Here is a 55632-nt window from a genome sequence, read left to right on the forward strand (position 1 = left end):
GGCCGAGCCGACCCATGCCCAGGTGCATCGCTGGCGCTATGCCAAGACCCACGTTCCCCTGGGCCAGAGCTTCCTGCTCGACGCCGAGCACGGCCTGGGCGTGTGCGGCGACTGGTGCCTTGGGCACCGCGTCGAGGACGCCTTCGTCTCCGGGCTGGAGCTGGCGCTGGCCGCCCTCTGACCGGGGAGCGAGCCGCCATGGCCCCGGCCGGCTACCGCGGGCGCTTCGCGCCCTCGCCCACCGGACCGCTACATGCGGGGTCGCTGGTCGCAGCGCTCGCGAGCTGGCTCGATGCGCGCGCCCACGGCGGGCGCTGGCTGGTTCGCATGGAGGACGTGGACACGCCGCGCTGCGTGCCGGGTGCGGACGACACCATCCTCGCACAGCTCGCCGCCTGCGGCCTGCACGCGGACGAGCCGCCCATCTGGCAGTCCAGCCGCGGCGCGCACTACCAGGCGGCCCTGGACCGCCTCGTCGCCGGCGGCATGGCCTACCCCTGCGCCTGCTCGCGCAAGGACATCGAGCAGGCCCTGCTCGCTGGCGGCCACCCGCGTGAACGCCATGGCGAGCTGGTGTATCCGGGCACTTGTCGCCAGGGCTTGAACGGGCGGCCCGCGCGGGCCTGGCGCATGCGCACCGAGGGCGCGGGCCTGCTGCACTGGACCGACCGGCGCCTGGGGCCGCAGCAGCAGGATCTGGAGCGCGAGGTGGGCGACTTCGTGCTGCGCCGCGCCGACGGCCTGTGGGCCTACCAGCTGGCCGTGGTGGTGGACGACGCCGCGCAGGGCATCACGCACGTGGTGCGCGGCGAAGACCTGGCCGACAACACGGCGCGTCAGGTGTGGCTGCAGCAGGCCCTCGGCCTGTCCACGCCCCTGTACCTGCACGCGCCGCTGGTGCGCGGCGCCAATGGCGAGAAGCTCTCCAAGCAGAACGGTGCAGCGCCGCTGGACACCACCGAGCCGCTCGCCTGCCTGCGTGCCGCCGGACAGGTGCTGGGTCTGTCCGTGAGCGCCACCACGGTCGATGGCTGGCTGGCGCAGGCGACGGGCGCGTGGGCCGCACGCGAGACAATCGGCTGATGCCAGATCACTCCTCCACGCCCCAGGGCGTGCCCTTTCCGCGCGCCGTGCGCAGCTTCGTGCGCCGCGCCGGCCGCACCACCACCGGCCAGGCCCGCGCCTTCGAGACCCTCGGTCCCCGCTTTCTTGTTCCCTACACGGGCCAGCCGCTGGACTTCGCGGCTGCGTTCGGCCGCGCCGCTCCCACGGTGCTGGAGATCGGCTTCGGCATGGGCGAGGCCACGGCGCATATCGCAGCGCTCTTGCCTTCCACCAACTTCCTCTGCTGCGAAGTGCACGAGCCGGGCGTGGGCGCGCTCCTCAAGCGCATCGGCGAGCAGGGGCTGGAGAACATCCGCATCGTCGCGCACGACGCGGTGGAGGTGGTGGACCAGATGGTGCCCGAGGCCTCGCTGGCGGGCATCCACGTGTTCTTCCCGGACCCCTGGCACAAGCTGCGCCACCACAAGCGCCGGCTGATCCAGCCGGCCCTGGTCTCACGCCTGGCGCGCCGCCTCGGGCCGGGTGGCTACCTTCACTGCGCCACCGACTGGGAACCCTACGCCCAGCAGATGCTGGAGGTGCTGGGCGCCGAGCCGCTGCTGCGCAACACCGCCGAGGGTTTTGCGCCCAAGCCGCACTACCGGCCGCTCACGAAGTTCGAGAACCGGGGGCTGAAGCTGGGACACGGGGTCTGGGACGTGGTGTTCGAGCGGCGCTGAGGGACCTGCTCCTTCCCCCCTGGGGGAAGGCTGGGATGGGGGCTCGCGCAAAGCAGCATAGTCGGCGCGCGGGCCCCCACCCTGCCCTCCCCCAGAGGGGGAGGGAGTTTCGACTACGCCCGCTCTTCGACCCAGCCGCGCACCGACTGCAGTGCCTGCGGCAGCTTGCCGGCGTCGGTGCCACCGGCCATGGCCATGTCCGGCTTGCCGCCGCCCTTGCCGCCCACCTGCTGCGCAACGAAGTTGACCAGCTCGCCGGCCTTCACGCGGCCCATGGCGTCGGCCGTGACGCCGGCCGCGAGCTGCACCTTGCCGCCGTCCACGGCGGCCAGCACGATGGCGGCGGACTTGAGCTTGTCCTTGAGTTTGTCCAGGGTCTCGCGCAGGGTGCGCGCATCGGCCCCGGCCAGCGTGGCGGCCAGGACCTTGATGCCCTTGACCTCCACCGCCTGCCCGGCGAGCTCGTCGCCCTGGCTGGAGGCGAGCTTGCCCTTGAGCGCGGCAACTTCCTTCTCCAGCGCACGCACCTGCTCCAGCACCTGGCCGATGCGCGACTGCAGCTCCGCACCCGGTGCCTTGAGGGCGCCGGCCGCGCTCTGCACCGTAGCCTCCAGCGATTGCAGGTAGGCGAGCGCATTCGCGCCCGTGACCGCCTCGACACGGCGCACGCCCGCGGCCACGCCGCCTTCGCTCACGATCTTGAACAGGCCGATGTCACCGGTGCGCTGCACGTGCGTGCCGCCGCACAGCTCGCGGCTGGTGCCGATGTCCAGCACGCGCACGCTCTCGCCGTACTTCTCGCCGAACAGCATGACGGCGCCCGTGGCCTTGGCCGCCTCGATCTCCATCACGCGGGCCTGCGTGGCCTCGTTGGCGAGGATCTCGGCGTTGACGCGACGCTCGATCTCGTGGATCTGGTCGGCCGACAGCGGCTGGTTGTGCGTGAAATCGAAGCGCGTCTTGTCGGCATCGACCAGCGAGCCCTTCTGCTGCACGTGCGTGCCCAGCACCTCGCGCAAGGCCTTGTGCATCAGGTGCGTCACGCTGTGGTTGCGCATGGTGGCCTGGCGGCGCGGCACGTCCACCTTGGCCAGAACGGCATCACCCACCCGGAGCGTGCCCTGCGTCTGCATGCCGTGGTGGCCGTACACGTCGGCCTTGATCTTCTGCGTGTCCTCCACGCCGAAGGCCACACCCTCGGCCGCGATCACGCCGCAGTCGCCCACCTGGCCGCCGCTTTCGGCATAGAAGGGCGTGGTGTCCAGGACCACGACGCCGGGCTGCCCCTCTTCCAGCGCCTGCACCGGCGTGCCCTCGCGGTAGAGGGCCACGACGCGCGCAGGCTCCTCCAGGCGCTCGTAGCCGGTGAAGGGATGGCCGGCGCCGCCGTACTCCAGCGCGCGGTCCATGCGGAACTTGCCGGCGGCGCGGCCGGCAGCCTTCTGGCGGTCCATGGCGGCGTCGAAGCCGGCCACGTCCACCGACACGCCGCGCTCGCGGCACACGTCCTGCGTGAGGTCCAGCGGGAAGCCGTAGGTGTCGTGCAGCTTGAAGGCCACGTCGCCCGGCAGGACCTTCGCGCCGTCCTTCAGGGTGGCGTCCAGGATCTCCATGCCGTTTTCCAGCGTCTCGAAGAAGCGCTCTTCCTCGGCCTTGAGCACCTCGCCGATGCGCTGGGCTTCGGCCTGCAGGCGCGGATAGGCGGCGCCCATGAGGGCGACCAGCTCGGGCACGAGCTTGTGGAAGAAGGGCCGCTTGCAGCCGAGCTTGTAGCCGTGGCGGATGCCCCGGCGCACGATGCGCCGCTGCACGTAGCCGCGGCCCTCGTTGCTCGGGATGACGCCGTCGCTGACCAGGAACGCCGTGGCGCGCAGGTGGTCGGCGATCACGCGCAGCGAGGGGTTGGCCAGGTCCGTGGTGCCGGTCTCTCGCGCGGCGGCGCGAATGAGCGCGTCGAACAGGTCGATCTCGTAGTTGCTGTGGACGTGCTGCAGGATGGCCGCGAGCCGCTCCAGGCCCATGCCGGTGTCCACGCAGGGTGCGGGCAGCGGCTTGACGCTGCCGTCCGGCTGCATGTCGAACTGCATGAACACGTTGTTCCAGATCTCGATGTAGCGATCGCCGTCCTCGTCGGGGCTGCCGGGGGGGCCGCCGGGCACTTCGGGGCCGTGGTCGTAGAAGATTTCCGAGCAGGGGCCGCAGGGGCCGGTGTCGGCCATCATCCAGAAGTTGTCGGAGGCGTAGCGCGCGCCCTTGTTGTCGCCGATGCGCACCACGCGCTCGGGCGGCAGGCCGATTTCCTTGGTCCAGATGTCGTAGGCTTCGTCGTCCTCGATGTAGACCGTGGCCCAGAGGCGCTCGGGCGGCAGCTTGTACACCTCGGTGAGCAGTTCCCAGGCCCACGTGAGCGACTCGCGCTTGAAGTAGTCGCCGAAGCTCCAGTTGCCCAGCATCTCGAAGAAGGTGTGGTGCCGCGCCGTGTAGCCCACGTTCTCCAGGTCGTTGTGCTTGCCACCGGCCCGCAGGCAGGCCTGCACCGAAGCCGCGCGCACATAGGGCCGCTTGTCGGTGCCGAGGAACACGTCCTTGAATTGCACCATGCCCGAGTTGGTGAACATCAGCGTCGGGTCGTTGCCCGGCACCAGGGGGCTGGACTCGACGACGGTGTGCCCGCGCGCCGCGAAGAAGTCCAGGAAGGTCTTGCGGATGTCGGCGACGGTGAAGGCGGGGCGGGTGGGTTGGGAACTCATGGTGCTGGCGAGTGGGTGCCCCGGGCGCCCCGAACGGGGCGCGGGCGAAGCCCTCGATTATAGGTTTCGAGGGTGATCGCCCCGGGGCGCGCGTGCCCGCCCCGCACACGCGCCAGGTCCGTTGGAATCAGGACGTGCAGCTGATCTTGGCCCAGTAGGTCGGCGTCCACTCCGGCGCGCTGTTCACGTTCCAGACCGTGGCCGAAATGGCCTTGGCTTCGTAGAGGCTTCCCAGGCGCGAGACGCGATCGCCCGGCATGTAGCGGCTGGTGGTGTTCCAGGCCGCGGGGCTGCAGCTCGCGGAGGTCGTGGTCGTGGTCGTGGTCGTGGTCGTGGTCGTGGGCGCGGGGGCCGGGGCCGGAGCGGGCGCAGGGGCTGGTGCCGGGGCAGGCGCCGGTGCGGGAGCCGGTGCCGGCGCCGTGGTGCTCACGCTGGCGCAGCTGATGAGGGCCCAGTAGGTGGGGGTCCACTCGGGCGGGCTGTTCAGGTTCCACACCGTCGAGGAGATCGCCTTGGCCTCGTAGGCCTGGCCCAGGCGCGTCACGCGGGCACCAGCGAGGTAGCGGGTGCTGGTGCTCCAGGTGGCGTAGCTGCAGCTCGCGGTCGGCGCGGGTGCCGTCGTGGTTGTCGGTGCCGGTGCCGGTGCCGGTGCCGGTGCCGGTGCAGGGGCCGGTGCAGGGGCCGGTGCAGGGGCCGGTGCGGGTGCAGGGGCCGGTGCGGGTGCAGGGGCCGGTGCCGGTGCGGGTGCGGGTGCGGGTGCGGCCGTCATTGCGCCCGTCGAGATCTTGTAGTCGAACACCGTGATGTCCCCGGTTCCCACGACCGGCTCCACGCCCAGCTCGATGCTGCTCACGTACTCGTTGCCCAGGCCCCAGGGCTGGCCGCAGACGTCCTTGCGCGTGCTGATGTAGTTGATGATGGCCGCCAGGTCGATCTCGCCGGCGGCCACGGGCAGTTGGGCCGGAACGAAGGCGATCATCTTCCAGCCGGTCTTGCCATAGGCGCCGTTCAGACCGCCGAAGTTGTAGCGCAGGCAGTTGTCGGAACCCTTGGTGGCATAGACGTGGTACGTCTTGCCGCCGATGGTGGCCGTGTGGTCGTACCAGCCGGGGTTGCGTCCGCCCGGCACGTTGTGTCCGCCGTAGTTGCCCCAGTTGCTCAGCGGAATCATGATCTCGTGCGTGATCGACGAGTTGGTGAATCCGCGGTCCTGCTGCGGCGCCGACTGCAGCCAGATGTCGAAGGCCAGCTGGCCTTGCCCGGTGGGCGTGGCGTTGTGCTTGAAGGCGAACTTGGCCTTCATCGAGGGCACCGGCAGCTTGACAGGCAGCACGGTGCCGGGCGTGTGGCCGGTCGGCGCGGTCTGCGAGTGGCTGCCGTCGGGCAGCTGGATGGGGTTGCCGCCCATGAGGTTGTTGGTGCTGTAGTAGCCGGGCTTGCGGCCGTACAGAACGGCCGGGTAGCCCTTGACCTCGTTCGTACCCTGCGGCCAGCGCCACTTGGTGCGGAAGGCCACCTCGCCGTTGGGACCCACGCTGGTGCTGCGGCCCACCTGCTGCTCGTACTGGCTGGCGCTCACGCCCTCGGTGACGCCGTTGGCGCCCCAGCGGTTGTCCTCGATGAAGTAGGCGTCATTCGGGTTGCCGGCCTGCAGCCACAGGTGCGGGTAGCTGCCGATCGGAATCGTCGGCGCGGTCGCCTGCGCGATGGCGAGCGGCACGGCGCTGAGCGCGAAAGCGGCTGCAAGGCCGTGCCGGAGTGCGGCGCGGCGGCGCGCGAGGCGTCGATGGCTGCGCGCTTCGGCGACCGTGTCGGCGGGGCGCAGGGAGGAGTGGCGGCTATGCATGGAATCAGTCCGGTTGAGTTCAGGCAAGGCTTCGCCCAAGGGACAGGTCGATCCTTTCTCGACGTCCGCGGCTCGGGCTGGGCGGTGTGGGTTCTGCTCGATCTCCCTGCACGGGAGCGGGCTCTACAGGCTCTGGCTCAGCAGTAACTGGCGCGAATGCTAGTAGGACCGGTCTGACGGCGGTGTAGGAAAGCAGGAAGGAAACGTAAGCTCCTGCAACGGCTGGCAGAGGCGCGCATCAGCCGGAGACACAAGTTACGCAATCTCACGACGAGCTTCCGAGGTCCAAGGTTCTCGGGTCGAGCGCGTGTGAATTCGATAGAACTCGATCCGGACATGAAAAAGCCGCCGCATCCAAACGGATGCGGCGGCTCAGGGCAGGAACGACTGCGCGCTCAGACCGTCTGGTGTTCCATCAGCTCGTGCTTGCGCTGTGCGAGGCGCTTGCCGAGTTCGTCCAGATCCATGCCGGCCTGGCGCGACTCGGGGAACATGGTCTCGCGCTCATCGCTCACATGGTGCTCGATGAGTTTCTTGAGCTCCTTCATCTTCGCGTCCTGCACACCGCCGGACTCCATCTGGCGGATCAGCTGCTTGGCTTCCTGGTGCTCGTGCTTCGCATCCTCGAGCGCTTCCTTGTCCTTGGCCTTCTGGCGGAAGGCCGGGTAGTAGATCTCCTCCTCGATCTGCGTGTGCACCATGAGCTCGGCGAAGATCGTCCGCGCGATGTGGTCCTTGCGGCCGCGGTCGCTCTCCTTCTCGTAGTCCTGGAACAGCTGCTCGACCTTCTTGTGGTCGTCATCCAGCAGGGTGATGGCGTCTTGCTGAGGCATGTTGGTGGCTCTTTGTTTGGGAAGCCGGCACCCTATCGCGGCGGATGGGCAGCGCGGGCGCTCCGGTTTCCGGGCTTGCTGTAGTCGCGCGCCGCGTGCCCGTGCGCGGCCAAGCCCCCTCCGGGGCTCGGGGCGTGCAGAACCATTACAATTGCGTTCTGCCAGCTTCTTCTCGAAGCGTCTTTCTCTCCCGCGGTGCTCCAGGTCCTCGCAAGGACCCTGCGGACCCGCAGCACGCCCCGGCCGGCAGCGCCGGCCCGGTTTTCCTTCCAAGCTCGTGCTTGCCCGCCTCGCGCCGGCGAGCACCACCTGCCGCTGCGCGCAGCGGCGCCCACTCTGACCTCGAAAGGCTTTACTGCATTGGCCAAAGAAGAACTCATCGAAATGCGCGGACGCGTCGAAGAAGTCCTGCCCGACTCTCGTTTCCGCGTGATCCTGGAAAACGGACACGAACTCGTCGCCTACAGCGGCGGCAAGATGCGCAAGCACCGCATCCGCGTGATCGCCGGCGACGACGTGACGCTGGAGCTGTCGCCCTACGACCTCAACAAGGGCCGGATCATGTTCCGTCACCTGCCCGACCGTAACCGGCCGCCGGGCGCCGGTGCGCATCGCCCCCCGGTGCGCCGCTGAACCCCGCGGCGGCCCGGCTGGCTTTTCAAGCAAACAACAACGACAAAGGAACGAATGAACATCCATCCGAAGCACGCACCCGTCTCCGTGGGCAAGTACCTGATCTCTCCCTTGACCAAGGCCGTCGAGGGCGGCTGGATCGCCTGCTCCGTCTCCATCCGCTCCGGCTGTGGCAGCGCCACCACCGACCGCGTGGTGCGCCTCACCCGCCTGTTTCGCGACCCCGCCCTGGCCGCCCGCTACGCGCTGGGCGAAGGGCTGCAGTGGATCGGCGCACCGCGCGCCATGGCGCAGGCCGGCTGATACACCCAGACCGAGGCTGGGGGCATGCTGCGCCACACGCGCGCTGCACGCCGGCCCCGGGGCAACGAGGTCTCCCCGCACGGGTCGGCGAGGCCATAGCTGTAAAGAACCAGGAACCGCACCCGGCCCTCCGCGAAGCACTGCTCCAGCGTCCGCTTGAGTTCAGCGCTCTGCGGGTTGTTCAGCAGCGGGATGGAGCTGACCACCCCCACGGGCTCCTGGAGATTGCGCAGCGCGTCGGTGGCGCACTGGATGCGGATCTCCAGCTCCGGAAACCGCTTGTGCAACACGGCCGCGAACGCCTCGTCGCGCTCGACCAGCACGGGCCGCATGCCGCGGATGCTCTCGGTCAGCGCACCGGTGCCGGCGCCCAGCTCCACGAGGGGACATGGCTCGGGGTCCGTCGGGCCGGCGCAGGCGGCCGTCGCCGCGGCGACGGCGCGCGACAGGCTTGAACTGGCCGGCAGCACGGCGCCCACCGAACGCGGGTTGCCGACGAAGCCTCGAAAGAATCGGTTCGGGTGGGATCGGCCGTTCAGCACAGGCAGGTTTGTTTCATGGTGTGTCCCTCCGCAGCGGTTGCATACCTGCGGATCGGCCACGGACTATAGCCGCCTACGCGGTGGCAGGCCGTGCTGCAGGACCCGGAGGGAAACGTGTTCCCTCAGCCACCAGGGACTGCCGCAGGATGTGGCCGTGCCCGCGCTGCCCGTGACGGCGAGCACGAGCTGATCCGGGCGCGTCAGGCCGAGCCGCGGGTTGCCACCGTACGCCAGCGCGCCAGGGCCTCGGATGCGCCCTCCAACGAGGCGAGCAGCTGCACACCCTCCACAGGCGCAATGCGCCCCACCCCGGCACCGCCCGCCCATAACTGGACGCTTGCGGGCAGCAGCTGCCTGAGCTGCTGCAGCAGCGCCGGAATGCGCCGGGCGCCGAAGCCCGAGGAAAAGGACAGCGCCACCACATCGGCCTTGTAAGCCTGCGCGGCCCGCACGATGTCCTGAACCGGCATCTGCGTGCCCAGGCTGATGCAATGCGCCCCCTGCAACGCCAGCGTGGCCTCCACCATCAGCAGCCCCAGCCCGTGCGGCTCGTCCGGCACGGTGGTCAGCAGCACGATGGGGCGCTCGCCGGGTGGCACGGCGGCGATAGCCTGGCGCAGCAGGCGCTGCGTCGCCTCGGTAAAGAGGTGCTCCTCGAACACCTCCAGCTCGCCCCGGGCCCAGGCCTCGCCGACGCTGGCGGCCAGCGGGACCATGGTGTCCTGGACAAAACGGGAAAGCCCGTCGCGCGCCAGTGTCTGCTGCAACTGCTGGCGCAATGCCTGCGCATCGTGGCGGTGCAGGTGGGCCATCAACACGCGGGTGGCGTCGTCGGCCGGCCCCGCCGCGTCCGGCGCCTGCGGCGTCATGCGGCACGACGCCAGGGCCGTCAGTTCCTCCACGCTCTGCCCGAGCAGCCGCCCCGGCCGCCCGCCCTGGTCCATCAGCCGCTTGACCAGGCGCAGCCGCCGCACCTGCTCGGCCGGGTACATCCGCTCCCCGTGCGCGTCGCGCGTGGGCCTTGGGAAGCCATAGCGCCGCTCCCAGACGCGCAGCACGTCCTTGGACACTCCCACCTCGCGCTCGACCGCGGCAATCGTGAAGTCCGGTTCAATTTCCATTGTTTTGTCCAGGACAAAGCATTGACATGCGCGAATTGCGCGCCTAACCTCCGGACAGATTCTAGTTTGTCCTGGACAAACTCAAAGAGTCGATTGCCGAGTCTGCTTCCCTCAACCCACCGCTTCCAGCAAGGAGTTCACCGTGAAGAAAGTTCTGCTCGCCGCCGCCCTGACCGTCGCCGCTGCCGCCGCCCAGGCCAAGGACATCGTTGACACCGCCGTCGCCGCCGGCGACTTCAAGACCCTGGCCACCGCCCTTCAGAAGGCCGGCCTGGTGGACACGCTCAAGGGCAAGGGGCCTTTCACGGTCTTCGCGCCCACGGACGCCGCCTTCGCCAAGGTGCCGAAGGCGCAGCTCGACGCGCTGCTGGCCGACCCCGCCAAGTTGCGCGCCGTGCTGACCTACCACGTGGTTCCCGGCAAGGTCATGGCCAAGGACGTGAAGGCCGGCCAGGTCAAGACCGTGCAGGGCGACACCCTCGACGTCACCACCGCCGGTGGCGGCGTGAAGGTGGACGGCGCCAACGTGGTGAAGACCGACATCGTGGCCGACAACGGCGTGATCCACGTGATCGACAGCGTGGTGCTGCCGAACTGATCGAACGGGCCGGGCACGCTTGGACCCAGCGTGCCCGGCTCTCAGTAGTCGATCTCGCCCTGCGCATCCATCGAGACGGCCTGCTGGAACGATGGCACGTCACCCTGGAGCGCTCCGTAGAGCCTCCCTGTTCCACTCGCATTCTGGAAGCGGCCCGTCCCCCCGGTCACCACGTACTGGCCCTCGAAGGTGTAGCTGCCCGTGACGACGAGTGAAAACACGCCCGAGTAGTCCGCCATCACGACGTCTCCGTTGGCGGCGCGCATTGCCATTTGTCCGTCGTACACCGTGAAAGCCGCGGGCGGCGTGCCCGGCTCCGAACTGATGCAATGCGACCCGTACAGCTGCACCGCGCCGAGATGCGTCGCATGCCCGGTTCCGTTGAGGGTCCCCCCCGTCCCGGGCTGCCCCTGCGCACCGGGGCAGCGCGACATGCGTCCGATGCGCTCCTCCAGGTCGAGTGAACCCTTGAACGGCCGGCCGAGGGCCGGCTGTGCCACGCTGGCCAGAGCGATCCCGATGAGGATGAGTCCGGCCCTGATGGACGGGGAATTTGAGAGCAGCTTCATGGCAGCCTCCTGTCGGTCGCCTTGCCACTGTAAGGACCCGGTGCCGCGCACCTCGTTACGGCAGGACAGACCTGTCACGGCTCGTTGCCTCGTGCTCGGGCGTTTCGCGTTTCCTCCGGGTCGGGTCGCAGCCACTCAGGGTTCGTCCGGAGACGAACGAAATAAGGCGGGCCTATGGTGGGGGTCCACTTTCAGGAGAACCCCATGCGCATGCTGCTTATCGTCCTGAGCCTGGCCTTCAGTGGCGCCGCCCTCGCCAACAGCTGCCCGAGCGAGATGAAGGCCATCGACGCCAAGCTGGCCACCAAGCCCGCCTTGTCCAAGGAGAACGCCGACAAGGTCGCTGCCCTGCGCGCGCAGGGCGAAGCCCACCACAAGGCCGGCAAGCACGCCGAGTCCATGGCAGCACTGGGCCAAGCCAAGAAGCTGCTGGGAATGTGACACCCGGGCGCTTCCGGCCGCGTCGGCCACGCCTCGGCGTCGCCTTCGCACCGGGCTGCCGCGCCCGTTTTCGCGCGTAGAATCCGCCGCTGTTCAGCGGGCGTCGTTCAATGGCAGGACCTGAGCTTCCCAAGCTCAAGACGTGGGTTCGATTCCCATCGCCCGCTCCAATCGTGCTTGGTCGCCACGACCCCCGCGCGGACCGTTGCTGGAGCCGCAGCGATCGCCGCCCCCGCCGCGCGCCAGCGCCGCAGCCAGCCAACAACCCATGCACGCGCGCCAGCAGGCGACGACTCATCGCAGGCGGATCTGCTGGTCGTACTCGCTCTTTCGCACCTCGATGTGCGGCTCCATGCCCTTGAGCATTCCGGAGAACGTCGTGTAGCCGTGCTCGACGACGTCGAAGGTGGGATCGAGACGTTTGACCATCGGCAGGATTTCAGCCTTGTTGATCCAGGGGTCGCCGTGCTTTTCCGCCAGCAGCCGCATCGCGCGGCGTACCAGGTCGAAGTGGCCGCCCGCAGCCGCAAGCGCCAATCCGCTGCTCTGTTCGTCGGGCCGGGCTTCTGGCGCTGCCACCACGCCGGCGGAAGGCTCGGCGGAAGTCCCTGAAGCCGCCGGTGCGCTTTCGGCATCGGCTTGCACCCTGACCTCCACGAGGTTCTCGTAATAGCGGAACTCGTGGCAGCTCTTGGCCCAGTGCCGGTTCGTCGCCTTGCGCGTGCCCACGCCGATCAGGGTCCGGCCGGCCGCCTTGATCTTCTGCGACACCGGCATGAAGTCGCTGTCGCCGCCCACGATGATGACGGTTCCGATGTGGGCGAACCTTCCGATGTCCTCCGTGGCATCGAGGCACAGCTTGATGTCGGCGCCGTTCTTGGCCGCGCCACCGGGTGGGAACAGCTGGACGAGTTCCACCGCGTTTTGCAGCAGGGCATCTCTGTATCGGCCGAAGAACTGCCAATTGCAGTAGGCGCGATTGATCGCGATCGGACCGAAGGAGGCAGCAAGGTCCACCACGGCCTCGACGTTCACCAGCGGTTCCTGCGGCCTGAACCGCGCGTCGGGGTTGCGATAGGAACCCGGCTCCCGCTCTTCGCACAGCCCGGCATGGATGTTCTCGAAATCCCAGTACAGGGCGACGGTACGGGCGTCGGTTGCTTCGCTCTTGGGCATGGTCACCACTCCTGGCGACGATGGTATCCAGCCTGACGCACTGCGGTCGGCTTGACACGCGTCAACCTGTGGTTGCCGCGGCCGCGCGAACTTTCGGCATGCGCAAAGCCACCGCAGTCCTTCTTGCCGGCGCACTGGTGGGCACCGCAGCCCTGGTGGGCGCCGCCTTCATCCGGGACATGCGCGAGGCCGAGCGCCGCATTGCGGGTCGCAGTGAGGTGATCGCGAGTTCATTCGGCCAGCTCGAGTACGCCGTGGCGGGACAGGGGCCAGACCTGCTGATGGTTCACGGCACCGGCGGTGGCTTCGATCAGGGACTGGCCTTCACCGAAGAGCTCAGTCGGCGAGGCCATCGCGTGATCGCACCGTCCCGGTTCGGCTACCTGCGCAGCGACTTTCCGGACGCTCCCTCCTCCGAACGCCAAGCGGATGCGTTTGCCGAGTTGCTGGACCGGCTCGACGTGGGCCGCGTGGCGGTGGCAGGCGGTTCGGCCGGTGCGCTCTCGGCGCTGCAGTTCGCCTTGCGTCACCCGCAGCGCTGCTCGGCCCTGATTCTCATCGTGCCGGCAGCCAACGTCCGTGGCACCGACCCCGTTCAGATGACTGCGTTGCAGGCGTTCCTCGTGCGACTGCTGGCGGGTTCGGACCTGCTTTTCTGGATCGGGCTCGAGCTGAGGCGCGACGCGATGATCCGGACCTTGCTCGCGACGCAGCCCTCCCTGGTGCGCGCCGCACCCATCGAGGAGCAGCAGCGGGTCCAGCGCATCCTGCGGGGAATCCTGCCGGTGTCACGGCGCACGCGCGGCATGCTCAACGACGCCTCCCTCGCGGGCCGTCCCGCACGCATTGCCTTCTCCAGGATCACGGTGCCGACGCTCGTGATTTCCGCGCAGGACGATCTTTTCGGAACGGCCTCGACGGCGCGGGACATCGCCGCGGCGGTGCCGGGCGCCAGGTTGGTGGTGTATCCGTCCGGCGGGCATGTCTGGGTGGGGCGAGACGCAAGCCTCTGGTCCGAAGTCGCCCGCTTCCTGCAGGAGGCGTCGCTGGCCGACCAGGCCGAGGTCGCCGCCCCCTCTCTTCGGTGACATGCAAGCGGCTCGGCAGACGCGCGCAACGAACTCGCTCGCTTTTGAAGCGCGCTGATTGCTTTCTGTCGGCGCTGCGGCCATGGGCCGGCATTCACGCCGATCCTCATACCCGGCATGGCCTTTGTCGGCCTGCCCGGCCCTCAGTGCGACGCGTCCGCCGGACCGTGCACCAACTCCTCCGCCCCGCCGGCCAGCCTCCCGGTGAACGGCACCTTGCCGGTGAGCATGTGCCACCACATCACCCAGTCGCTGGCCAGGCTGTAGAACGGGTGGCCGAAGCTTGCCGGCTTGTTGCCTTCGAAGACGAAGTGGCCGGTCCAGGCGAAGGCGTAGCCGACGACCGGCATGAGCAGCAGCGCCCACCACTGCGGCGCGGCAATGGCGTACACCAGGATGGCCAGCACCAGCGTGCTGCCGACGAAGTGCAGCAGGCGCGAGACCGGGTGCGCATGCTGGGTGAGGTAGAACGCATAGAAGCGCGAGAAGGAATCGAACTGCATCGCGGGCTCCGTGCACTGCCGAGGGCAGGTGCGAAATTATGCGAGCCCCGCGGAAGTGACGAGCCCGGGATCCACCCTGCCCCCGTCGCCGCCCTTGTCGGCCACCTCCTACGCGGCGGGCCTCAGCCGTAACGCAGAATGGCGCCTTTGCCCGGAACCCGAGGAGAAGAACATGACCGGAGAGAACAAGGCCCTGGCCGAGCTGCTGGAGCGATCACACGACGATGTGCTCCGTGGCTGGGTACAGGCAGCCGGCGCACTGGGCGGGGCCGGAAGCGCCCAGGCCATCCAGGCCGAGGCGCGGGACCTGCTCCAGCACGTGCTGTCGGGCCTGCGCGCCGGCGCCTCGCCCGAGTCACTGGACGGCGCAGCCTGGGCAGACCTGCGCGCTGCACTGGAAGGCCTGTCGCGCTCCCGCGTGGCGCAAGGCCAGACAGCCGGGGACACCAGCGCCTTCGTGCTCGCGTTCAAGCGTCCCCTCTTTTCAACGCTGCAGCAGCACCACGGCGCCGATCCCAAGCAGGCGATGGCGGTGCTGTGGGCCGGCTCGGTGCTGGTGGACCAGATGGCGCAATTGACCGTGACCACCTACCAGCGCACCCGCGAGGAAGTCATCCGACGCCAGCAGCACGAGCTGCTGGAACTGTCCACGCCGGTCATCAAGCTGTGGGACGGCGTGCTGGCCGTCCCCATGATCGGCACGCTGGACTCGCAGCGAACGCAGCTGGTCATGGAGGCGCTGCTGCAGCGCATCGTGGAAACGGGCGCGCAGCTGGCCATCATCGACATCACGGGCGTGCCCACGGTCGACACGCTGGTGGCGCAGCACCTGCTGAAGACCGTCAGCGCCATTCGCCTCATGGGGGCCGACTGCATCATCAGCGGCATCCGCCCGCAGATCGCGCAGACCATCGTGCACCTCGGCATCGACCTGCAGGGCATCGCCTCCAAGTCCAGCCTGGCCGACGCCCTCGCGATGGCGCTGCAGCAGACGGGCTTCCGGATCACGCGCGTCGCAGCCGCGACGGCCGACTGATGAACCGCATTCCGATCCTTCGCATGGGGGACATCCTCCTGGTGACGATCCAGGTGGACATGGAAGACCAGACCGCCCTGGCGCTGCAGGACGACCTGGCCTCCAGGATTTCCGACACCAGCGCCCGCGGCGTGCTCATCGACATCTCGGCGCTGGAAATCGTCGATTCCTTTGTCGGACGCATGCTGGCCAGCATCTCCGGCATCGCCCGCATCCTGGACGCCACCACCGTGGTGGTGGGCATGCAGCCGGCGGTGGCGATCACCCTGGTCGAGCTCGGGCTGTCGCTGACCGGCGTGCGCACCGCACTGAACGTCGAGCGCGGCATGGACTTGCTGGCCTCGGCCCGCCGGGGGCGCGCTCTTGCCCGCTGAAACCACCGGCGAGCTGCCGCTGCGTACCGAAGCGGACATCGTGGCCAGCCGCCAGGCCGTGCGCCGGCTGGCGGCGGAGCTGAAATTCTCGCTCGTCGACCAGACCAAGATGATCACCGCGGCCAGCGAGTTGTCCCGCAACACCGTCGTGCACGGCGGCGGCGGCCTCATGCGCTGGCGGATCGTCGAGGACGGCCTGCGCCGCGGCCTGCAACTGGAATTCGAGGACACCGGCCCCGGCATCTCCGACATGCAGCTTGCGCTGACGGACGGCTGGACCTCCGGCGGCGGCATGGGCCTGGGGCTTCCGGGCAGCAAGCGCCTGGTCCACGACTTCAGCATCCGCTCCGCGCCCGGCGAAGGCACCTGCGTGTCGATCACGCGCTGGAAATGATCCGCAGCTCGCACCACACGAGCTTCCCGATGGACGACAACTCCCGGGTCGGCGAAGCAAGACGCTTCGCCGCCGCGCTCGCGCTGCGCGCCGGGCTGGACGAGTTGGAAGCCGGGCGCCTGGCCATCGTCGTGACCGAGCTGGGGACGAACCTCGTGCGGCACGCGCAACGCGGACAGCTGCTGCTGGCAGTACGCGAAGAGGCCGGCGACGTCGAGATGGTGGCGATCGACCATGGCCCTGGAATCGCCGACATCCGGCGCAGCATGGACGATGGCTTTTCCACCGGCGGCACACCCGGCACCGGTCTGGGCGCCATCCGCCGCCAGGCGCGCGATTTCGAGTTGCACTCCTCGCCGGAAGGCACCCTGGCCGTCGCGCGCGTCGGGCGGGCGCAGGCGGCGGCGCTCGCCGCCGCGCCGGCGATCGAGGTGGGGGGCGTTTCCCTGCCCCTTCGCGGCGAGATCGTGTGCGGGGACGCCTGGGCGGCGGCGGTCGAGGGCACGCGCACCAGCGTCATCGTGGCCGATGGCCTGGGCCACGGCCTGGACGCGTCGGAGGCGGCGCAAGCCGCGCTCGACGTGTTCGCGGCCGACCCCTGGCGCGCCCCACGCGTCCTGCTGGAGGTGATCCATGCGCGCCTGCGCTCCACGCGAGGCGCCGCAGTCACCTTGCTGCAGGCCGATGCCGCGAGCAACCGGCTGCGCGCCTGCGGAGCCGGCAATGTTTCGGCCCGCGTGCTCTCCGGCGCCGTGGACCGCAGCCTCGTCATGCAGCACGGCACGGCGGGCCTGCAAATGCGCCGACCCGAAGAGGTCGAGATCGAGTGGCCCCAGCATGCGCTGTTGATCGTGCACACCGACGGCATCGCCTCCCGCTGGGAAGCACAACGCTTCTATCCGCTGCTGATGCGTGATCCGGCGCTTGCGGCGGCGTTGCTGCTGCGTGACCATTCACGCGAGCGCGACGACGCCACAGCAACCGTTATTCGGCGCAGGATGTAGAGCTCATGGATCAAACCGACACCCCGCTGCTGCAGGCGCAGGTCGACGCGCTGCGCGCAGAGCTGGAAGAAACCAACCGGGGCGTGCTCGCCCTGTATGCCGAGCTGGATGCGCAGGCCGAGCAGTTGCGCGAGGCGACCGAACTCAAGAGCCGGTTCCTGGCCTACATGAGCCACGAGTTCCGCACGCCCATCAGCTCCATCCGCAGCCTCACCCGCCTGCTGCTGGACCACGTGGACGGCCCGCTCACCGCCGAGCAGGAAAAGCAGGTCCTCTTCATCCAGCAGCAGGCGACCGAGTTCGCCGAGATGGTGGATGACCTGCTGGACCTGGCCAAGGTGGAGGCCGGCCGGGTGGAAATCTCGCCGGCCTGGTTCGAGATGGTGGACCTGTTCTCGGCGCTGCGCGGCATGTTCAAGCCGGTACTGACCAACCCGGAGGTGAACCTCGTCTTCGAGGAGCCGCAGGGCGTGCCCAAGCTGTACACCGACGACCGCAAGCTCTCGCAGGTGTTGCGCAACTTCATCTCCAACGCGCTCAAGTTCACGCCCAAGGGCGAGGTGCGGGTGTCCGTGCGGCGCGAGGGAGAAGACCGCGTCACCTTTTTCGTGTCCGACACCGGCATCGGCATCGCGCCGGAATACCAGAGCTCACTGTTCGCGGACTTCTCCCAGGTGCACTCGCCGCTGCAGAAGCGCCTGCGCGGCACCGGCCTGGGCCTGTCTCTGAGCAAGCGCCTGGCCGAGCTGCTGGGCGGCAGCGTGGGACTGGAAAGCGAGCCTGGCAAAGGCTCGGTGTTCCGCGTGACCATCCCGGTTCAACTGGGCGTGCAAGCACCCTCTTCTGCGCCGCCTTCTGCGCCGCCTTCTGCGCCGCCCTCCGCCCCGCCCTCCGCCCCGTCGCCATGATCGACGCCCGCGTCATCGCCGCCTCCATCGACCGCTCCCGGCATGCCGTCCTGGTGGTGGACGACAACCCGGCCACCCGCTACAGCACCACCCGGGTGCTCACGGCGGCGGGCTTTCGCACGCGCGAGGCCGGCAGCGGCGCCGAGGCCCTGGCGCTGGTGCGGGAGAACGTGTCGGCCGTGGTGCTGGACGTGCACCTGCCCGACATGAGCGGCTTCGACGTCTGCCGCGAGCTGCGCGCGCATGTCCAGACGCGCACGCTGCCGGTGGTCCACCTGTCGGCCGAGTTCACGCGCAACGAGGACCGCGTCGCCGGCCTGGAGGCGGGCGCCGACGGCTACCTGATCCATCCGGTGGAGCCGGCCATCCTGGTGGCCACGCTGCAGGCGCTGATCCGCGCGCGCGTGGCCGAAGAGGGGCTGCGACGCAGCGAGCTGCGCCTGCGCGCCATCTACGACAACGCGCCGGTGGGCATCGTGGTGCTGGACGCGGACGGCGTGGCGCAGGACGCCAACCCGGCCCTGCTGGAGCTGCTGGCCTGCCGCCGCGAGGAGCTGGTCGGCCTGCCGCTGATCGACCGCGTGCCACCTGAATGGCGCGCGCTGGCGTCGGAGCAGTTCACCGGGCACACCCACGAGCGCACCGACTGGGCCGGCCGCTTTCCCCTCACCCGCTGCGACGGCACACGGGTGCAGATCGAATGGGCGATGTCCGGCCATGTCGAGCCGGGCCTGCGCATTGCCATCGCCACCGACGCTTCCGAACGCGAGCAACTGGAGCGGCAGCGGCGCGAAGTGCTGGAGCGCGAGCAGGCCGCCCGCGCAGCCGCCGAGCGCAACAGCCACACCAAGGACGAATTCATCGCCGTGCTCTCGCACGAGCTGCGCACCCCGCTCAACGCCATCGTCGGATGGGTGGCGGTGCTGATGCACCGCCAGCCGCAGCCGGAGATCAGCCGCGGCCTGCAGGCCATCGAACGCAACGTGAAGGCGCAGGCCCGCATCATCTCGGACATCCTGGACGTCTCCCGCATCAACTCCGGCAAGCTCACGCTCGAGCGCGAGTTGGTCGATCCCGCCGAGATCGTCGCCACCGCGCTCAGTTCGCTGGGCCAGAGCATCGAGGACAAGCAGCTCAGGCTGCGCGTCGATGTCGAGGGCGGCCGCCAGCCCGCCTGGCTGGACCCGGCCCGCTACCAGCAGATCCTGTGGAACCTGATGACCAACGCCATCAAGTTCTCGGATCGCGGCAGCTGGATCGACGTGACCCTGACGCGCGAGGGCCCCCTGCTGCGCCTGACCGTGCGGGACCATGGCCAGGGTATCGCGGCCGACTTCCTGGAGCGCCTCTTCGACCGCTTCTCGCAGGCGCAGTCCGCCGGCAACCGCTCGCACAGCGGGCTCGGGCTGGGTTTGTCCATCGTGCGTGAACTGGCCCAGCTGCATGGTGGCAAGGTGAACGCCGGCAGCGCCGGCGCCGGCCAGGGCGCGACCTTCACCGTGGACATTCCGGCAGAGGCGCCGCCCCTGGGCTCCGAGAACGACGACGTTGCAAGCGAGGGCTCGGCGACCGCGCCGGCCGACGTGCGCGAGCGTCCACTGGAGGGCCTGGAGATCCTCGTCGTCGAAGACGACCGGGACGCGAGCGAAATGCTGGCCGTCGTCCTGGCCGACCGGGGCGCCACGGTCCGACTGGCCAGCGACTTCGATTCGGCGGTGGCGGCCGTGCGCGCCACGTGGCCGCACGTGCTGCTCAGCGACATCGGGCTGCCGCAGCGTGACGGTCACGAGCTGATCCGAGAGCTGCGCCAGCTCGAGCGCGACCTCGGCCGGCGGCACCTGCCTGCCGTGGCCCTCACGGCCTTCGCCCGCACCACGGACCGCAGCCGCGCGCTGGAAGCCGGATTCGACCGCCACGTGGCCAAGCCGCTCAACCCGCATACGCTGGTGCAGGCCATCATGGAAGCGGTGGGCAGTTCACGGCCGCCCGGCAACGCTTCGACCCGAGCCGAGCCGACATGAACGAGTTCGACTGCGACCTCTTCGTGATCGGCGGCGGCAGCGGCGGCGTGCGCGCCGCCCGCATGGCTGCCCAGCGCGGCGCGCGCGTGGTGCTGGCCGAGGCGGCTGCGCTCGGCGGCACCTGCGTGAACGTCGGCTGCATTCCCAAGAAGCTGTACAGCTATGCGGCCGAGTATTCCGACCACTTCGCCGACGCGGCCGGCTTCGGCTGGGAGCTGGACGCGCCCCGCTTCGACTGGGACACGCTCAAGACCCGTCGCGCCGCCGAGATCTCGCGCCTGAATGGCGTCTACGAGCACCTGCTGCGCACGGCGGGCGTGCGCATCGAACGGGGCTGGGCGCAGCTGGCCGGAGCCCACACGGTGCAGGTGGAACTGGGCGGAGAGCTGCGCCGCCACCGGGCACGCCACATCCTGCTGGCCACCGGCGGCACGCCTTGGGTGCCGGACTTCCCGGGCCGCGAACTCGTGATCACGTCCGACCAGGTCTTCGACCTGGCGCCCTTCCCGCGCCGGCTGGTGATCGTGGGCGGCGGCTACATCGCCTGCGAGTTCGCCTCCATCTTCCAGGGGCTGGGCGCGCAGGTGACGCAGCTGGTGCGCGGCGAGCAGATCCTGCGCGGCTTCGACGAGGACGTGCGCCCCTTCATCGCGCACGAGATGCGCAAGCACGGCGTGGACCTGCGCCTGCGTTCGGACCTGCGCAGCGTCGTCCGCGCCAACGGCCACCTGGCCGTGAGCCTGCAGGACGGCGAGGTCCTGCCGGCCGACGCCGTCCTCTTCGCCACCGGCCGCAGCCCCAATACCGCGGGCCTTGGCCTGGAAGCCGCGCGGGTGCGCCAGGACGAACACGGCGCCGTCGAGGTGGACGAGCACTACCGGACCAGCGTGCCGGGCATCCACGCCATCGGCGACCTCACCGCGCGCGTGCAGCTCACGCCCGTGGCCCTGGCCGAGGCCATGGCGCTGGTGGACCACCTCTTCGGCGGCGGCACGCGCTCGGTGGGGTACGAGTGCATTCCCACGGCCGTCTTCACCCACCCGAACATCGGCACGGTGGGCCTGACCGAATCAGAAGCGCGCGAGCGCCTCGGCGCCATCGCCGTCTTCCGCACCGAGTTCCGGCCCCTGCGGCACACGCTTTCGGGCAGCACCGAGCGCACGCTCATGAAGCTGGTGGTGGACTGCGCCAGCGACCGGGTGGTGGGCCTGCACATGGTCGGCGCCGAGGCCGGCGAGATCGTGCAGGGCTTCGCGGTTGCGATGAAAGCCGGCGCCACCAAGGCGGTGTTCGACGCCACCATCGGCATCCACCCGACCGCGGCGGAGGAGTTCGTCACGATGCGCGAGCCGGTGGTCGGCTCCGGAAGCAGCCCCGTCGCCTCCGACGCGGCCTGAAACGCCTGCTCACCGCTCGCAAGCCCCGCGACGTTCCCCCGGGCTCGAGCTGGTCCAGAATGCGCGCACTCTTCCGTAGCCCTTGTCGAGCCGCACGTGATCGCCCCACCCCTTGCCGCCAACGAGTCCGAGCGACTCGCCGACCTGCACGACTACGACATCCTGGATAGCCCGTCGGAACAGGTTTTCGACGAGATCGCCGAGCTGGCGGCCGCCATCTGCGGCACGCCTTACGCGGCCGTCACGTTCCTGGCCGAGGACCGGCAATGGCTGAAGTCGCGCCATGGACTGCGCTTCGACCAGACGAGCCGGGACCAAAGCGTCTGCGGCCACGCCGTCCTGCAGGAACGGTTCTTCGAGGTGCCCGACCTGCAGCAGGACGTGCGCTTCATGGACAACCCCCTGCTCGCCCTGGACCACGGTGCGCGCCTGCGCTTCTATGGCGGCAGCCAGCTGCGCAGCGAGAAGGGCAACAACCTGGGCATGCTGTGCGTGCTGGACGATCAGCCGCGCACGCTCTCGGACGAGCAGCGCCGGGCCATGGAGCAGCTGGCCGACGTGGTGATCGCCCTGCTGCAGGCGCGCCGCGACCGCAGCCGCCACGAGTACCTGGGGCTGCTGCTCGACCGGCTGCGCGTGGGCATCACGGTGATCGACGGCGAGTCGCACCGCTACCTGCACGCCAATGCGAACGCCCTGGCCGACCTGGGCCTGCCCATGGAACGGTTGCGGCAGATGAGCCCCGTGGAGGCCGTGCCCGCGCTTAGCCAGCAGCGATTCGACGCCTCCATGCAGCGCCTGCAGGGCGGCGCCGCCCAGGCCTCGGACGAGTACACCGAACCCGGCCCCGACGGCCTGCCGCGAACCACCGAAATCCGCTGGGAACGCCTGCCCGCGCGGCCGCGCGAGCTGGTGGTCGCCATCGCCCGTGACATCAGCGAGCGCAAGGCCCTGGAGCGCATGAAGGACGAGCTGGTGTCGCTCATCAACCATGAACTGCGCACGCCCCTGACCTCCATCCGCGGCGCCATCAAGCTGCTGGACAGCGGCGCGGCCGGCGCGCTGCCCGACGCGGCGGCCAAGCTGGTGAGCGTGGCCTCGCAGAGCACCGACCGCCTGCTCGCCATCGTGAACGACCTGCTGGACCTGGACCGCATGACCTCACAGCGCATGAGCTTCCGGCTGGAGCCGCTGGAGGCCGGGCACGTGCTGGAGCAGGCCGCGCAGGCGGCCTTGCCGCTGGCGCAGGCCGCCTCCGTGCGGCTGGACGTGCGGGCGCCAGGCGGCCTCCTGCTGCGCGCGGACGCGCAGCGGCTGCAGCAGGTGCTGGCCAACCTGGTGTCCAACGCGATCAAGTTCGCGCCCGACGGCAGCCAGGTCGAGCTGCGCGCGCGGACCGATGAAGGCGGCGTCTGGCTGGGCGTGAGCGACCACGGCCAGGGCGTTCCCGCCCACTTCCGGCCGCGGGTTTTCGAACGCTTCGCGCAGGCCGATGCGCGCACCACCCGGGCCCAGGGCGGCTCGGGCCTGGGCCTGTCCATCGCGCGGCAGATGACCGAGCAGATGGGCGGGCGCATCGGCTTCGAGTCGGAGCCCGGCCACACCACCTTCCACCTCTGGCTGCCTGGAGCGACTTCCTGATGACACGCGCACGCATTCTTCTGGTCGAGGACGACGAGGGCATCCGCGCGGTGGCCCAGACCACCCTGGAGGCCCTGTGCGGCTGCGACGTGCTGGCCGTCGGCAGCGGGCAGGAGGCGGTCGCGCAGGCCGCCGCCTTCGGGCCGCAGCTCCTGCTGCTGGACGTGGCCATGCCGGAGATGGACGGACCGCAGACGCTGGCGGCGCTGCGCCAGCAGGAATCCCTGCGCAGCGTGCCGGCGGTGTTCCTCACGGCCCGCACGCAGGCCCGCGAGGTGGTGCACTACCGCGCGCTCGGCGTGCGCGACGTGATCGCCAAGCCCTTCGATCCGGCCCAGCTGTGCGAGCGGATCGCCGCCGCCTTGGCCGATGCACCCGAGGCGGTGCCCACGGCACCGCAGCGCCGGCGTGCGCTGGTGGTGGAAGACGATCCCACCATTCGCTACCTGCTCGGCTTCGTGCTGGAGCAAAACGGCTGGGAGATGCAGGCCTTCGACGACGGCGAGAAGGCCCTCGCCGCCCTGGCCCAGGGGCCGGTGGCGGACGCGGTGCTTCTGGACGTGGTGCTGCCCGGCATGGACGGGCTCAGCCTCCTGGAGCGGCTGCGCGCCCTGCCCGCCTGGCGCACGGTTCCCGTGATGATGCTGACCGGCCAGGGCGACGAGGCGCTGGTCACTCGGGCGCTGGCCGCCGGCGCCAACGACTACCTGGGCAAGCCCTTCGACTTCTCCGAACTCATCGACCGGCTGGCGCGCATCGCAGCCGCCCAGGCCTGAGCCCGCCGCAGCGCCGTCACTTCTTCGCCTTGGCCCGGGTGGTCACCACCCAGGTCGTCTCGCCCAGCGCCTCCTTCAGGTGCGCGATGCGGTTCCAGGCGTTCTTCAGGCCCGCGTAGAACAGCGTGGACGTGAGCATGTAGAACCACAGCCAGCGCGAGTGCTTGCGGATCTGCGGATCGGCCAGCTTCCAGACGAACCAGATCTGTCCCGGCCCGGTCGTGAGCGTGAACAGCGAAGTCACCACGAAGAGCGGCACGAACCAGTCGATCCGCGACAGCGAACCCGCCTCCACGGCCCACCAGGCGATGAGCGGCAGGATCTGCATGGAGACCCAGGGATACACCTCGCGCCAGGCCAGCAGCTGCAGCATGCCCAACTTCTGCTGCAGCGAAAGGCGCGGCGAACGCAGGGCCGGCAGCACCCACTTGAGCGAAATCTGCAGCCAGCCCTGCGCCCAGCGCAGGCGCTGCTTGGCCAGCGCCTGCAACGTTTCCGGCGCCAGCTCGCGCGAGACCAGGTACGGGTCCGAGACGATGCGCTTGCCGCGCAGCACGGCACGCATGGACGAGTCGATGTCCTCGGTGAGCATGAAGCCGTGCATGCGCAACTCGCGCAGCAGCGGCGTGCGCCAGTAGCCGTTGCTGCCCCCGAAGATGCCGAAGCCGTGCAGGCGCGCGCGGCCCGGGTGGCTCACGGCATAGATCTGCTCGAACTCCACCGCCACCATGCGCGCCACCCAGGACGATGCCCCGTTGCGGATGAAGCAGTGGCCCTGGATCACGTCCGCGCCATGCGACATCCAGCGCCAGGCGCGGCGGAAGCTGTCGGGGTCGGGCTGGTGGTCGGCGTCGAAGACGGCGGTGAACTCCCCGGTGGCATAGGGCAGCGCCGCGTTGACGTTCTGCGCCTTCGAGGTGCTGGTGCGCACCCGCATCGGGACGAAACGCGGATGCTCGCGCGCAATGCGCTGCAGCCGCTCCTCCACCTCGGGCATGTCCTTGGGCGTGTTGTAGGCCAGGATGATCTGCAGCGGCCCGGGGTACTGCACGCGCAGGAAGGCGCGGACCGTGTCCTCGATGATCGGCGCCTCGTTGGGCAGGTAGGCCGCGATGATGGCCGAGGCAGCCGGATACGGCGCCGCCGGTTCGCTGGGCGGGTCCCTGCGCTCCATCGCCAGGAAACCCTCGGCCCAGATCGAGGCGGCCGTGAGCGCCAGCGAAACCACCACGAACAGGTACACGCCGCGGCTGATGTCCAGCCCGTTGGTCCCCAGCAGCCAGTACACGACGAAGGGCAGGCCCAGCCCCAGCAGCATGGTGATGGCGTACTGGATCCACAGCGCATGCCGGGCCTTCAGACCGCTGAGCCATTGCACCAGCGCCGAGCTGGGCGGCGGCTTGGGCGCGGCCTCGCGCGGGGCGCGGTACAGCGCCGGCTGCAGGTCCAGGTGCAGGGCCGATTGCCGCGCCGCCTCGCGCGCGTGGCGCACCGCCTCCACCGCGTCCTCGCTGCGTCGCACCGAGGCGTAGCCCAGCGCAGGCGTGTACTGGGCCGACTGGCCCTGCAGATCGAAGCGGTGCGCGGCGATACGGCGGCTCAGCGCGCGCAGGCGCCGCGCCACCTCGCGCGGCGAGGTCGCGGGCATCAGCAGCAGCAGGTCGCCGGCCTGGCCGAAGGCGAGCTTCTCGTCGGCCAGCGCGTCCGGCTCGGCCAGCTCGGCCACCTGCAGCCACAGGTGCTGCAAGGCCTGCGCCGGCAGGCGCCCACCGAAGTGCGCCAGTTCGTCCAGCTGGATGGCCGCCACGAAGCTGTCCCCCGGCGCGCGGCCGGCGCGCAGGTCCTCGCGTTCGGAGGCCACGCGCCCGAGCAGCTCGGACTCCTGCAGCAGCTTGAGCTGCGGCGCCATGCCGGGCTGCAGGTCGATGGTGTTGCCTTCCAGGGCGGTGCTCGCAGCGCGGATCATGGCCTGCACACGCTCCACGAGCTGGCTGGGCTCGAAGGGCCAGGGCAGGCCCTGCACGTCCACGCCGGTGTGCGCCCGCGCCGAGCCGAGTGCGCCCGAGGCGGCCAGCTGCTGCTGTGGTCCGATCACCAGCAGGCCGGCGGCGGTGGCGGCCGTCTCGCCGCGCAGGGCTGCGAGCAGTTCCAGCGAGCCCAGGCCGGGAATGGAGGGCGTCGCGATCACCAGGCTCCACGGCCCCCCGCGCGCGAGGTCCTGCGGTCCGCCCAGGCGCAGCTTGTAGCCGGCCGCCGCGAGCGGCGCGATCACCTCCGACACGGTGTCGCTGCCGAACCCGATGAGCAGCAGCGGCTGCTGGGCGATGGCCGCGGCCGCCGCGGGGTTCTGCACGGCGCTCACCAGCGATGCTCCAGCCGCAGGCCGGCGGTGGTGCGTTCGAAGCCGCTCACGCCGGCGGCCGTGCCCGTGCGCGAACTGAAGCGCTGCAGCCGGGCTTCCAGCCGCGTGTCCGGACCGAGCCGCCGGCCCAGCGCCAGGCTGGCGTCCCACGCGGGCTTGCTGCCGTCCGGCACTGCCTGCTCGCGGCCCAGCGCGAGGAAGGCGGACAGGTCCCAGGGGCCGTCGCCCGCGAACCGGTGGTTCACCCGCAGCGTGCCCTGCGTGACGCGCACGCGGTCCGGGTTGAAGTAGCCGTTGTCCAGGCGCTGCGCGAACTCGGAGCGGCCGTGCCGCAGTCCCAGCCAGACCTCGGGCTTGGGCCGCCATCGCCACTCGCCGCTGGCCTGTGCGGTCCAGCGGCGGTTGCCGTCGGAATACAGGCCGCGTTCGATCTTGACGTTGTAGCGTTGCCGCTCGTCGGGCGTGAGGTCCATGGAGACACCGTTCTGGATGGCCGTGAGGCCCAGGCGCAGCGAGCGCAGGTTGTCGAAGCTCACGCGCGAGGAGCTGAAGTCCATGCGCACGAGGTCGCTCGGCCACCAGGTGAGCCAGGTGGCGTAGACCCATTTGTCGATGCCATCGGTGGCCCGAGGCTCGATGCGCTCAACGCCCAGCTCGGCGTTGAGTTCAAAGGCGTCGTTGAAGCGCCAGCGTCCGAAGGCCGACGGTCGCGTGAGGCGCACCGCGTCGCTGCCGTCCTCGCGCTCGAACTCGGTGCGTGCCAGGCGCAGGCCGGCCGCGCCCCGGCCCTGCGCGAGCGGCACCTCGTGCGCGAGGCGCAGGCTGTCGATGTCGAGGTCGTCCGACTGCGTCGAGCGCTGCGTCTCGGCGCTGGTGCGCGGCGCCACGGCCTGGGCGATGTCCCTGCGCAGCGCGAGCACCCGCGCGTCCGAGTCCAGCCCGGGCTGCGCAAGCGCCCGCGCGGCAGCGTCCGGCCGTCCCAGCCACAGCTGCGACTGCGCGAGCTGGGCGCGGGCCTGAGCGTCCTGCGGGTTCTCGCGCAGCACGCCCTCCAGCACCGCGGCCGAGGCGCGCTGGCGGCCGCTCCAGCTCAGTGCCTGCGCGAGCTGGCGACGCGCATCGACATCGCCCGGGGCGAGGCGCAGCAGTTCTTCGTACGCTTCGCGCGCCGCGCTGGGCCGGTCCGACCAGAGCAGGGCAAGCCCCAGCCCTCGGAGGGCCCGCTGGCGTTGTTCGGCGCCCAGCTCGCCGCCCAGGGCTTCGCGGTACAGCGGCACGGCCTGCCGCGCGCGCTCCGAATACGTGAGCTGCTCGGCGTAGTCCAGCAGCCACTCGCGCCGGCGCTGCGGTGCGCGCGCCAGGGCCTGGGCGAACAGACCGGCCGCCTCGCGGTTGCGGTCGCTGCGAGCGGCGTCGCGGGCCTGCTCCACGAGGCGCTCGATGGCCGGCGCATCGGATGCCGGCTGCGCCTGGGCGCCCTCCAGTTCGCGGCGCAGGCGCACGGCGGCTTCGTCCTGCGCCAGCGAGGCATGGGACAGCGTTTCGCGGGCGGCATCGGCCTCGCCCATGTCCTTTTGCGTCTGCGCGAGCAGCAGGCGCGCCTCGCGGTCGTCGGCCTCCGTGCGCAGCAGCTCGCGCAGGCGCTGGACGGCGGCCTGCGGCTGGCCGCCCCAGGCCAGGGCGCGCGCCAGGTTACGCTGCGCATCCCGGTCGCCGGGGCTGCGCTCGAGGACGTCCTCGTAGGCCTCGCGGGCCGCAAGGTGCTGGCCGGACCACAGCAGGGCCAACGCGAGACCCTTGCGCAGGCGCTGGCGCGGCTCACCCTCAGGCACGCCCGCCAGGGCTTCGCGGTACAGGGGCACGGCCTGCGCCGCGCGCTCGGAATAGGTGAGCTGGTCGGCGTATTCGGGCAGCAGCTCCGCCCGGCGCTGCGGAGCCCGCTCCAGCACCCGGGCGAAGGCATCGGCCGATTCGCGGTTGCGGTCGGCGCTCGCGTGGGCACGGGCCTGGTGCAAGAGCTCGTCCACATCGGAAGCTGCCTGTGCGTTGCCGGACGACGACGCCGGTTGCGCCGCTGCCGGGGCGGCGGCGCTGCCCAGGGCCGCCAGGGCAAGAAGAAAGAAAGCGGAAACGTGACCGGAACGCCGGGGTCGCACCGGCGGAAGTGGGGAATGAGACTGCAATCGATCGAGCTCCGTCAGGTCTGCGCCGGGCGCAATGCTAGCGCCCGCGCCGGGTGCTTCGGGCGGATCATGCCGGAGACCGTGGCGCGTAGGACAGGACGCCGCCGGCCCGCAGGGATCTGCTCACAGCTTCTGTGAATAAGTCTGTGCGGAACGCGCGTGGCCGGGTCGGGAAGGCCCATTGCATAAGGCGGCGCGGCAGGTTGCTTAATTCGTAAGCAGTCTTGCCCGCTCCGTGGGTTCGGACATTCGCACGAGCCGGCGGCGCCTCCCACCCTGCGGCGGCGTCCTACGCCGGGCCGCCTGCCGCCTGCTTAGCCTGAGCTTCGCTTGCGGGAGGAATATTTCATGGAAACACTGCGCGTGGTTGCTGCTTTTTCCCGGCTTCGCTGGGCGCTCGCCCTGTTGCTCGGCATGAGCCTGGGGCTGGCGGGCTGCGGCGGCGGCGATGACGGGGATTCTGTGCTTGGCGCAGTGGGGCTGCAGCGCAGTGCGCCGGCCGACGCCGCGGCGGATCCCGCGCTGCCCCCACAGCGCCCACCCCGGCGGTGAGGGCAAGGTCGAGGGCTCAGCGGCGCCGCGAGCCAAGGTCGGCCGCATCCACGACATGCCAACGCGCCGCCGCATCGGCCTCGGTGCGCAGCGCCTTGCCGCCCGAGGCCGCCTCACTCGCCGGGCGTGGCGGCGCCTTGCGTGCCGGCGAGCCGAAATGAGCCCGCCGAGGCTCGCCGGGTCCGGGCGCCGCCGGCGTCGTGTCGGGCAACGGTCCAGTGGCCACAGCCCCCCCTGCAGCTTCCAACCGGCTGCGTTGCCGAGGCCGCAGCCGCTCCACCGCGAGCAGGTACAGAATGCGCCCGCCATCCCCGCAAGCGCCAGCCCGCATGCCAGGACGCAGCCGGTACGGCTCCAGCCCCTCCAGCGCCACCTCGGCGTCGCACACCATCCAGCCCGGGTTCCGGTCAACCCGCAGGGCACGCAGGCCATGCCGGCGAAAACTGTCCTCGTCGTGGTCCGTGGCGGTGACCTGCACGCCGGGGGCGGACAGCAGTTCCTGCAGGGGCGGGCGCGCATGCGGCCGCACGAAGTTTTTCAGCAGGACCTGCAGGGAATCGGCGAGGCGTCGCTCCGGCCAGGACAGGGCCGATTCGGGCATGGCGTGCAGGATGCGCCGCAGCCAGTCCAGGTCCGCATGGCGAGGCCGTTCGACGAGCCGCCGAGCCGTGGCCGCGAAGTCGAAACGCATGGCGCGGAGCAGGCGCACCTGCCATCGCGCATCGATGCCCGCGTCGAGGATGGCGCAGGCCATTGCGGCCGCGGCGCTGGGACGCGGACGCAAGGGCAGCGCCCAGCGCAGGAAGTTCTCCTTGTCCGCAGGACTGAGGTGCTTGCTGGCGATCACTTCCAGGACCACGGCGTAAATGTTCGTGTCCCGGCTGCCGGACACGGAGGGTGGCAAGGGTGCGCCTCGCGTCGGCGTGATGGCTGCGATCGCCAGCGCGCGTGGCCAGCCGGCGCCGTCGCCCTGGGAGAGGCGGATCCGGAGCCCGCAGCGGCTGCGGGCCGCCTCGAGCAGCAGGCGCGCATACAGCGCAGGTGCTTGCGGGCAGGACGGATACTGGAGCAGGTCCAGCATCACGCTGCGCCGTCCGGTCGCCTCCTCCAGTCCGCCGGTGAGCAATATGGCGCAGCGCTCCTCGTCCGTGAGCACGTCGGCCGGCGCGTGCACCAGGGCATCGACGTAAAAAGCGACGGCATCGCATCGCCCGAACTCCAGGCCTATGTCCAGGGCCGAGCTGGCAACGCGATCGCCTGACGTTCGTACCTCGGACACCAGAGCGCGGAGGCGATCCTCGCGACTCAGCCCGGTCGTGCCGAGCAGGTGTTGGACACCGCCGTGAATCAACTTCGTGCAACCCACCTTCATGGCCACGAACAGATGCGATGGGTCGGAAAGGCGCGCATCGTGCAGGCCGAAGCACCGTGTGGCAGGCGCGGCAAGCTCGCTGGCCGGGCGGTCGAATGCGTAGGCAGCCATCACCTGCAAGGCATCCGGATAGAAGTAGGACGCGCAGAACGGAATGTCGGAGTGCACCAGGTGCTGCGCGTCGTGGACCACCAGCACGTATTCGGCAGCCGTATCGTTGGGGTCGTAGAGGGTCACGACGTGTTCGCGCCCGCCCCATGCGTCCGGTGAGCCTGCTGCCATCTGCAACTCCAGCCCAAGCACGTGCGTGTGGGTGACGAGCGCGAAGCGACGGGCCTGGCCTGGCTGCATGGAATCGAAAAGGTGCCGCAGCAGCGCCACGAAGCCGCCGCGGGTGCAGAGAGCCACGGGCCGGGCTTCGCCGCGGGACAGGCGGTAATAGCTCTTGTTCACGGCGCCAGCCACCTGCTGCGTGATGTCCTTGCTGGAGGCGAAGCCCCGACGCCCGCGCGGCGCGGAGGACTCGACGTCGGCCGCCCGGTTCATCAGCCACTGCAGGGAGAGATGGCGGCAAACGATGGTGTCTTGCATCAGGCCTTCGCGGTGACGCTCACCCGACCCGAACCGCGCCTGCCCGTTCAGGTCCACGGCGCCTCGCGCGTCTGCGTGCCTGCGGACGCGCCACAAGCCGGCGAGCACGATGCGCGTTCCTGTCGTGCGGCCGTCCGCTTCCAGGTACTCCACGGTCGCTTCGGGCGAATGGAGCTGCTGCGCGCACGCACCGATGGCCCTCACGTGCGCGCGCGGCGGGGCGGTCACCCGCCACCCCGCCACGCGCCCGCAGTCCATCATGATGGACAGGCCAGGCCGGCCATCCAGCTTGTGCAGCTCGATGATTTCGCCGCGCATCGGCGCACCGACTGTGAGCTGCTCCAGGACAGGCAAGGCGTTCAGTCCGGGAAGAACCGACTGGAGCTCCTCGTTGTCGCGCGGCGCGGGCAAGGTGAGCTGCGTGACACCATGTCGAGCGAGCACCTCCCAGGCGCCCAGTGGCACGAGGTAGCCGATGCCCTGCGGCAAGCGCGTGAGATCCAGGTGCGCGCCTTCGAGGCATTCCAGGAGCGAGAGGCCCAAGCCGTGCAGTTCGGAATCGGCGAGGGCGGCATCGAGCTGTGCGGCGTGGGCCAGGCGCTCCGCGGCCTCCGGGGGAGTGACGCCGACGGCGCAGGCGTGCCGCGGGGCGCTGGCGGCAAGCATGGTCAGGCCGATGCGGAATTCGGTGCGCCGAAGCCTGCCACGCGTGCAAGCACCTGTGGCAGGGACCGAGCCGGTCTCATGTCTTCTCGGGTGCCGGACCGGGGCCGTCGCAGCGCACGACCGTCCAGGTCTGCCCCATTCCCTCCTGCACCGACCCGCCCAGCGTGCGGACCACGTGCTTGAGCGCGGCGCTGTGGGTCAGGCCGGCGACGGCCTTGTAGCCGGAATCCGCGGCGGCCACGAGCTGGGCCTCCTTGAGGGCACGGCCGACGCCGATGCCGCGGAAGTCCGGATCGACCATCATCCGGCCGACGCAGACCTCGCTTTCCTTCATGCCCTTCGCGGCGAGGATATGGCCGTCGATCGGAAGCTCCATCTCCAGCGGCTGCGCTTCGATGGTCGCGGTGCCGACGACCTTGTCAGCGACGATCGCGGCGAGAGCGTCTTCACCCGGCGTCTCGTGGGCGAGGAAGTGATTTCGCACGGCGCGCTCGCTGAGCTCCTTGTGCGCGAAGAGATCAGCGAACTGCATCCGCTTGGCGTGGAAGCTCGCGAGCGCGCCCACCTCGCGTGGTTCGAGGCGGCGCACCGTCGCCTCGCGTCCATCCTTGAGCACGGACGTACGCTCGATGGCGGGCCGGGCGGCGGTGGTGCCCGGCACGGTCTTCGAGCCCTCCGAACACAGGCCACGCGCGCGGGACATGGGTGGAAACTCTTTGGCCGTGCGCGTCATCGCCGTGCGCGACAGGTTGCCAAGAGCTGACGAGAAGCCGGCAAAGTTGTTCATGGATATCTCCGCAGGTGCGTTGTAGGAGTGCGCAGGCTATCGGCGCGGCGCCTTGCCACGGTCCCGGGAATACCCAGCAAAAGGGCCGGTCGTCAGCTCGCATTCAGCCGGCGCTGGTCAGAGGCTTCGGCCCCTTCTCCCTCTGGGGGAAGGCTGGGATGGGGGCTCGCTTGCAGCAGCGTGGTCGGCGCACGGGCCCCCACCCTTACCCTCCCCCAGAGGGGGAGGGAGTCACTCCGTCGTTCGCCGGCCAGCGGCCGATTTCCTCGTAGCGCGTCCGCGGCACCGAAGGCGGCAGGCGCGACCAGACGAGCGAGAGCGCATCCACCGTCCACGCGGTGGCCAGTGCCTGCGTCGGCGGCACGGCACCGCCCGCCTTGCGCGCCAGCGTGAGGTGGGGCTTCCAGGGCAGGCCGGCGTCGGCCGCGAGACCGCAGGCCTGCACGGCCTGCAGCACCTGCGCATGCAGCGCATCCAGCCGCGGCTCGGGTTCCGGCCGCAGCACCACGAGCCCGCGCGGCCAGGCCTCGGGCTGGCCCAGGCGCAGCGTGAAGCGGGAAAAGCGCACCGTGGCCAAGGCGTCCTGCAGCGCCGGCAGCGTCGATTCGGGCGTGTCCCCCAGGAAGTGCAGGGTCAGGTGCCAGTGCGCGGGGGCCGAGAAGGCGACCCCGCGCGGCCACTGCCAGCCCGCGCGCCAGGCGAGCACGGTCTCGCGCACCTCGGGCGGGGCGATGAGGCCGATGAAGAGGCGGCGATGGGGTTCGGCGGCGGGGGCGTTCGGCATGGCGAGGTGGCGGAAGGATCAAGCCTGGACCACGCGGACGGCGTCGCCGCAGGAAAGCGCCCCACCCTGCACGATGCGGGCCGTGAGGCCGCCGTGACCCCGCAGGACGTTGTAGCCTCCGGGGCCAAGGGCAGCCTCCATCTTGGAGCAGGGATCGCAGGGCCCGGTGATCTGCAGGCGCACCTGCTCGCCGATGGCGAGCAGCAGGGGCTGGTCCGCAAAGAGCGTGCGCGCGGCGGCGAGGTTCAGGCCCGAGACGACGAGGTTGCGCCGCAGCAGGGCGGGATCGAGTGCGGCCCGGCCGAGGAAGGCGGCCACGGCCGGCAGGTGCTCGGCCTGCAGCAGCGTCACCTGCCGCTTGCCACCCGCTCGGCCGGTGGCGGCGCTGCGGTCGCCGTCCAGGCCGCGCCCGGCCAGGGCCTGCGCCGAGGCGACGCTCACGACTTCCTGCCCGCGCGCGGGGCGCAGCAGGATGGCATCGAGCCGGCCGGCCTGGGGAAAGGTTCGGGTGAGGGAACGCAGGTCGGGCATGGGGGGCAGGGCAGGCATGACGGGCGACCTTAGTGGAAATCCCGGCTGCGCCCCTGCTGGGCCAGACGCCCCAGCCAGGGCGTGAGGTCTTCCACCCGGTGCGCGACCAGGTGGCGCACGCGGCCGCCGCTTTGCGGGTCGCGCTGCCAGGTGCCCTCGACGGCCAGCAGCCGCGCGCGCAGGAGCTCGTTGCGCTGGCGCTCGACCAGGTCGTTCCAGACGATGACGTTGATGGTGCCGGTCTCGTCCTCCAGGGTGACGAACATCACGCCCTTGGCCGTGGGCGGGCGCTGGCGCATGTTGACGATGCCGCAGGCGCGCGCGCGGGCCTCGTGCGGCAGGCGGCCCAGCGCCGCCGCGCTGCGCCAGCCGGCTTCGTCCAGCCGGGGGCGCAGCAGCGCCAGCGGATGCCGGCGCAGCGTGAGGCCGGTGGCGGCGTAGTCGAAGACGATGTCCTCGCCCTCCCCGGCCTGCGGCAGGTGCAGCAGGTCCTCCTGGATGGGGGCGTCCCGCAGCAGGCCCGGCGCGCGGCGCGCGGCGGTGGCGGTCCAGACCTGCTGGCGGCGGTGGCGGGCCAGGGTGGACAGGGCGTCGGCGGCGGCCAGCAGGCCCATGTCCTTGCGGTCCAGGGCGGCGCGCAGGGCGAGGTCCTCCACGTCGGCGAAGGGCCGCTCGCTGCGGGCGGCCTCGATGCGCTCTGCGCCCTTGGCGCTCAGGCCCGCGACGAGGCGCAGGCCCAGGCGCACGGCCGGCTGCAAGGCGTTGCCGCGCCCGTCGATCGGCTCGTGCGCCTCGCGCGAGCCGCCCGGTGCCTCCAGGGTGCAGTCCCAGTCGCTGGCGGTGACGTCCAGGGGCCGCACCTCCACGCCATGGCGCTGCGCGTCCTGAATGAGCTGGAAGGGCGTGTAGAAGCCCATGGGCTGCGCATTGAGCATGCCCGCCAGGAAGCAGGCCGGTTCGTGGCACTTGAACCAGCTGCTGAAGTACACCAGCAGCGCGAAGCTGGCGGCGTGGCTTTCCGGGAAGCCGTATTCGCCGAAGCCTTCGATCTGCTTGAAGATGCCCTCGGCGAATTCCACCGGGTAACCGCGCGCCACCATGCCCTCCACCAGCGGCTCGCGGAAGCGATGCACCCCGCCCTTGCGTGACCACGCCGCCATGGAGCGGCGCAGCGCATCGGCCTGGTCGGCGCTGAAGCCGGCGGCCACCATGGCCAGTTGCATCACCTGCTCCTGGAAGATGGGAACGCCCAGCGTGCGCCCCAGGGGCAGGGCCAGTTCGTCCTTGACGTAGCGCACCGGCTTGCCTTCGCGCTGCGCCTGCCGCGCGCGCAGGTAGGGGTGCACCATGCCGCCCTGGATGGGCCCGGGCCGCACGATGGCCACCTGCACCACCAGGTCGTAGTAGCGGCGCGGGCGCAGGCGCGGCAGCATGGCCATCTGCGCGCGGCTTTCCACCTGGAACACGCCCACGCTCTCGGCGCGGCACAGCATGTCGTAGACCTGCGGGTCTTCCTCGGGGATGTCCTGCAACTGCCAGTCCTTTGCGCGCCAGCGGTTGGACAGCGCCAGGCAGCGGCGCAGCGCGCTGAGCATGCCCAGGGCGAGCACGTCCACCTTGAGCAGGCCCATGGCTTCCAGGTCGTCCTTTTCCCACTGGATGATGGAGCGGTCCGGCATGGCGGCGTTCTCCACCGGCACCAGGCGCGTGAGGCGGTCCTGCGTGAGCACGAAGCCGCCCACGTGCTGGCTCAGGTGCCGCGGAAAGCCGCGCAGCTGCTGCGCGAGCGACATCCACAGCCCGATGCGGTGCGCGCTCTCCTGCACGCCCATGCCGCGCGCGAGCTCGACCAGGCGGTCGGACTGGATGTCCACCTCGAACCAGTGATGGTCCTTGGCGAAGGCATCGACCAGGCGTTCGTCGATGTCCAGCGCCTTGCCCACGTCGCGAATGGCCATGCGGCTGCGATAGCGCACCACCACCGCGGCGATGGCCGCGCGCTCGCGGCCGTACTTGCGGTAGATGTACTGGATGACCTCCTCGCGCCGCTGGTGCTCGAAATCCACGTCGATGTCGGGCGCCTCGTGCCGCTCCATGCTGATGAAGCGCTCGAACAGCATGCGCGTGCGCTCGGGCGAGACCTCGGTGATGTGGAGGCAGTAGCACACGAGCGAGTTGGCCGAGGAGCCGCGCCCCTGGCACAGGATGCCCTGGCTCCTGGCGTAGCGCACGATGTCCTCCACGGTGAGGAAGAACATCTCGTAGCGCTTGGCGGCAATGAGCCGCAGTTCCTTGGACAGCTGCGCGCGGTGCTCGGCCGAGACGCCCTGCGGATAACGCCGCCGCGCGCCGCGCAGGGTCAGGCGCGCGAGCATGCCGATGGGCGTGCAGCCGGCGCGCACCGTCTCCAGCGGGTAGTTGTACTGGATGGATTCCAGCGTGAAGCGGCAGCGCGCCGCCACCGCGCGCGTGGCCGAGAGCAGCTCGGGCGGGTACAGCTGCGCGAGGCGCGTTCGATAGCGCAGGTAGCGCTGCGCGTTGGACTGCAGCGCGAAGCCGCAGTCGGCCACCGGCCGGCCTTCGCGCACGGCGGTGATCACGTCGTGCAGGTTCTTGCGCGAACGCCGGTGCATGACCACGCCCCCGGCGGCCACCAGCGGCACGGCGCAGTCGGCGCCGGCTTGGCGCAGGCGCGCAAGCCAGAGCTCGTCGGCGAGCTCGCCCGACAGGCGCACGCCCAGCCAGAGGCGCTCGCCCAGGTGGGCGCGGGCGCGCCGCAGGTTCTCCGTGAGGGTGTCCGCATCGAAGGCGCCCGGCGCGTCGCGGTCGGGCACCCAGAGCATTTCGCAGCCGGCCAGCAGGGTCCAGTCGCTGCGGTCCCAGCCGACCAGGTACTCGCCCTTGTCCGCCTGCCGCCGCGCGGCGCTGATGAACTCGCACAGGTCGCCCCAGGCGAAGGTGTTGCGCGCCAGGGCCACTACGGTGCCTTCGGGCAGCCGGAACTCGCTGCCGAAGATCAGCCGGAAGGGCCGCAGGCGCGGCTGGCCGTCGGCCTCCTGCAGGCGGCGCGCTTCCTTCAAGTGCTCCTTGAGGGCCACGTGGGCCTGCACCACGCCGGCCACCGAGCATTCGTCGGTGAGGGCCAGGGCCTCGTAGCCCAGGTTGTAGGCCCGCTGGACCAGCTCGTGCGGATGCGAGGCACCACGCTGGAAGCTGAAGTTGCTCAGGGCGTGCAGCTCGGCGTAGCCGGGCAGCTCGTCGCTGCCGGCCCAGGGGGGCGGCGCCTCGTCGTCGCCGTCGAAGGGGCCGGCCGGCTCCTTGGGCGCGTGGCCTTGCGGCCTGTCGAACGGACCCCGCAGCAGGTCCTTGCGCTGCTTGTCAGGCATGGGCTTCAGGCATGGGCTTCAGGCATACAGGCCCTGCAGGAACCAGCGCGGCTCACCGCCCGTGGCGGCGGACTGCTCGCAGAACACCCACAGCAGGCCGGCCTGCTCGCTGCGGGCGATGCAGTAGTCGCGCACCACCGCCCCGCCCTCCTCCCACCAGCCGGTCTCGATGCGCTGGCGACGCGTGAGCAGGCGCAGCGGCCCCTGGTACCAGGGGCGGTGGTCGCGCACCGGCAGCGGCAGGGGTTCGGGCAGCAGCCAGGGGGGATAGAGCGCGCCGGCGCCGGACCTGTCTTCCCCTCCCCCCCTGGGGGAGGGTTGGGTGGGGGCTGCCGCGCGAGGCGTTGCCGATGGCCGGAGCGAAGGCGGCGCCTTCACGGCCGGCGTCCAGGCCTGCATGCGCTCGGGCCGCCAGTCGTCACGGGGCTGGGGCACCAGCACGCTGTCCTCGCCCAGCCGGGCCGAGAGGCGCTCGATCAGCTCGTGCAGCTTGTCGCCGCTCACGTTGTCCTCGGGCAGGAAACTGCGGCTGGCGGCTTTCCAGGGGGCGGTCTCCAGGCTGCGCAGGCGCAGGTGGTTGGCCGGCGCGGCCAGCTGCGCGCGGCCCAGCTGCTCGCCCACCAGCCGGCGCAGGTGGGCCGTCTCCTGCGCCGGCTCGGCGGTGCGCACCACCAGCCGCTCGTGCGAGGGCAAGGCCACGCCGTCCAGGCGCTTGAGGTCCAGCGTCCATTCCAGCGCCAGGGCCAGCACGCCGCGATGGCGTGCGCGCAGCCACAGCTGCATCTGCCCGAGCAGGCGCTGGGCCGTCCACATCAGCTCGGGCGCGGCGGTGGCCAGGGAGGGCAGCTCCACGTTCAGGTCGAACACCTCGGGCAGTTGCAGCCAATGGTGGCGCGCCGGCCGCTCGCCCCAGGCGATGTCCAGCGCCTCCAGCAGCCCGGCTCCGAAACGCCGCGCCACCGGCCCCCGCGGCAGCGCCCTGAGCTGCCCCCAGGTGCGCACGCCGGTGCGCTCCAGCAGGGGCACGTGCGGCAGGGCGGCGCTCATGGCGCCGAGCGGCAGTCCCTGCGGCAGCAGCGCCGGGAGGGCCTGGCCGCGTGCCTTCAGGCGCAGCAAGGCCAGCGCGACCAGGCAGGTGGCGCCCTCGGCCCAGTGCGCCGGCGCCGCCAGCGGCTCGCCCGGCGCCAGCAACTGCCGGCGCAGCGACTCGCGCCCGCCGAACAGGCGCTCGCTGGCCGACACCTCCAGCAGCAGGGCCTCGTCCAGCCAGGCGACGCGGGGCGTGAAGCGCAGGGCATGCCAGCTCCAGGCCTGCGCGTCGTCCTCAGCCGGCGGACGTGGGAGTGCGATCCAGTGCGGCATGGGACAGCGGCCTTCGCGCCCTGGCCCTGGGGGGCGGCGCGACAGCAAGAGACGGGACTTCGCCCACGGCAGCCTCCCCCCGCGCACGGGCGCGCAGCCAATCGGCCAGCAGCGCCTGCCAGGGCGGCAGCAGCACGGGCGAGACCAGGGGCGGGCCGCGGCGCTTGAGCACATGCACCTTGAGCGCCTCGCCCGACTCGAGCAGCAGGCGCAGGCGGGCGGGCGAACTCTGCGCACGGGCAGATTCGGGACGGAAGGCGAACAGCAGGCGGCGGTGCTGCTGCGCGGCCAGGTGCAGGCGACGCAGCTCGGCCGACTGCACCTGCGGCAGCCAGGCCAGCACCGCCACCGATTCGGCGCAACGCAGGGCTTGCTCGGCGGCCCACAGGCGGGCCGCCGGCGGGACGGCCTTGACCCACAGCAGCCGCTCGGGCGCCAGGCCCTGGGCCGCCAGGCTGGGGGCGAACACCGGATGCGGCGGGCCGACCAGCACCACCGGCCCGCGCCCGGCCTGCACCGCGCGGGCCAGGGCCGGCACCAGCAGGCGCCAGACATGCTGCTGCGGGCGCGTCTGCAACACCTCCACCAGCTGCCCCACCGGCCAGCCGCCACCCGGCAGCACGGCGTCGAGCGGGGGAAGGCCGGTAGGCAGGACGAATTCTTCCTGCGCAGCCTGCTCTGCGCCCCGCCAGACATGGGACGGCAAGGCCAGATCGGCTGCGGGTGGAGAAGACAGAATGGCGGACACGGGACGACGGCAGGGCCAGGAAAGCTGTTTGTTTATACAGTGTTTTGCCCTGGATGGGCAGACCCGGAAAGTTCTCGCCCCGGTTTTCCGCCGCACCCACGTTTTGTTCACATGCCCACGCCCCCTCCCCCTGCCACCCGCCTGCTCCAACCCGAGGACTTCGCGCTCGACGCCCATGAGGTCGCGCCCTGCTTGATCGGCGCCACCCTGCTGGTGGACGGCGTGGGCGGGGTGATCGTGGAGACCGAGGCCTACGACCGCGACGACCCGGCCTCGCACGCCCACCCCGGCCCCACCCCGCGCAACGCCGCCATGTTCGGCCCGCCGGGGCGGGCCTACGTGTACCGCTCCTACGGCATCCACTGGTGCCTGAACTTCGTCTGCCGTGAAGCCGGCCACGGCGCCGGCGTGCTGATCCGCGCCATCGAGCCCACCCACGGGCTGGAACGCATGCGCGAGCGTCGCGGGCTCGCGGACCCGCGCCTGCTGTGCTCGGGGCCGGGACGGGTCGGCCAGGCGCTGGGTATCACGCACGCCCTCAATGGCTGCCGGCTGGACGAGCGGCCCTTCGAGGTCTGGGCCGCGCCCGAGGGCGTGCCGGTGGCCACGGGGCCCCGCATCGGCATCTCCAAGGCCATGGACGTTCCCTGGCGCTTCGGCTGGGCGGGGTCGCGGTTCCTGAGCCGGGCGATGGGCCTGCCGCTGGGGGCCGGGCCGGCACGGCGGCGCCCCTAGCGTCTTGCCATGGAAAGAAAAGAAGCCTAACATCGTCCACAGCAACCACCGACCATGCAGCGCCACTACGCCACTCCGGAGCCCACCCCCGCCGAAGTCGTGCTGACCAAGGCCGTGGTGCGCGCCGCCACCCTCCTCGGCCTCACCCACGCCGCCCTGGCCCGCATCGTGGGCCTGAGCGAAGCCAGCATCTCGCGCATGGCCAGCGGCAAGCGGCATTTCGAGCTGGACACCAAGCCGGCCGAGCTGGCCACCCTGCTGGTGCGCGTCTATCGCTCGCTGGACGCCCTGGTCGGCAATGACGACCGGCAGCGCCGCGCCTGGATGGACAGCTTCAACCGCGCCTTCAACCAGACCCCGCGCGAGGCCGTGCAGACGGCCGAAGGCCTGGTGCAGGTGCTGCGCTACCTGGACGGCGCCCGCGCGCTCGCATGACGCAGGCCGAGTGGCCGGCCGACTGGTTCGAACGCGCCGCCCCGGCCCGGCGGGATCTTTGGCGGGGCGTGGAAGCGCAGCACCAGGTCGCCACCATGCGCCTGGTCGACGACCTCGACGAGCAGCACCTGCTGGAGCAGCTGCTCGAAGCGAGCAAGCCGCCCCTGCCCCCGGGTTGCGAGCGCCTGCACTACCTGATCGCCACGCCCTTTCGCTACCGCTCGCCCTGGCCGTCGCGCTTCCGGCGCGCCGACCACGCGGGGGTCTGGTACGGCGCCGATGCACCCGCGACCGTGGCGCACGAGATCGCGTACTGGCGCTGGCGCTTCTTCATGGACTCGGACGGCCTGCGCGAGGGTGAGCTGGTGAATGAGTTCACCTTCTTCCGCGCGCGCTTCAGCGGGTCCGAGCTGGACTTGAGCGCACCGCCCTGGGACGCGCGGCGCCAGCACTGGCGCGACCCGGACGACTACGTCGCCTGCCAGCGCCTGGCCGATGCCGTGCGGACGCATTCACCGGTCATCGATGCCATCCGCTACGAATCGGCCCGGCACGAAGGTGGGCGGTGCCAGGCCGTGCTGGAGCCGAAGTCGCTTCGCCTGCCCCAGCCGCACGCACAGCAGACCTGGGCCTGCAAGATCACCGCGCGGCGGGTGCTGTTCGCGCACGGGGGCGAGTGGCTGCAGATCGAGTTCGGCGGTGGGGAGAGCCCCCGTCGCCCCCCAAGCCGTTCGGGCTGAGCTTGTCGAAGCCCATTTCGCGAGACGACCACGCGAGCCCTTCGACAAGCTCAGGACAGGCCCTTCGACAAGCTCAGGGCGAACGGATGTGTTTGATCAGAAATGTCTTTCCCCGGGGCTTTGGCCGCGGTGATTGGAAGCTCAGGAAGAACGGCCATGAGGCGCGTCTCCCTGACTCCCGTTCGGGCTGAGCTTGTCGAAGCCTCGCGCGAGACCACCACGCGGGCCCGTCGACGGCCTCAGAACGCCGCGATCCCCGTCTGCGCCCGGCCCAGGATCAGCGCGTGGATGTCATGCGTGCCCTCGTAGGTGTTGACCACCTCCAGGTTCACCAGGTGCCGCGCGACGCCGAACTCGTCGCTGATGCCGTTGCCGCCCATCATGTCGCGGGCCAGGCGGGCGATGTCCAGGGCCTTGCCGCAGGAGTTGCGCTTCATGATGGAGGTGATCTCCACCGAGGCCGTGCCCTCGTCCTTCATGCGGCCCAGGCGCAGGCATCCTTGCAGGCCCAGCGTGATCTCGGTCTGCATGTCGGCCAGCTTCTTCTGAATGAGCTGGTTGGCCGCCAGCGGCTTGCCGAACTGCTTGCGGTCCAGCACGTACTGGCGGGCGCGGTGCCAGCAGTCCTCGGCCGCGCCGAGCGCGCCCCAGGCGATGCCGTAGCGCGCGGAGTTGAGGCAGGTGAACGGACCCTTCAGGCCGCGCACTTCAGGGAAGGCGTTCTCCTCGGGGCAGAACACCTCGTCCATCACGATCTCGCCGGTGACGGACGCACGCAGGCCCACCTTGCCTTGGATCTTGGGCGCAGAGAGGCCCTTCCAGCCCTTCTCCAGCACGAAGCCGCGGATGGCGCCCTCGTCGTCCTTGGCCCAGACCACGAACACGTCGGCGAAGGGTGAATTGGAGATCCACATCTTGCTGCCGGTGAGCTTGTAGCCGCCGTCCACCTTGCGCGCGCGGGTGATCATGCTGCCGGGGTCGGAGCCGTGGTTGGGTTCGGTCAGGCCGAAACAGCCGATGGATTCGCCGGTGGCGAGCTTGGGCAGGTACTTCTGCTTGGTGGCCTCGTTGCCGAACTCGTTGATCGGAACCATGACCAACGAGGACTGCACGCTCATCATGGAGCGGTAGCCCGAGTCCACGCGCTCGACCTCGCGCGCGATGAGGCCGTAGCAGACGTAGTTGAGGCCGGCGCCGCCGTACTGCTCGGGGATGGTGGGGCCCAGCAGGCCGAGCTCGCCCATCTCACGGAAGATGCCCGGGTCGGCGGTTTCGGCGCGGAAGGCCTCCAGCACGCGCGGGGCCAGGCGGTCCTGGCAGTAGGCCTGGGCGGCCTCGCGCACGGCGCGTTCCTCGTCGGTGAGCTGCGCGTCCAGCAGCAGCGGGTCGGCCCAGTTGAAGCTCGCCTTGGTGGCCATGATGTTCATTACTCCTGAGATTGCGGCACCACGGCCGTGACTTCGATCTCGACCTTGGCGCGGTCCTCGATGAGGGCGCGCACTTCCACCGCCGTCATGGCGATGTCGTAGTCCCCGATGATGTCGCGGAAGGCCCGGCCGATGTCGCGGCCCGCGGCCAGGTACTCGCGCTTGTCGGTGACGTACCAGGTCATGCGGACGATATTGTGGGGGCTGGCGCCGGCCGCGCGCAGCACCTCGGCGACATTCGTGAGCGCCTGCCGCACCTGACCGGCGAAGTCATCGGTGTGGAAGACGCCCTGCGCGTCCCAGCCGATCATGCCGGCCACGTGGAGCTGCCGGCCGCTGGCGAGCACGCCGTTGGCGTAGCCCTTGGGCCGCGGCCAGCCCTCGGGCAGGACCGCGCGCTTGGTGTTGTTGTCCTTGTCGTTCATGCCTTCATCTCCTTGAGCAGTTCGCGCGCGATGATCAATTGCTGGACCTCGCTGGCCCCTTCGTAGATGCGCAGTGCGCGGATCTCGCGGTAGAGGCTCTCGACCATCTCCCCGTGCATCACGCCGCGCCCGCCGAACATCTGCACCGCCGCATCGATCACCTGCTGCGCGCCTTCCGTGGCCGCGAGCTTGGCCATGGCGGCCTCGCGCGTGACGGTGCGGCCCTGGTCCCGCTGCCACGCGGCGCGGTACACCAGGAGGGCGCTCGAATCGACGGTGGTCGCCATCTCTGCGAGCTTGGCCTGCGTGAGCTGGAAGTCCGACAGTGCCTGGCCGAACATGCGCCGGCCCGTCGCCCGGCCCAGCGCCTCCTGCAGGGCGCGGCGCGCGAAACCCAGGGCGGCAGCCGCCACCGAGGTGCGGAACACGTCCAGCGTGCGCATGGCCACCTTGAAGCCCTCGCCCGCCTCGCCGATGCGCTGGGTCAGCGGCACCCGGCAGTTCTCAAAGCGAAGCCGCGCGAGCGGGTGCGGCGCGATGACCTCGATGCGCTCGGCGATGTGAAGGCCGGGCGTGTCCGCATCGACGATGAAGGCCGAGATGCCGCGCGCGCCCGGCGCCTCGCCGGTGCGGCAGAACACCACGTAGAAGTCGGCGATGCCGCCGTTGGAGATCCAGGTCTTCTCGCCGTCGATGACGGCATGGTCGCCCTCGATGCGCGCGGCGCACTGCATGGCGGCTACGTCTGAGCCCGCCTCGGGCTCGGACAGCGCAAAGGCCGCGATGGCCTCGCCGCGCGCCACGCGCTCCAGGTAGCGCGCGCGCTGCGCGGGCGTGCCCTGCAGGCTGATGGCGCCCGAGCCCAGGCCCTGCATGGCGAAGGCGAAGTCGGCCAGGCCGCTGTGGCGCGCGAGCGTTTCGCGGATCAGGCAGATGGCGCGGGTGTCGATGGCAGCGCCCTCGGGCGCGATGGCGTGGCGCAGCCACCCGCCCTCGCCCAGCGCGCGCACGAGGTGGCGGCACGCCTCGTCCACGTCCGGGCCATGCGCGGGCGAAACATGGTCCCCCGCCCAGGCGTCGAGCTCGCGGGCCAGGCTGCGGTGGCGCTCCTCGAAGAAGGGCCAGTCCAGGGCGTCGGCGATCATCAGTTGCCCTCGAAGACGGGTTTGCGCTTGTCCACGAAGGCTTCGTAGGCGCGCTTGAAGTCACCGGTGAGCATGCACAGGGCCTGGGCCTGCGCCTCGGCCTCGATGGCCTGGTCCACCGTCATGGCCCATTCCTGGTGCAGCATGGTCTTGGTGATGCCGTTGGCGAAGGTGGGGCCGGCGGCGATGTCGCGGGCGAGTTGCAGCGCCTGCGCGTGCAGGTCCTCCGGCGCGCACAGCCGGTTGAAGAAGCCCCAGCGCTCGCCCTCTTCGCCGCCCAGGGCGCGGCCGGTGTAGAGCAGCTCGCTGGCACGCCCCTGGCCGATGAGGCGCGGCAGCATCGCGCAGGCGCCCATGTCGCAGCCCGCCAGTCCAACGCGGTTGAAGAGGAAGGCCGTCTTGCTGCGCGCGGTGCCCAGTCGCAGGTCCGAGGCCATGGCCAGGATGGCGCCCGCGCCGGCGCACACGCCGTCCACCGCGGCCACGATGGGCTGCGGGCAGGCCCGCATGGCCTTGACCAAATCGCCCGTCATCCGTGTGAACATCAGCAGCTCAGGGGCGGGCAGGCGCACCAGCGGGCCGATGATCTCGTGCACGTCGCCGCCGGAGCAGAAGTTGCCGCCCTCGCCGGCCAGCACCACGGCATGCACGTCGGGGGCCCACTTCAGGCGATGGAACAGGTCGCGCAGCTCGGCGTAGGAGTCGAAGGTGAGCGGGTTCTTGCGGTCGGGCCGGTTGAGGGTGATGGTGGCCACGCCGGCTTCGGCCTGCCACTTGAAATGGCGGGCCTGGTAGTCGGCGAGCTGCTGGCGGTTGCCGGCGGCCAGGGCGGGGTCGAGGTTCTGTTCCATGTCGTCCTTCTCTTGTCGATCAGCCTTCTTCCGCGCGCACGATGACCGGCGCGGACGCCATGGCCTTCTCGCGCTCGATGTTGCGCTCCAGTTGCTGCTTGCCCGAGCGGTACTGCACCGGCCAGCGCAGGTCGTGGTAGCCGATCTTGGCGGCTTCCAGCAGCGACCAGGCCGGGTTGGCCAGGTGCGGCCGCGCGATGGCGCACAGGTCCGCGCGGCCGGCCGCGATGATGCTGTTGACGTGGTCGGCCTCCGAGATCGCGCCCACCGCCATGGTGGCGATGCCGGCCTCGTTGCGGATGCGGTCCGCAAAGGGCGTCTGGTACATGCGGCCGTACACCGGCTTCTGCCGCTTGCTCACCTGGCCCGAGGAGCAGTCGATCAGGTCGCAGCCGGCCGCCTTGAAGGCCCGCGCGATCTCCACCGCATCGTCGGGCGTGATGCCGCCTTCCACCCAGTCGTGCGCGGAGATGCGCACCGACATCGGCAGGTGCTCCGGCCAGGCCGCGCGCATGGCGGCGAACACCTCCAGCGGATAGCGCAGCCGGTTGGCGAGCGAGCCGCCGTAGTCGTCCGTGCGCTGGTTGGTCAGCGGCGAGATGAAGCTGGAAAGCAGGTAGCCGTGGGCGCAGTGCAGCTCCAGCCAGTCGAAGCCGGCGCGCGCGGCCATTTCGGTGCTGCGCACGAAGTCGGCCTTCACGCGGTCCATGTCTTCGCGGGTCATGGGCCGGGCCCAGTCGCTCACGCCGTCCAGGTACTGCTCGGGCGAGGCGGCGATCAGCGGCCAGTTGCCTTCGGCCAGCGGCTGGTCCTCGCCCTCCCAGGGCACGCGGGTCGAGCCCTTGGGGCCCGCGTGGCCCAGCTGCATGCCCATCTTGGCCTCGCTGTTCGCATGCACGAAATCGACGATGCGCTTCCAGGCGGCTTCCTGCTCGCCGTTCCAGAGGCCCGGGCAGCCCGGGGTGATGCGCGCGTCGGGCGAGGTGCAGGTCATCTCCGCCATGACCAGGCCCGCGCCGCCCAGGGCCCGCGCGCCCAGGTGCACGAGGTGGAAGTCGCCGGGCAGGCCGTTCTCGCACGAGTACTGCGCCATGGGAGAGACCACCACGCGGTTCTTGAGCGTGGTGCCGCGCAGCGTGAAGGGCGTGAACATGGGCGGAATCGGCTCGCGCCCTTCGGCGCGGTGCACGCCGGCACGCTCGGCGATCCAGTCCTCGTAGTCCTCCACGTAGTCGCGGTCCCGCAGGCGCAGGTTCTCGTGGCTGATGCGCTGGCTGCGCGTGAGCAGGGAGTACGCGAACTGCTCGGGCGGCAGGTTGACGTAGCGCGCGACGTTCTCGAACCACTCGGTCGAATTGCGCGCGGCGTTCTGGATCTTGAGCACCTCCACGCTGCGCACCGCCTCGTAGTCGCGCAGCGCCTGGTTCAGGTCGCCCCCGGCATTGCCGATGCAGCGCGCCAGCTCGATTGCGTCTTCCAGCGCCAGCTTGGTGCCCGAGCCGATGGAGAAGTGCGCCGTGTGCGCGGCGTCGCCCATGAGCACCACGGGCTGGCGGCCGTTGTGGTGGACCCAGGTGCCGCACACCACGCGCGGAAAGCGGATCCACTGCGCCGAGCCGCGCAGGTGCGAGGCATTGGACATGAGCGGGTTGCCATCGAGGTACTTCGCGAACAGGCGTTCGCAGAAGGCGATGGACTCCTCCTTCTCCATCCTGTCCAGGCCAGCGGCTTCCCACACGGCCTGCGGCGCCTCGACGATGAAGGTGGAGGTGTCGCCGTCGAACTGGTAGGCGTGGGCCTGGAACCAGCCGTGCTCGGTCTCCTCGAAGGCGAAGGTGAAGGCCTCGAACTTCTTGTGCGTTCCCAGCCAGACGAAGCGGCAGTCGCGCAGGTCGACGTCGGGCTGGTAGGAGTCCGCATATTTGGCGCGGATGCGGCTGTTGAGGCCGTCGCTCGCGATGATGAGGTCGGCGTCCGGGTACTGCGCGTCGTCCTGCACGTCGGTCTCGAACTGCAGCTTCACGCCCAGGTCCTCGCAGCGGCGCTGCAGGATGTTCAGCAGGCGCTTGCGGCCGATGCCGCAGAAGCCGTGCCCGCCCGAGCGGATGCGGTGGCCGCGGATGTTGACCTCGATGTCGTCCCAGTGGTTGAAGGCCCCCAGGATCTCATTGGCCGTGGGCGCGTCGGCCAGTTGCAGGTTGCCCAGCGTCTGGTCGGAAAAGACGACGCCCCAGCCGAAGGTGTCGTACGGCCGGTTGCGCTCGACCACCGTGATCTCGTGCGCGGGATTCTGCTTCTTCATGAGAAGCGCGAAGTACAGGCCCGCGGGACCGCCACCGATGCAGACGATGTTCATGGAAATGCTCCGAACCTAGATGTTTTAAGTCTAAAGCAATTTCCGCGACACGGGGAGCCTGAGCGGGCCGCGCGGGAATTCCGGCCCGCGCGCTTTGTTCAGGCTTCCACGCGTTCGCGGCTGCGCGCCCGGTGCATCACCTCGCGCGCCGGCAGGCCCTTGAGGCGGTGGTCGCTCCACACCTGGCGCCAGCGGCGCGCGCCGGGCAGCCCGTTGTAGAGCCCGAGCATGTGGCGCGCCACGGCATGCCAGGGCGTGCCCCGCGCGGCCGCCTCGCGCTCCATGTAGGCGACCAGCGCCTCTTCCACATCTTCCCGCGTGCGGGTGGAAGGCGCATCGCCGAAGTACGCTTCGTCCCAGGACGCGAGCCACCAGGGGTGGTGATAGGCCTCGCGCCCGACCATGACGCCATCGACCCGCTCCAGCTCGCGCGCGACCTGCTCGTCCTGCGTGATGCCGCCGTTCACCGCGATCACGAGCTGGGGGAAGTCGCGCTTGAGCTGGAGCACCACCTCGTAGCGCAGCGGCGGCACCTCCCGGTTCTCCTTGGGCGAAAGGCCCTTGAGCCAGGCATTGCGCGCGTGCACGATGAACACGCGGCACCCCGCCTCGGCCACCGTGCCCACGAAGTCACGCACGAAACCATAGTCCTCGGTCTTGTCGATGCCGATGCGGTGCTTGACCGTGACCGGCACCGACACCGCGTCCACCATGGCCGACACGCAATCGGCCACGAGGCGCGGCTCGGCCATCAGGCAGGCGCCGAAGGCCCCGCGCTGCACCCGCTCGCTCGGGCAGCCGCAGTTGAGGTTGATCTCGTCGTAGCCCCAACGCTCCCCCAGCCGCGCCGCCTGCGCCAGATCGGCCGGCTCGCTGCCGCCGAGCTGGAGCGCCACGGGGTGCTCCGTCTCGTCGAAATCGAGGTGGCGCGGCACGTCCCCGTGCAGCAGCGCACCGGTGGTGACCATCTCCGTGTAGAGCAGCGCGCGGCGGCTGAGGAGACGGTGGAAGTAGCGGCAGTGGCGGTCGGTCCAGTCCATCATGGGGGCGACGGACAGGCGCCAGGCCGCGACGCCTTGTTGTTCGAACACATTCATCTTGTTGTGTGCACTACGAGAGCGTCGTTGGTTCGTCGGCCCCCGTCGCCAGGAGATTCGGCAGGTAATGAAGCACCAGTTCCTCCACCTGCTCAGCCTGCGCCGCGTCCTTGGGGGCCTTGCGCGGGTCGCGAGCAGGGTCGACCGCGAGTTGGCGCTTGATGCGCGCGAAGGCCATCGGGTGCACCGTGGTCATCCGCGCCATTCTGCCGCTGGTGCCCACCACCACCTGGCTGAAGCGGGGCACGGCAAGCAAGCGCTGGCCGGTGGGCGCGCGCACCGGCCAGAGATCCTCGTCGTTGGGCGTGATCTGCAGCGTATGTTCCTCGACCGCTTTCTCCGGCGGTGGAAAGCGCCGCAGCAGATCCACCTCATAGCCCTTGCTGTTCACTGCCGTGTAGTTGTCCGTGCCATGGCGCTCGAAGGTCTTGTCCACCTTGCGCAGCAGGTCGATGAATGAGAGCTTGCGGCCCTGCATCACCCGAAGAAATTCGACGCGCTTGCTGGTGTCGTACAGCAGGTCGGCATCCCGCGTCTCCATCACCTCGCCCGGGAAGCGCACGCCGGCGGCGGCTTCGTAGGCGTACAAGGCGTTGGTGCCCACCACCAGGAAGTGCTCGGCAACCCCGGCCTTGGCCAGTGCGTTCAGCACCTCGATCAGCAGGTCAGGGGCGCGCCCGACTCGCAGTGCCCGGTTCATGCGCTTCATGACCTCGACCTGCTCGCGCAGATCTTTCACGCGCGCTTCGGAAACCACTTTCCGGCTCATGAAGCGCTCGTAGGTCTCCTGGGTTTGCTCGCTTTGCGTGCCAAGGGAGCGCTGGCTGGAGTCCGGGCTGAGCTTGATGAGGTAGGTCCGGCCGCCCTGCTCCCGCCAGAACATGGACCCACGGTGGCGCCAAGCCTCCTGCTCGGCGGCCTCCAACGCCTCGAACAGCGACTCGGCGTCAATCTGCTGACGCCGCTGGGCTTCGTTCAGATCGAGGAAGCGAGGTGTGGTTGTCAAGGGACGGGGCGGTGAGGACAAGGCCTTCGAGGATAAGCGTTCTTCAAGGTAAAAGTAGCTTGCCCTAGAAATACCTTGAAAAAAACACAACGACTCTCTCGTTTGCCTGGCGTTTCTCGATCGGACGCGTGCAAGAGGAAGGGGCCGCGCTGTGCCACCCACGGCCGGTGTCCTACAAACCCCTGGCGAGGGTACTGACAGGCAAGCCCGCGGTTCCTGCGCCTAATGACTCAACGGCCGCAGGCCCACGAAGCCCAATCAGAAGGAGGCGAGCGACTCATGAAGCCATTCATCCTGGACTCGAGCATGACGACCATGGCCGGCGTGTTCTACCCAACCGGACACGCCGTGCTCATGTTTCCCGGCAAGGACGAAACCAAGCGCGCCGGCAAGGCCTTGATCGAAGCCGGCGTGGCGGAGGACGACATCTCCGTCATGGCGCCCGAAGTCATCATGGGCGACGTGGCGCGCACGGTGGGCAGCGCGGACATCCCGATGCCCTCCGTGGGCACCGAGGCCGACACGGTCCGCCAGATGACCCACCTGGCCGCGCAGGGCCACTGGGGCCTGCTGGTGCACGCACCGCACCAGAAGGACGGCGACCTCGTGATGAACGCCCTCAAGGGCCATGCGCCCAGCTTCGCGCAGAAGTACCGGCAGCTGGTGATCGAGGACATGGGATGAGAAAGGGGCCTCGGCCCCTTTCTCATCAACCCATGTGCAGGCCGCCGTTGACGGAGAAGTCCGCCCCGGTCGAATAGCCACCCTCCTCCGAGGCCAGCCACGCGATGATGGACGCGATCTCTTCGGGCGTGCCCAGGCGCTTGACGGGGATGGTGGCGACGATCTTGTCCAGCACGTCCTGGCGGATGGCCTTGACCATCTCGGTGCCGATGTAGCCGGGGCTCACGGTGTTGACGGTCACGCCCTTGTTGGCCAGCTCCTGTGCCAGGGCCATGGTGAAGCCGTGCATGCCGGCCTTGGCGGCCGAGTAGTTGGTCTGGCCGGCCTGGCCCTTTTCGCCGTTGACCGAGCTGATGTTGACGATACGGCCCCAGCCGCGCTCGACCATGTCGCCCACCACCTGCTTGGTGACGTTGAACATGGAGTTGAGGTTGGTCTCGATCACTGCGTCCCAGTCCTCGCGGCTCATCTTGACGAACATGCGGTCGCGCGTGATGCCGGCGTTGTTGACCAGCACGTCGATGGGGCCGTGCTCGGCCTTGGCCTTGCCGAAGGCCTCCACCGTGGAGTCCCAGTCACCGACGTTGCCGACCGAGGCGTAGAAGGTATAGCCCTTGTCCTTCTGCTCGCCCAGCCACTTGCTGAAGTCGCGGGTGGGCCCGCAGCCCGCGATGACCTTGAACCCTTCCTTGTGCAGGCGCTGGCAGATGGCCGTGCCGATGCCACCCATGCCACCGGTCACGTAGGCGACTTTTTGACTCATCTCGATCTCCTTGCTTCAGGTTTGTCTGGGCCTGTGGGGCCGAACTTCCGGGCGCGCCCGCCCGTTCAAAGCTTCTAACCGTTCAACCGCGTTCGACCGCGAGGGAAACCCCCATGCCGCCGCCGATGCACAGGGCCGCCAGGCCCTTGCGCGCTTCGCGCCGCTGCATCTCGTGCAGCAGCGTGACCAGGATGCGGCAGCCCGAGGCGCCGATGGGGTGGCCGATGGCGATGGCACCGCCGTTCACGTTGACCTTGGACGGGTCCAGCCCCAAGGCCTTGTTGACCGCGCAGGCCTGGGCGGCGAAGGCCTCGTTGAGCTCGAAGAGCTGCACGTCCTGGGCGTTCCAGCCTGCGCGCTCCAGCGCCTTGCGCGAAGCCGGCACGGGCCCCATGCCCATGGTGGCCGGGTCCAGACCGGCGGTGGCGAAGGAGGCGATGCGCGCGAGCGGCTTGAGGCCGAGCGAGGCCGCCTTCTTCGCGCTCATGACCACCACGGCCGCGGCGCCATCGTTGATACCGGAGGCATTGCCGGCCGTGACCGAGCCGGCCTTGTCGAAGGCCGGGCGCAGGCCCGACAGCGCTTCCGCGCTGGTTTTCTTGTTGATGAACTCGTCGGTGTCGAAGACCACCGGGTCGCCCTTGCGCTGCGGAATGCTGACCGGAACGATCTCGTCCTTGAACTTGCCGGCTTCCTGCGCGGCCGCGGCCTTCTGCTGGCTGGCCAGCGCCAGCGCGTCCTGGGCAGCGCGGTCGATGCCGTTCTCGCGCGCCACGTTCTCGGCGGTGATGCCCATGTGGTACTGGTTGTAGACGTCCCACAGGCCGTCCAGGATCATGGTGTCCTGCATCTTCCAGTCGCCCATGCGCTGGCCGTCGCGCGAGCCCAGCAGCACGTGCGGGGCGGCGCTCATGTTCTCCTGGCCGCCGGCGACCACGATCTCGGAGTCGCCCCAGGCCACCGCCTGCGCGGCCAGCATCACGGCCTTCAGGCCCGAGCCGCACACGGCATTGATGGTCAGGCCCGGCACTTCCTTGGGCACGCCGGCCTTCATCAGTGCCTGCCGCGCCGGGTTCTGGCCCGCGCCGGCGGCCAGCACCTGGCCCATGATGACCTCGCCCACCTGCGCGGGATCGACCTTGGCACGCGCCAGGGCCTCCTTGATGGCGATGGCGCCCAGCTCGGTGGCGGGGATCTTGGCCAGCGAGCCGCCGAACTTGCCGACGGCGGTGCGGACGGCCGAAACGATGACGATGTCTTCCATGGACTGCTCCTTCTGAATGAGGTTCGGGTGTTCGCGCCCGCCTGCTAGGCCTTGGCCTGGACGTAGCGGCCCGGGGCGGGCTCGATGGGCTTGTACTTGCCGCGCCCGTAGCTCTTGGGCGCGGCGACCTGCTTGCCGGCGTGCGGCTTGAGCCAGGTGATCCAGTCGGTCCACCAGCTGCCCGGGTGCTCGGTGGCGCCGGCCAGCCACTCGTCGAAGCTGCGCGGCAGCGCGTCGTTGGTCCAGTAGCTGCGCTTTTTCTTCACCGGCGGATTGATGACGCCCGCGATGTGGCCGGAGGCACCCATCACGAAGCGCTTCTTGCCGCCCAGGTGGTTGACCGAGGCATAGGCCCCGCCGATGGGAACGATGTGGTCCTCGCGCGAGCCGTAGATGTAGGCGGGCATGTCGATGCGCGCCAGGTCCACCTTCTGCCCGCAGACCTTCACCTTGCCCGGCTTGGCCAGGTTGTTCTCGAAGTAGGTGTTGCGCAGGTACCAGGCGTACATGGGCCCCGGCAGGTTGGTGGAGTCGCTGTTCCAGTACAGCAGGTCGAAGGGCGGCGGCGTTTCGCCCTTGAGGTAGTTGCCCACCACGTAGTTCCAGACCAGGTCGTTCGGGCGCAGGAAGCTGAAGGTGGAGGCCAGCTCCTGTCCCTTGAGCAGGCCGCGGCGGCCCAGGTGCATCTCCCGGTACTTGACGAAGTTCTCGTCGATGAAGAGGTCCAGCACGCCGGTGTCGCTGAAGTCCAGGAAGGTGGTGAGCAGCGTGACCGAGGCGACCGGGTCCTCGCCGCGCGCGCGCGCCACGGCCAGCGCGGTGCCCAGGATGGTGCCGCCCACGCAGAAGCCCAGCGCATTGATCTGTTTCGAATTGCCGATCTCGCGCACGGTCTCGATGGCCCGCAGCGCCCCATCGCCCACGTAGTCGTCCCAGGTCTTGTCCTGCAGGGACTCGTCGGCATTGCGCCAGCTCATGACGAAAGTGCGGTGGCCTTGCTCCACCAGGTGGCGCACCAGCGAGTTCTCGGGCTGCAGGTCGAGGATGTAGAACTTGTTGATGCAGGGCGGCACCACGAGGAAGGGCCGCTCGTGGACCTTGGACGTGAGCGGCTTGTATTCGATGAGCTGGAACAGCTCGTTCTCGAACACGACGGCGCCTTCGGTGGTGGCGACGTTGCGCCCGACCTCGAAGACGCTCTCGTCGGTCATGGACACATAGCCCTGCTGCAGGTCCTTCCAGAGGTTCTGCACGCCACGCGCGATGCTCTCTCCGCGGGTTTCGACGGCGCGCCTTTGCGCCTCGGCATTGAGCGCCAGGAAGTTGCTGGGGGCCGAGGCGGCCAGCCATTGCTCCACGGCAAAACGCAGGCGGCCCTTGGTCTTCTCGTCGGTCTCGGCCGCCTCGCACATTCCCAGCAGGGTGCGCGCGTTCAGCAGGTAGATGGCGGCGGAGAAGCTGCTGACCGGATTGCTGGACCAGGCCTCGGCCGCGAAGCGCCGGTCAGCGGCCTTGCCGTCCTGCAGGCCCTTGTTCCAGAGTTCGGCGGCTTCGGCGACATAGGCCTTGTGCAACTCCTGGAGCTTGTTCGCGTCGAACCCGATCGGCGCGGCGGGTGAGGCAGACGGAGTGCCCGCTGCGCCTGCCATGCGCTGGAACGATTCGAAGGCCTGGGTCCAGCCCTGCCCCAGTTGCTGCTGGATCTGGCTCGCGGCCTCGGCCCAGTCTGCCTGAGAATTCATTGCGTCTCCTCGTTCACCACGCTTGTCGCTTCGTTTTGAGTATCACCCCAACTCGGCCCGACGCCAAAGCTCATCCGTAGAAAAAATCGTCCCATGTACCTCGTGATCATCGGCTGGCTGTATGTCGTCCTGATGATGTCCGTCGCCGAAGCCACCAACACCACCGGGAGCGTCCTGGGTGCCGTGGTGACCTTCGTGCTGTACGGACTCCTGCCCGCGGGCCTGCTCGCCTACATCCTGGGAACGCCGGGCCGGCGCCGCGCCATCAAGGCCCGCGAGGCGGCCGAGGCCGCCGAAGCGCAGCGTGCGCGTGAGAACGCAACCGCCCGCTCAGGCGAGCCAGACACTGGCCGCGAAGCGGCCGCTGACCCGGTCTCGCCGGTGCGAAAAGAACCGTGAGGCTTGCGTGACGGTGCACCAGCCGGGGCTGCCGTCGTTGCCGTGGAGGGATTCGATGCCGCAGGCCCGCAGGCGGCGGCGGGCCAGCCCGGGCAGGTCCGCCAGCCACTTGCCTGCCGGCCGCGGCGTGAAGCAGGCATCGGCACCGGCATCGCCCGCGACGAAGGCTTCACGCACCTCGGGTCCCACTTCGAAGGCCTGCGGGCCGATGCAGGGCCCGAGCCAGGCATGCAGCCCCGGGGCCGCGCGTTCGAGCGGCTGGCCCAGTTCCCGGGCCAGCGCACCCACGGCCGCCTCCAGCACGCCGCGCCCCTGCGCTCCCAGGAGCCCGCGCCACCCCGCGTGGGCCGCCGCCACCGCCCTGCCCTCGTCGTCACACAGCAGCACCGGCAGGCAGTCCGCGACCATGATGGTGCAGGCCAGGCCGCGCGTGGTGCTCACGCAGGCATCGGCCTCGACACCATCGGGCGTGCCCGCGTCCAGCCGCAAGGCGGTGCTGCCATGCACCTGCCGCAGGAACACGGGCCTGGCCCCCAGCGCGGCGGCATAGCGCGCACGGTTCGCCGCCACGGCGGACGGATCGTCCCCCACGTGGTCGCCCAGGTTCAGGCTGTCATAGGGCGGCGCGGACACGCCACCCTTGCGCGTGCTGCAGGCGGCCCGGACGCTCGCGGGGGCCGGCCAGTCGGGTCGCAGCAGGTCCATGGCTTCGGGCTCGGAAATCTCAGGGCTCGTTGTCCGGGCAGCTCGAGGGCTGCGCCTTCTGGAAGGCCGGCAGCTGCATGCAGGCCTCGAAGGCGGCCATGGTGCGCGGCAGGCCCGAGAAGTCCGCGCCGAAGCGCTGTCCGTTGAAGATCTGCGGCACCAGGCAGCAGTCGGCCAGCGTGGGCGTCTCGCCCCAGCAGTAGGTCGAAGGCGGCAGCTGCGCCAGCTCGGCTTCGAAGGCCTCCAGGCCGACGCGCACCCAGTGGCGGTACCAGCTGTTCTTGGCGTCCTCGGACACGCCGATCTCGCGCACCAGGTACTTGAGCACGCGCAGGTTGTTCAGCGGATGGATCTCGCAGGCGACCAGCTGCGCCAGCGCCCTCACCTGCGCCCGGCCGACGGCGTCGGTGGGCAGCAGCGCGGGCTGGGGATAGACCTCGTCGAGGTACTCGATGATCGCCATCGACTGCCCGAGGCGCTCCTGCGCGTCGTTGACCAGCGTGGGCACGAGCCGGGTGGGCGACACCGCCGCATAGTGCGGCTGCAGGTGCTCGCCCTTGGCCAGGTGCACGGGAACGTAGTCGTAGGGCAGGCCCTTGAGCTCCAGCGCGATGCGGACGCGAAAGGACGCGGAGGATCGGAAGTAGTTGTACAGCTTCATGGCCCTGCAAGCATAAACGGCCATGCATTCTCGAACGCATTCGGCCGCCGGCTTGACCGCCCTGCCCCGGCTGGGGTCAGAATCACCCCTTGCAGACGTGAAGGAAGTACCCCATGAAAGCCGAACAGAACGAGC

General features: G+C 70.1%; 53 protein-coding genes and 1 tRNA gene (2 of these 54 only partly in view). 25 read left to right on the forward strand and 29 right to left on the reverse strand.

Annotated features, from left to right (window positions below):
• The 3 genes in view from EZ242_RS05200 to trmB are tightly spaced (at most 17 nt apart) and all read left to right on the forward strand, a layout consistent with a single transcriptional unit that may run on beyond the window.
• Window positions 1–181, forward strand: partial view of an NAD(P)/FAD-dependent oxidoreductase gene (locus EZ242_RS05200; RefSeq protein ID WP_135284086.1) — the final stretch only. Its footprint begins 923 nt before the window's first position; 181 of the gene's 1104 nt are visible here — the last part of the coding sequence; its start codon lies beyond the left edge, outside the window; it ends in the stop codon at window positions 179–181.
• Window positions 182–198: 17 nt separating this feature from the next.
• Window positions 199–1083 (forward strand): tRNA glutamyl-Q(34) synthetase GluQRS, encoded by an 885-nt coding sequence (gluQRS, locus tag EZ242_RS05205; protein ID WP_135284087.1) that lies wholly within the window; start codon window positions 199–201, stop codon window positions 1081–1083.
• Entirely contained in the window at window positions 1083–1784 is a 702-nt protein-coding gene (trmB, locus tag EZ242_RS05210) for a tRNA (guanosine(46)-N7)-methyltransferase TrmB (protein ID WP_135284088.1), read from the forward strand. Before gluQRS ends, trmB begins: the two co-directional genes overlap by 1 nt.
• Before the next feature lie 113 nt (window positions 1785–1897).
• On the opposite strand, the gene alaS is transcribed toward trmB, so the two are convergent.
• From alaS to EZ242_RS05225, 3 genes are all read right to left on the reverse strand, one after another.
• Entirely contained in the window at window positions 1898–4534 is a 2637-nt protein-coding gene (gene alaS, locus EZ242_RS05215; RefSeq protein ID WP_135284089.1) for an alanine--tRNA ligase, read from the reverse strand.
• 127 nt (window positions 4535–4661) lie between these two features.
• Window positions 4662–6380: a GH12 family glycosyl hydrolase domain-containing protein gene (locus tag EZ242_RS22205; RefSeq protein WP_205960596.1), complete on the reverse strand. Its 1719-nt coding sequence runs from the start codon at window positions 6378–6380 to the stop codon at window positions 4662–4664.
• A 395-nt stretch (window positions 6381–6775) separates the two neighbouring features.
• Complete coding sequence (locus tag EZ242_RS05225; protein ID WP_135284090.1) at window positions 6776–7213, reverse strand: hemerythrin domain-containing protein; 438 nt, start codon at window positions 7211–7213, stop codon at window positions 6776–6778.
• Between the two features lie 360 nt (window positions 7214–7573).
• On the opposite strand from EZ242_RS05225, the gene infA reads away from it, so the two are divergent.
• Both infA and EZ242_RS05235 read left to right on the forward strand, forming a co-directional pair.
• Window positions 7574–7846 (forward strand): translation initiation factor IF-1, encoded by a 273-nt coding sequence (infA, locus tag EZ242_RS05230; RefSeq protein WP_135284091.1) that lies wholly within the window; start codon window positions 7574–7576, stop codon window positions 7844–7846.
• A 54-nt stretch (window positions 7847–7900) separates the two neighbouring features.
• Window positions 7901–8149 (forward strand): hypothetical protein, encoded by a 249-nt coding sequence (locus tag EZ242_RS05235; RefSeq protein ID WP_135284092.1) that lies wholly within the window; start codon window positions 7901–7903, stop codon window positions 8147–8149.
• Here EZ242_RS05235 and EZ242_RS05240 read toward each other — a convergent pair.
• Together EZ242_RS05240 and EZ242_RS05245 are read right to left on the reverse strand one after the other, a co-directional pair.
• Entirely contained in the window at window positions 8086–8691 is a 606-nt protein-coding gene (locus tag EZ242_RS05240; RefSeq protein ID WP_135284093.1) for a class I SAM-dependent methyltransferase, read from the reverse strand. The two genes, EZ242_RS05235 and EZ242_RS05240, sit on opposite strands and share 64 nt — an antisense overlap.
• Before the next feature lie 200 nt (window positions 8692–8891).
• Window positions 8892–9812: a MerR family transcriptional regulator gene (locus EZ242_RS05245; protein ID WP_135284094.1), complete on the reverse strand. Its 921-nt coding sequence runs from the start codon at window positions 9810–9812 to the stop codon at window positions 8892–8894.
• 142 nt (window positions 9813–9954) lie between these two features.
• On the opposite strand from EZ242_RS05245, the gene EZ242_RS05250 reads away from it, so the two are divergent.
• Entirely contained in the window at window positions 9955–10410 is a 456-nt protein-coding gene (locus tag EZ242_RS05250; RefSeq protein ID WP_135284095.1) for a fasciclin domain-containing protein, read from the forward strand.
• Between the two features lie 41 nt (window positions 10411–10451).
• Here EZ242_RS05250 and EZ242_RS05255 read toward each other — a convergent pair whose 3' ends face one another.
• Complete coding sequence (locus EZ242_RS05255; RefSeq protein WP_135284096.1) at window positions 10452–10979, reverse strand: hypothetical protein; 528 nt, start codon at window positions 10977–10979, stop codon at window positions 10452–10454.
• A 204-nt stretch (window positions 10980–11183) separates the two neighbouring features.
• Here EZ242_RS05255 and EZ242_RS05260 point away from each other — a divergent pair, with 204 nt between their 5' ends.
• Window positions 11184–11420, forward strand: a complete 237-nt coding sequence (locus EZ242_RS05260; RefSeq protein ID WP_135284097.1) for a hypothetical protein — start codon at window positions 11184–11186, stop codon at window positions 11418–11420.
• A gap of 96 nt (window positions 11421–11516) precedes the next feature.
• Window positions 11517–11590, forward strand: a tRNA-Gly gene (locus EZ242_RS05265).
• Between the two features lie 124 nt (window positions 11591–11714).
• On the opposite strand, the gene EZ242_RS05270 is transcribed toward EZ242_RS05265, so the two are convergent.
• Window positions 11715–12596 carry an NYN domain-containing protein gene (locus EZ242_RS05270; protein ID WP_135284098.1) on the reverse strand — a complete coding sequence of 294 codons (882 nt, stop codon included), beginning with the start codon at window positions 12594–12596 and terminating at the stop codon, window positions 11715–11717.
• Window positions 12597–12694: 98 nt separating this feature from the next.
• On the opposite strand from EZ242_RS05270, the gene EZ242_RS05275 reads away from it, so the two are divergent.
• A complete protein-coding gene (locus EZ242_RS05275) occupies window positions 12695–13684 on the forward strand; it encodes an alpha/beta fold hydrolase (RefSeq protein WP_167784652.1) in 990 nt (329 codons plus the stop codon).
• A gap of 143 nt (window positions 13685–13827) precedes the next feature.
• Here the strand turns inward: EZ242_RS05275 and EZ242_RS05280 are convergent, their stop codons facing one another.
• Window positions 13828–14187 carry an Mpo1-like protein gene (locus EZ242_RS05280; protein ID WP_135284100.1) on the reverse strand — a complete coding sequence of 120 codons (360 nt, stop codon included), beginning with the start codon at window positions 14185–14187 and terminating at the stop codon, window positions 13828–13830.
• 172 nt (window positions 14188–14359) lie between these two features.
• Between EZ242_RS05280 and EZ242_RS05285 the strand changes: the two genes are divergently transcribed.
• From EZ242_RS05285 to EZ242_RS21940, 9 genes are all read left to right on the forward strand, one after another.
• Complete coding sequence (locus tag EZ242_RS05285; RefSeq protein WP_135284101.1) at window positions 14360–15223, forward strand: STAS domain-containing protein; 864 nt, start codon at window positions 14360–14362, stop codon at window positions 15221–15223.
• Complete coding sequence (locus tag EZ242_RS05290) at window positions 15223–15597, forward strand: STAS domain-containing protein (RefSeq protein ID WP_135284102.1); 375 nt, start codon at window positions 15223–15225, stop codon at window positions 15595–15597. The genes EZ242_RS05285 and EZ242_RS05290 overlap by 1 nt, the downstream gene beginning before the upstream one ends.
• A complete protein-coding gene (locus tag EZ242_RS05295; protein WP_135284103.1) occupies window positions 15587–15991 on the forward strand; it encodes an anti-sigma regulatory factor in 405 nt (134 codons plus the stop codon). The genes EZ242_RS05290 and EZ242_RS05295 overlap by 11 nt, the downstream gene beginning before the upstream one ends.
• A gap of 29 nt (window positions 15992–16020) precedes the next feature.
• Window positions 16021–16995, forward strand: coding sequence for an ATP-binding protein (locus EZ242_RS05300; protein WP_135284104.1), 975 nt, complete (start codon window positions 16021–16023; stop codon window positions 16993–16995).
• 5 nt (window positions 16996–17000) lie between these two features.
• A complete protein-coding gene (locus EZ242_RS05305) occupies window positions 17001–17903 on the forward strand; it encodes a sensor histidine kinase (protein WP_135284105.1) in 903 nt (300 codons plus the stop codon).
• Window positions 17900–19924: a hybrid sensor histidine kinase/response regulator gene (locus EZ242_RS05310; RefSeq protein ID WP_135284106.1), complete on the forward strand. Its 2025-nt coding sequence runs from the start codon at window positions 17900–17902 to the stop codon at window positions 19922–19924. Before EZ242_RS05305 ends, EZ242_RS05310 begins: the two co-directional genes overlap by 4 nt.
• Window positions 19921–21321: a glutathione-disulfide reductase gene (gene gorA / locus EZ242_RS05315; RefSeq protein WP_135284107.1), complete on the forward strand. Its 1401-nt coding sequence runs from the start codon at window positions 19921–19923 to the stop codon at window positions 21319–21321. The genes EZ242_RS05310 and gorA overlap by 4 nt, the downstream gene beginning before the upstream one ends.
• A 96-nt stretch (window positions 21322–21417) precedes the next feature.
• The gene (locus tag EZ242_RS05320; RefSeq protein ID WP_135284108.1) at window positions 21418–22962 is read left to right on the forward strand and encodes a GAF domain-containing sensor histidine kinase; all 1545 of its coding nucleotides are present in this window, start codon (window positions 21418–21420) and stop codon (window positions 22960–22962) included.
• A complete protein-coding gene (locus EZ242_RS21940; protein WP_167784653.1) occupies window positions 22962–23738 on the forward strand; it encodes a response regulator in 777 nt (258 codons plus the stop codon). The genes EZ242_RS05320 and EZ242_RS21940 overlap by 1 nt, the downstream gene beginning before the upstream one ends.
• 16 nt (window positions 23739–23754) lie before the next feature.
• On the opposite strand, the gene EZ242_RS05335 is transcribed toward EZ242_RS21940, so the two are convergent.
• Both EZ242_RS05335 and EZ242_RS05340 read right to left on the reverse strand, forming a co-directional pair.
• The gene (locus tag EZ242_RS05335; protein WP_135284109.1) at window positions 23755–26100 is read right to left on the reverse strand and encodes a glycosyltransferase family 2 protein; all 2346 of its coding nucleotides are present in this window, start codon (window positions 26098–26100) and stop codon (window positions 23755–23757) included.
• Entirely contained in the window at window positions 26097–28127 is a 2031-nt protein-coding gene (locus EZ242_RS05340; protein WP_167784654.1) for a tetratricopeptide repeat protein, read from the reverse strand. The genes EZ242_RS05335 and EZ242_RS05340 overlap by 4 nt, the downstream gene beginning before the upstream one ends.
• Window positions 28128–28631: 504 nt before the next feature.
• On the opposite strand from EZ242_RS05340, the gene EZ242_RS05345 reads away from it, so the two are divergent.
• The gene (locus tag EZ242_RS05345) at window positions 28632–28835 is read left to right on the forward strand and encodes a hypothetical protein (RefSeq protein ID WP_135284111.1); all 204 of its coding nucleotides are present in this window, start codon (window positions 28632–28634) and stop codon (window positions 28833–28835) included.
• A 16-nt stretch (window positions 28836–28851) separates the two neighbouring features.
• On the opposite strand, the gene EZ242_RS05350 is transcribed toward EZ242_RS05345, so the two are convergent.
• The 7 genes from EZ242_RS05350 to imuA form a co-directional block, all read right to left on the reverse strand.
• Window positions 28852–31464, reverse strand: coding sequence for a ShET2/EspL2 family type III secretion system effector toxin (locus tag EZ242_RS05350; RefSeq protein WP_135284112.1), 2613 nt, complete (start codon window positions 31462–31464; stop codon window positions 28852–28854).
• Between the two features lie 76 nt (window positions 31465–31540).
• Window positions 31541–32251, reverse strand: a complete 711-nt coding sequence (locus EZ242_RS05355; RefSeq protein ID WP_135284113.1) for a GNAT family N-acetyltransferase — start codon at window positions 32249–32251, stop codon at window positions 31541–31543.
• Window positions 32252–32456: 205 nt separating this feature from the next.
• Window positions 32457–33035 carry an RNA 2',3'-cyclic phosphodiesterase gene (gene thpR, locus EZ242_RS05360; protein ID WP_135284114.1) on the reverse strand — a complete coding sequence of 193 codons (579 nt, stop codon included), beginning with the start codon at window positions 33033–33035 and terminating at the stop codon, window positions 32457–32459.
• A gap of 18 nt (window positions 33036–33053) precedes the next feature.
• Complete coding sequence (locus EZ242_RS05365; RefSeq protein ID WP_240786997.1) at window positions 33054–33584, reverse strand: MOSC domain-containing protein; 531 nt, start codon at window positions 33582–33584, stop codon at window positions 33054–33056.
• An 11-nt stretch (window positions 33585–33595) separates the two neighbouring features.
• Window positions 33596–36952 carry an error-prone DNA polymerase gene (locus tag EZ242_RS05370; protein ID WP_135284115.1) on the reverse strand — a complete coding sequence of 1119 codons (3357 nt, stop codon included), beginning with the start codon at window positions 36950–36952 and terminating at the stop codon, window positions 33596–33598.
• Between the two features lie 18 nt (window positions 36953–36970).
• Window positions 36971–38314, reverse strand: coding sequence for a DNA polymerase Y subunit UmuC family protein (locus EZ242_RS05375; protein WP_135284116.1), 1344 nt, complete (start codon window positions 38312–38314; stop codon window positions 36971–36973).
• Window positions 38277–39062, reverse strand: coding sequence for a translesion DNA synthesis-associated protein ImuA (gene imuA / locus EZ242_RS05380; protein WP_240786998.1), 786 nt, complete (start codon window positions 39060–39062; stop codon window positions 38277–38279). The genes EZ242_RS05375 and imuA overlap by 38 nt, the downstream gene beginning before the upstream one ends.
• Before the next feature lie 111 nt (window positions 39063–39173).
• On the opposite strand from imuA, the gene EZ242_RS05385 reads away from it, so the two are divergent.
• Genes EZ242_RS05385 through EZ242_RS05395 form a run of 3 tightly spaced genes read left to right on the forward strand, consistent with a single transcriptional unit; the run spans window position 39174 to window position 40972 of the window.
• Window positions 39174–39797 (forward strand): DNA-3-methyladenine glycosylase, encoded by a 624-nt coding sequence (locus EZ242_RS05385; protein ID WP_135284118.1) that lies wholly within the window; start codon window positions 39174–39176, stop codon window positions 39795–39797.
• A gap of 54 nt (window positions 39798–39851) precedes the next feature.
• On the forward strand, window positions 39852–40232 hold the full coding sequence (locus tag EZ242_RS05390; RefSeq protein ID WP_135284119.1) for an MbcA/ParS/Xre antitoxin family protein: 381 nt from the start codon (window positions 39852–39854) through the stop codon (window positions 40230–40232).
• Window positions 40229–40972, forward strand: a complete 744-nt coding sequence (locus EZ242_RS05395) for an RES family NAD+ phosphorylase (RefSeq protein ID WP_135284120.1) — start codon at window positions 40229–40231, stop codon at window positions 40970–40972. Before EZ242_RS05390 ends, EZ242_RS05395 begins: the two co-directional genes overlap by 4 nt.
• A gap of 239 nt (window positions 40973–41211) precedes the next feature.
• Here EZ242_RS05395 and EZ242_RS05400 read toward each other — a convergent pair whose 3' ends face one another.
• From EZ242_RS05400 to EZ242_RS22345, 7 genes are all read right to left on the reverse strand, one after another.
• On the reverse strand, window positions 41212–42390 hold the full coding sequence (locus EZ242_RS05400) for an acyl-CoA dehydrogenase (RefSeq protein ID WP_135284305.1): 1179 nt from the start codon (window positions 42388–42390) through the stop codon (window positions 41212–41214).
• An 8-nt stretch (window positions 42391–42398) separates the two neighbouring features.
• Window positions 42399–42824, reverse strand: coding sequence for a RidA family protein (locus EZ242_RS05405; protein WP_135284121.1), 426 nt, complete (start codon window positions 42822–42824; stop codon window positions 42399–42401).
• Window positions 42821–43966: an acyl-CoA dehydrogenase family protein gene (locus tag EZ242_RS05410; protein WP_135284306.1), complete on the reverse strand. Its 1146-nt coding sequence runs from the start codon at window positions 43964–43966 to the stop codon at window positions 42821–42823. The genes EZ242_RS05405 and EZ242_RS05410 overlap by 4 nt, the downstream gene beginning before the upstream one ends.
• A 2-nt stretch (window positions 43967–43968) precedes the next feature.
• On the reverse strand, window positions 43969–44820 hold the full coding sequence (locus EZ242_RS05415) for an enoyl-CoA hydratase family protein (protein ID WP_135284122.1): 852 nt from the start codon (window positions 44818–44820) through the stop codon (window positions 43969–43971).
• A gap of 19 nt (window positions 44821–44839) precedes the next feature.
• Window positions 44840–47176, reverse strand: coding sequence for a bifunctional salicylyl-CoA 5-hydroxylase/oxidoreductase (locus tag EZ242_RS05420; RefSeq protein WP_135284123.1), 2337 nt, complete (start codon window positions 47174–47176; stop codon window positions 44840–44842).
• 98 nt (window positions 47177–47274) lie between these two features.
• Window positions 47275–48273: a tRNA dihydrouridine(20/20a) synthase DusA gene (gene dusA / locus EZ242_RS05425; protein WP_135284124.1), complete on the reverse strand. Its 999-nt coding sequence runs from the start codon at window positions 48271–48273 to the stop codon at window positions 47275–47277.
• Window positions 48274–48286: 13 nt separating this feature from the next.
• Entirely contained in the window at window positions 48287–49369 is a 1083-nt protein-coding gene (locus tag EZ242_RS22345; protein ID WP_240786999.1) for a nucleotidyltransferase family protein, read from the reverse strand.
• A gap of 189 nt (window positions 49370–49558) precedes the next feature.
• Between EZ242_RS22345 and EZ242_RS05435 the strand changes: the two genes are divergently transcribed.
• Window positions 49559–49963 (forward strand): hypothetical protein, encoded by a 405-nt coding sequence (locus EZ242_RS05435; protein WP_135284125.1) that lies wholly within the window; start codon window positions 49559–49561, stop codon window positions 49961–49963.
• Between the two features lie 25 nt (window positions 49964–49988).
• Here EZ242_RS05435 and phbB read toward each other — a convergent pair whose 3' ends face one another.
• The 3 genes from phbB to phaC form a co-directional block, all read right to left on the reverse strand.
• On the reverse strand, window positions 49989–50726 hold the full coding sequence (phbB, locus tag EZ242_RS05440; protein WP_135284126.1) for an acetoacetyl-CoA reductase: 738 nt from the start codon (window positions 50724–50726) through the stop codon (window positions 49989–49991).
• 82 nt (window positions 50727–50808) lie between these two features.
• The gene (locus EZ242_RS05445; RefSeq protein WP_135284127.1) at window positions 50809–51990 is read right to left on the reverse strand and encodes an acetyl-CoA C-acetyltransferase; all 1182 of its coding nucleotides are present in this window, start codon (window positions 51988–51990) and stop codon (window positions 50809–50811) included.
• A 44-nt stretch (window positions 51991–52034) separates the two neighbouring features.
• Complete coding sequence (phaC, locus tag EZ242_RS05450) at window positions 52035–53732, reverse strand: class I poly(R)-hydroxyalkanoic acid synthase (protein WP_135284128.1); 1698 nt, start codon at window positions 53730–53732, stop codon at window positions 52035–52037.
• 93 nt (window positions 53733–53825) lie between these two features.
• Here phaC and EZ242_RS05455 point away from each other — a divergent pair, with 93 nt between their 5' ends.
• Window positions 53826–54131 carry a hypothetical protein gene (locus EZ242_RS05455; RefSeq protein ID WP_135284129.1) on the forward strand — a complete coding sequence of 102 codons (306 nt, stop codon included), beginning with the start codon at window positions 53826–53828 and terminating at the stop codon, window positions 54129–54131.
• Here EZ242_RS05455 and pgeF read toward each other — a convergent pair.
• Together pgeF and maiA are read right to left on the reverse strand one after the other, a co-directional pair.
• Window positions 54063–54836, reverse strand: a complete 774-nt coding sequence (gene pgeF, locus EZ242_RS05460; RefSeq protein ID WP_135284130.1) for a peptidoglycan editing factor PgeF — start codon at window positions 54834–54836, stop codon at window positions 54063–54065. The genes EZ242_RS05455 and pgeF overlap by 69 nt on opposite strands.
• Before the next feature lie 19 nt (window positions 54837–54855).
• On the reverse strand, window positions 54856–55497 hold the full coding sequence (maiA, locus tag EZ242_RS05465; protein WP_135284131.1) for a maleylacetoacetate isomerase: 642 nt from the start codon (window positions 55495–55497) through the stop codon (window positions 54856–54858).
• Between the two features lie 113 nt (window positions 55498–55610).
• Between maiA and EZ242_RS05470 the strand changes: the two genes are divergently transcribed.
• A protein-coding gene (locus tag EZ242_RS05470) for a Rieske 2Fe-2S domain-containing protein (RefSeq protein WP_135284132.1) crosses the window boundary here: on the forward strand, window positions 55611–55632 show its beginning. Its footprint extends 1373 nt past the window's final position; the window shows 22 of its 1395 coding nt (coding positions 1–22); it begins with the start codon at window positions 55611–55613; its stop codon lies beyond the right edge, outside the window.

Source organism: Ramlibacter rhizophilus, assembly GCF_004681965.1.
Taxonomy (GTDB): Bacteria; Pseudomonadota; Gammaproteobacteria; order Burkholderiales; family Burkholderiaceae_C; genus Ramlibacter; species Ramlibacter rhizophilus.

Excerpts from the sequence above, each read along its gene's own strand:
- EZ242_RS05395 (WP_135284120.1), top strand. The coding sequence starts at position 40,229 with ATGACGCAGGCCGAGTGGCCGGCCGACTGGTTCGAACGCGCCGCCCCG.
- EZ242_RS05435 (WP_135284125.1), top strand. The coding sequence starts at position 49,559 with ATGAAGCCATTCATCCTGGACTCGAGCATGACGACCATGGCCGGCGTG.
- pgeF (WP_135284130.1), bottom strand. The coding sequence starts at position 54,836 with ATGGACCTGCTGCGACCCGACTGGCCGGCCCCCGCGAGCGTCCGGGCC.
- EZ242_RS05375 (WP_135284116.1), bottom strand. The coding sequence starts at position 38,314 with ATGCCGCACTGGATCGCACTCCCACGTCCGCCGGCTGAGGACGACGCG.
- EZ242_RS05275 (WP_167784652.1), top strand. The coding sequence starts at position 12,695 with ATGCGCAAAGCCACCGCAGTCCTTCTTGCCGGCGCACTGGTGGGCACC.
- phbB (WP_135284126.1), bottom strand. The coding sequence starts at position 50,726 with ATGAGTCAAAAAGTCGCCTACGTGACCGGTGGCATGGGTGGCATCGGC.
- EZ242_RS05245 (WP_135284094.1), bottom strand. The coding sequence starts at position 9,812 with ATGGAAATTGAACCGGACTTCACGATTGCCGCGGTCGAGCGCGAGGTG.
- EZ242_RS05225 (WP_135284090.1), bottom strand. The coding sequence starts at position 7,213 with ATGCCTCAGCAAGACGCCATCACCCTGCTGGATGACGACCACAAGAAG.
- alaS (WP_135284089.1), bottom strand. The coding sequence starts at position 4,534 with ATGAGTTCCCAACCCACCCGCCCCGCCTTCACCGTCGCCGACATCCGC.
- thpR (WP_135284114.1), bottom strand. The coding sequence starts at position 33,035 with ATGCCGAACGCCCCCGCCGCCGAACCCCATCGCCGCCTCTTCATCGGC.
- EZ242_RS05405 (WP_135284121.1), bottom strand. The coding sequence starts at position 42,824 with ATGAACGACAAGGACAACAACACCAAGCGCGCGGTCCTGCCCGAGGGC.
- EZ242_RS05255 (WP_135284096.1), bottom strand. The coding sequence starts at position 10,979 with ATGAAGCTGCTCTCAAATTCCCCGTCCATCAGGGCCGGACTCATCCTC.
- maiA (WP_135284131.1), bottom strand. The coding sequence starts at position 55,497 with ATGAAGCTGTACAACTACTTCCGATCCTCCGCGTCCTTTCGCGTCCGC.
- EZ242_RS05270 (WP_135284098.1), bottom strand. The coding sequence starts at position 12,596 with ATGCCCAAGAGCGAAGCAACCGACGCCCGTACCGTCGCCCTGTACTGG.
- EZ242_RS22205 (WP_205960596.1), bottom strand. The coding sequence starts at position 6,380 with ATGCATAGCCGCCACTCCTCCCTGCGCCCCGCCGACACGGTCGCCGAA.
- EZ242_RS05260 (WP_135284097.1), top strand. The coding sequence starts at position 11,184 with ATGCGCATGCTGCTTATCGTCCTGAGCCTGGCCTTCAGTGGCGCCGCC.
- dusA (WP_135284124.1), bottom strand. The coding sequence starts at position 48,273 with ATGAATGTGTTCGAACAACAAGGCGTCGCGGCCTGGCGCCTGTCCGTC.
- EZ242_RS05300 (WP_135284104.1), top strand. The coding sequence starts at position 16,021 with ATGGACGACAACTCCCGGGTCGGCGAAGCAAGACGCTTCGCCGCCGCG.
- EZ242_RS05445 (WP_135284127.1), bottom strand. The coding sequence starts at position 51,990 with ATGGAAGACATCGTCATCGTTTCGGCCGTCCGCACCGCCGTCGGCAAG.
- EZ242_RS05455 (WP_135284129.1), top strand. The coding sequence starts at position 53,826 with ATGTACCTCGTGATCATCGGCTGGCTGTATGTCGTCCTGATGATGTCC.
- EZ242_RS05305 (WP_135284105.1), top strand. The coding sequence starts at position 17,001 with ATGGATCAAACCGACACCCCGCTGCTGCAGGCGCAGGTCGACGCGCTG.
- EZ242_RS05415 (WP_135284122.1), bottom strand. The coding sequence starts at position 44,820 with ATGGAACAGAACCTCGACCCCGCCCTGGCCGCCGGCAACCGCCAGCAG.
- EZ242_RS05345 (WP_135284111.1), top strand. The coding sequence starts at position 28,632 with ATGGAAACACTGCGCGTGGTTGCTGCTTTTTCCCGGCTTCGCTGGGCG.
- EZ242_RS05350 (WP_135284112.1), bottom strand. The coding sequence starts at position 31,464 with ATGCTTGCCGCCAGCGCCCCGCGGCACGCCTGCGCCGTCGGCGTCACT.
- EZ242_RS21940 (WP_167784653.1), top strand. The coding sequence starts at position 22,962 with ATGACACGCGCACGCATTCTTCTGGTCGAGGACGACGAGGGCATCCGC.
- EZ242_RS05385 (WP_135284118.1), top strand. The coding sequence starts at position 39,174 with ATGCCCACGCCCCCTCCCCCTGCCACCCGCCTGCTCCAACCCGAGGAC.
- EZ242_RS05400 (WP_135284305.1), bottom strand. The coding sequence starts at position 42,390 with ATGGCCACCAAGGCGAGCTTCAACTGGGCCGACCCGCTGCTGCTGGAC.
- EZ242_RS05285 (WP_135284101.1), top strand. The coding sequence starts at position 14,360 with ATGACCGGAGAGAACAAGGCCCTGGCCGAGCTGCTGGAGCGATCACAC.
- EZ242_RS05235 (WP_135284092.1), top strand. The coding sequence starts at position 7,901 with ATGAACATCCATCCGAAGCACGCACCCGTCTCCGTGGGCAAGTACCTG.
- gorA (WP_135284107.1), top strand. The coding sequence starts at position 19,921 with ATGAACGAGTTCGACTGCGACCTCTTCGTGATCGGCGGCGGCAGCGGC.
- EZ242_RS05280 (WP_135284100.1), bottom strand. The coding sequence starts at position 14,187 with ATGCAGTTCGATTCCTTCTCGCGCTTCTATGCGTTCTACCTCACCCAG.
- gluQRS (WP_135284087.1), top strand. The coding sequence starts at position 199 with ATGGCCCCGGCCGGCTACCGCGGGCGCTTCGCGCCCTCGCCCACCGGA.
- EZ242_RS05390 (WP_135284119.1), top strand. The coding sequence starts at position 39,852 with ATGCAGCGCCACTACGCCACTCCGGAGCCCACCCCCGCCGAAGTCGTG.
- EZ242_RS05355 (WP_135284113.1), bottom strand. The coding sequence starts at position 32,251 with ATGAACAACTTTGCCGGCTTCTCGTCAGCTCTTGGCAACCTGTCGCGC.
- EZ242_RS05420 (WP_135284123.1), bottom strand. The coding sequence starts at position 47,176 with ATGAACATCGTCTGCATCGGTGGCGGTCCCGCGGGCCTGTACTTCGCG.
- trmB (WP_135284088.1), top strand. The coding sequence starts at position 1,083 with ATGCCAGATCACTCCTCCACGCCCCAGGGCGTGCCCTTTCCGCGCGCC.
- phaC (WP_135284128.1), bottom strand. The coding sequence starts at position 53,732 with ATGAATTCTCAGGCAGACTGGGCCGAGGCCGCGAGCCAGATCCAGCAG.
- EZ242_RS05365 (WP_240786997.1), bottom strand. The coding sequence starts at position 33,584 with ATGCCTGCCCTGCCCCCCATGCCCGACCTGCGTTCCCTCACCCGAACC.
- EZ242_RS05310 (WP_135284106.1), top strand. The coding sequence starts at position 17,900 with ATGATCGACGCCCGCGTCATCGCCGCCTCCATCGACCGCTCCCGGCAT.
- EZ242_RS05290 (WP_135284102.1), top strand. The coding sequence starts at position 15,223 with ATGAACCGCATTCCGATCCTTCGCATGGGGGACATCCTCCTGGTGACG.
- EZ242_RS05370 (WP_135284115.1), bottom strand. The coding sequence starts at position 36,952 with ATGCCTGACAAGCAGCGCAAGGACCTGCTGCGGGGTCCGTTCGACAGG.